The sequence below is a fragment of the Pseudomonas costantinii genome (assembly GCF_001870435.1).
Classification (GTDB): domain Bacteria; phylum Pseudomonadota; class Gammaproteobacteria; order Pseudomonadales; family Pseudomonadaceae; genus Aquipseudomonas; species Aquipseudomonas costantinii.
On the sequence record NZ_MDDR01000016.1, the window covers coordinates 57,672 to 113,957 of the forward strand.

57 protein-coding genes and 1 pseudogene (2 of these 58 running past the window's edge) are annotated in these 56,286 nt (G+C 59.0%); 29 read left to right on the forward strand and 29 right to left on the reverse strand.

The features are described from left to right. From BFL40_RS08645 to BFL40_RS08660, 4 genes are all read left to right on the forward strand, one after another. Nucleotides 1-198, forward strand: partial view of a TRZ/ATZ family hydrolase gene (locus BFL40_RS08645; protein WP_071483567.1) — the final stretch only. 1,134 nt of this gene lie to the left of the window's left edge; only the last 198 of its 1,332 coding nucleotides appear in the window; the start codon falls outside the window, past its left edge; the stop codon is at nt 196-198. Nucleotides 199-261: 63 nt separating this feature from the next. After that, complete coding sequence (ubiG, locus tag BFL40_RS08650; RefSeq protein WP_017734479.1) at nt 262-960, forward strand: bifunctional 2-polyprenyl-6-hydroxyphenol methylase/3-demethylubiquinol 3-O-methyltransferase UbiG; 699 nt, start codon at nt 262-264, stop codon at nt 958-960. Between the two features lie 4 nt (nt 961-964). Further along, complete coding sequence (gene mupP, locus BFL40_RS08655; protein WP_071483568.1) at nt 965-1,636, forward strand: N-acetylmuramic acid 6-phosphate phosphatase MupP; 672 nt, start codon at nt 965-967, stop codon at nt 1,634-1,636. Nucleotides 1,637-1,677: 41 nt separating this feature from the next. After that, nucleotides 1,678-2,418, forward strand: coding sequence for a YciK family oxidoreductase (locus BFL40_RS08660; protein WP_071483569.1), 741 nt, complete (start codon nt 1,678-1,680; stop codon nt 2,416-2,418). 197 nt (nt 2,419-2,615) lie between these two features. Here the strand turns inward: BFL40_RS08660 and BFL40_RS08665 are convergent, their stop codons facing one another. From BFL40_RS08665 to BFL40_RS08690, 6 genes are read right to left on the reverse strand one after another with little or no spacing between them, the layout of a single operon-like run. Next, the gene (locus tag BFL40_RS08665; protein WP_071483570.1) at nt 2,616-4,130 is read right to left on the reverse strand and encodes an ABC transporter substrate-binding protein; all 1,515 of its coding nucleotides are present in this window, start codon (nt 4,128-4,130) and stop codon (nt 2,616-2,618) included. Then, the gene (locus BFL40_RS08670) at nt 4,112-5,131 is read right to left on the reverse strand and encodes an ABC transporter ATP-binding protein (RefSeq protein WP_071483571.1); all 1,020 of its coding nucleotides are present in this window, start codon (nt 5,129-5,131) and stop codon (nt 4,112-4,114) included. Before BFL40_RS08670 ends, BFL40_RS08665 begins: the two co-directional genes overlap by 19 nt. Continuing rightward, complete coding sequence (locus tag BFL40_RS08675) at nt 5,128-6,084, reverse strand: ABC transporter ATP-binding protein (protein WP_071483572.1); 957 nt, start codon at nt 6,082-6,084, stop codon at nt 5,128-5,130. The genes BFL40_RS08670 and BFL40_RS08675 overlap by 4 nt, the downstream gene beginning before the upstream one ends. Beyond that, the gene (locus tag BFL40_RS08680; protein ID WP_071483573.1) at nt 6,081-6,938 is read right to left on the reverse strand and encodes an ABC transporter permease; all 858 of its coding nucleotides are present in this window, start codon (nt 6,936-6,938) and stop codon (nt 6,081-6,083) included. Before BFL40_RS08680 ends, BFL40_RS08675 begins: the two co-directional genes overlap by 4 nt. After that, complete coding sequence (locus BFL40_RS08685) at nt 6,935-7,882, reverse strand: ABC transporter permease (RefSeq protein WP_071483574.1); 948 nt, start codon at nt 7,880-7,882, stop codon at nt 6,935-6,937. Before BFL40_RS08685 ends, BFL40_RS08680 begins: the two co-directional genes overlap by 4 nt. A 3-nt stretch (nt 7,883-7,885) precedes the next feature. After that, a complete protein-coding gene (locus tag BFL40_RS08690) occupies nt 7,886-8,773 on the reverse strand; it encodes a proline iminopeptidase-family hydrolase (RefSeq protein WP_071483575.1) in 888 nt (295 codons plus the stop codon). A gap of 183 nt (nt 8,774-8,956) precedes the next feature. Here BFL40_RS08690 and BFL40_RS08695 point away from each other — a divergent pair, with 183 nt between their 5' ends. Continuing rightward, entirely contained in the window at nt 8,957-9,721 is a 765-nt protein-coding gene (locus BFL40_RS08695) for a LuxR family transcriptional regulator (RefSeq protein WP_071483576.1), read from the forward strand. A 92-nt stretch (nt 9,722-9,813) separates the two neighbouring features. Continuing rightward, the gene (locus BFL40_RS08700; protein ID WP_071483577.1) at nt 9,814-10,746 is read left to right on the forward strand and encodes a proline iminopeptidase-family hydrolase; all 933 of its coding nucleotides are present in this window, start codon (nt 9,814-9,816) and stop codon (nt 10,744-10,746) included. Nucleotides 10,747-10,855: 109 nt separating this feature from the next. Here BFL40_RS08700 and BFL40_RS08705 read toward each other — a convergent pair whose 3' ends face one another. Beyond that, nucleotides 10,856-12,358, reverse strand: coding sequence for a nucleobase:cation symporter-2 family protein (locus tag BFL40_RS08705; RefSeq protein WP_071483578.1), 1,503 nt, complete (start codon nt 12,356-12,358; stop codon nt 10,856-10,858). Nucleotides 12,359-12,530: 172 nt separating this feature from the next. Between BFL40_RS08705 and BFL40_RS08710 the strand changes: the two genes are divergently transcribed. Next, complete coding sequence (locus BFL40_RS08710; protein ID WP_071483579.1) at nt 12,531-13,481, forward strand: LysR family transcriptional regulator; 951 nt, start codon at nt 12,531-12,533, stop codon at nt 13,479-13,481. Nucleotides 13,482-13,623: 142 nt separating this feature from the next. Further along, a complete protein-coding gene (locus tag BFL40_RS08715) occupies nt 13,624-14,457 on the forward strand; it encodes a nucleoside-binding protein (RefSeq protein WP_071483580.1) in 834 nt (277 codons plus the stop codon). A gap of 84 nt (nt 14,458-14,541) precedes the next feature. Here the strand turns inward: BFL40_RS08715 and punC are convergent, their stop codons facing one another. Beyond that, on the reverse strand, nt 14,542-15,726 hold the full coding sequence (gene punC / locus BFL40_RS08720) for a purine nucleoside transporter PunC (protein ID WP_071483581.1): 1,185 nt from the start codon (nt 15,724-15,726) through the stop codon (nt 14,542-14,544). Between the two features lie 122 nt (nt 15,727-15,848). Here punC and punR point away from each other — a divergent pair, with 122 nt between their 5' ends. Beyond that, nucleotides 15,849-16,760: a DNA-binding transcriptional activator PunR gene (gene punR, locus BFL40_RS08725; protein WP_071483582.1), complete on the forward strand. Its 912-nt coding sequence runs from the start codon at nt 15,849-15,851 to the stop codon at nt 16,758-16,760. 76 nt (nt 16,761-16,836) lie between these two features. Here the strand turns inward: punR and BFL40_RS08730 are convergent, their stop codons facing one another. Next, nucleotides 16,837-18,006: an aspartate aminotransferase family protein gene (locus BFL40_RS08730; protein WP_071483583.1), complete on the reverse strand. Its 1,170-nt coding sequence runs from the start codon at nt 18,004-18,006 to the stop codon at nt 16,837-16,839. Between the two features lie 103 nt (nt 18,007-18,109). On the opposite strand from BFL40_RS08730, the gene BFL40_RS08735 reads away from it, so the two are divergent. Continuing rightward, nucleotides 18,110-19,015 (forward strand): LysR family transcriptional regulator, encoded by a 906-nt coding sequence (locus BFL40_RS08735; protein WP_071483584.1) that lies wholly within the window; start codon nt 18,110-18,112, stop codon nt 19,013-19,015. On the opposite strand, the gene BFL40_RS08740 is transcribed toward BFL40_RS08735, so the two are convergent. Beyond that, nucleotides 19,012-19,635: an HAD family hydrolase gene (locus BFL40_RS08740; RefSeq protein WP_071483585.1), complete on the reverse strand. Its 624-nt coding sequence runs from the start codon at nt 19,633-19,635 to the stop codon at nt 19,012-19,014. The two genes, BFL40_RS08735 and BFL40_RS08740, sit on opposite strands and share 4 nt — an antisense overlap. 158 nt (nt 19,636-19,793) lie before the next feature. Then, the gene (gene fabV, locus BFL40_RS08745; RefSeq protein ID WP_071483586.1) at nt 19,794-20,987 is read right to left on the reverse strand and encodes an enoyl-ACP reductase FabV; all 1,194 of its coding nucleotides are present in this window, start codon (nt 20,985-20,987) and stop codon (nt 19,794-19,796) included. A gap of 275 nt (nt 20,988-21,262) precedes the next feature. On the opposite strand from fabV, the gene BFL40_RS08750 reads away from it, so the two are divergent. Together BFL40_RS08750 and ppnN are read left to right on the forward strand one after the other, a co-directional pair. Further along, a complete protein-coding gene (locus BFL40_RS08750) occupies nt 21,263-22,087 on the forward strand; it encodes an aspartyl/asparaginyl beta-hydroxylase domain-containing protein (RefSeq protein WP_071483587.1) in 825 nt (274 codons plus the stop codon). A gap of 149 nt (nt 22,088-22,236) precedes the next feature. After that, nucleotides 22,237-23,610 carry a nucleotide 5'-monophosphate nucleosidase PpnN gene (gene ppnN / locus BFL40_RS08755; RefSeq protein ID WP_071483588.1) on the forward strand — a complete coding sequence of 458 codons (1,374 nt, stop codon included), beginning with the start codon at nt 22,237-22,239 and terminating at the stop codon, nt 23,608-23,610. Between the two features lie 29 nt (nt 23,611-23,639). Here the strand turns inward: ppnN and BFL40_RS34190 are convergent. Beyond that, a pseudogene (locus BFL40_RS34190) lies at nt 23,640-23,723 on the reverse strand (RidA family protein); the annotation flags it as partial. A 192-nt stretch (nt 23,724-23,915) separates the two neighbouring features. Between BFL40_RS34190 and BFL40_RS08760 the strand changes: the two are divergent. From BFL40_RS08760 to BFL40_RS08770, 3 genes are all read left to right on the forward strand, one after another. After that, nucleotides 23,916-24,173: an AbrB/MazE/SpoVT family DNA-binding domain-containing protein gene (locus BFL40_RS08760; protein ID WP_071483791.1), complete on the forward strand. Its 258-nt coding sequence runs from the start codon at nt 23,916-23,918 to the stop codon at nt 24,171-24,173. Then, complete coding sequence (locus tag BFL40_RS08765; RefSeq protein WP_071483589.1) at nt 24,170-24,565, forward strand: type II toxin-antitoxin system VapC family toxin; 396 nt, start codon at nt 24,170-24,172, stop codon at nt 24,563-24,565. Before BFL40_RS08760 ends, BFL40_RS08765 begins: the two co-directional genes overlap by 4 nt. 77 nt (nt 24,566-24,642) lie before the next feature. After that, entirely contained in the window at nt 24,643-25,011 is a 369-nt protein-coding gene (locus BFL40_RS08770) for a hypothetical protein (protein ID WP_408003985.1), read from the forward strand. A gap of 7 nt (nt 25,012-25,018) precedes the next feature. Here BFL40_RS08770 and BFL40_RS08775 read toward each other — a convergent pair whose 3' ends face one another. Beyond that, entirely contained in the window at nt 25,019-25,348 is a 330-nt protein-coding gene (locus BFL40_RS08775; protein WP_139213529.1) for a YXWGXW repeat-containing protein, read from the reverse strand. Nucleotides 25,349-25,472: 124 nt separating this feature from the next. Next, entirely contained in the window at nt 25,473-26,369 is an 897-nt protein-coding gene (locus BFL40_RS08780; protein WP_071483592.1) for a LysR family transcriptional regulator, read from the reverse strand. Between the two features lie 98 nt (nt 26,370-26,467). On the opposite strand from BFL40_RS08780, the gene BFL40_RS08785 reads away from it, so the two are divergent. Continuing rightward, entirely contained in the window at nt 26,468-27,148 is a 681-nt protein-coding gene (locus tag BFL40_RS08785; protein WP_071483593.1) for an NADPH-dependent F420 reductase, read from the forward strand. An 85-nt stretch (nt 27,149-27,233) separates the two neighbouring features. Here the strand turns inward: BFL40_RS08785 and mqo are convergent, their stop codons facing one another. Beyond that, nucleotides 27,234-28,877 carry a malate dehydrogenase (quinone) gene (gene mqo / locus BFL40_RS08790; RefSeq protein WP_071483594.1) on the reverse strand — a complete coding sequence of 548 codons (1,644 nt, stop codon included), beginning with the start codon at nt 28,875-28,877 and terminating at the stop codon, nt 27,234-27,236. 504 nt (nt 28,878-29,381) lie between these two features. Here mqo and BFL40_RS08795 point away from each other — a divergent pair. Continuing rightward, complete coding sequence (locus tag BFL40_RS08795; RefSeq protein WP_071483595.1) at nt 29,382-30,569, forward strand: MFS transporter; 1,188 nt, start codon at nt 29,382-29,384, stop codon at nt 30,567-30,569. Between the two features lie 91 nt (nt 30,570-30,660). Here the strand turns inward: BFL40_RS08795 and BFL40_RS34310 are convergent, their stop codons facing one another. From BFL40_RS34310 to BFL40_RS08815, 4 genes are all read right to left on the reverse strand, one after another. Beyond that, nucleotides 30,661-30,882, reverse strand: coding sequence for a hypothetical protein (locus BFL40_RS34310; RefSeq protein WP_071483596.1), 222 nt, complete (start codon nt 30,880-30,882; stop codon nt 30,661-30,663). Between the two features lie 146 nt (nt 30,883-31,028). Then, nucleotides 31,029-31,400 (reverse strand): DUF6124 family protein, encoded by a 372-nt coding sequence (locus BFL40_RS08805; protein WP_071483597.1) that lies wholly within the window; start codon nt 31,398-31,400, stop codon nt 31,029-31,031. Nucleotides 31,401-31,828: 428 nt separating this feature from the next. Beyond that, nucleotides 31,829-32,878 carry a DUF262 domain-containing protein gene (locus BFL40_RS08810; protein WP_071483598.1) on the reverse strand — a complete coding sequence of 350 codons (1,050 nt, stop codon included), beginning with the start codon at nt 32,876-32,878 and terminating at the stop codon, nt 31,829-31,831. A gap of 2 nt (nt 32,879-32,880) precedes the next feature. Next, nucleotides 32,881-33,645: an FRG domain-containing protein gene (locus BFL40_RS08815; RefSeq protein ID WP_071483599.1), complete on the reverse strand. Its 765-nt coding sequence runs from the start codon at nt 33,643-33,645 to the stop codon at nt 32,881-32,883. 295 nt (nt 33,646-33,940) lie between these two features. Here BFL40_RS08815 and dusA point away from each other — a divergent pair, with 295 nt between their 5' ends. After that, entirely contained in the window at nt 33,941-34,936 is a 996-nt protein-coding gene (gene dusA / locus BFL40_RS08820; protein WP_071483600.1) for a tRNA dihydrouridine(20/20a) synthase DusA, read from the forward strand. A 303-nt stretch (nt 34,937-35,239) separates the two neighbouring features. Then, entirely contained in the window at nt 35,240-36,166 is a 927-nt protein-coding gene (gene tal / locus BFL40_RS08825; protein ID WP_071483601.1) for a transaldolase, read from the forward strand. Between the two features lie 99 nt (nt 36,167-36,265). Here the strand turns inward: tal and rssC are convergent, their stop codons facing one another. Further along, on the reverse strand, nt 36,266-36,748 hold the full coding sequence (gene rssC / locus BFL40_RS08830; protein ID WP_003172602.1) for an anti-sigma factor antagonist RssC: 483 nt from the start codon (nt 36,746-36,748) through the stop codon (nt 36,266-36,268). Next, complete coding sequence (rssB, locus tag BFL40_RS08835) at nt 36,748-37,929, reverse strand: two-component system response regulator RssB (RefSeq protein WP_071483602.1); 1,182 nt, start codon at nt 37,927-37,929, stop codon at nt 36,748-36,750. The genes rssC and rssB overlap by 1 nt, the downstream gene beginning before the upstream one ends. A 276-nt stretch (nt 37,930-38,205) precedes the next feature. Between rssB and BFL40_RS08840 the strand changes: the two genes are divergently transcribed. Further along, nucleotides 38,206-38,502 (forward strand): PilZ domain-containing protein, encoded by a 297-nt coding sequence (locus BFL40_RS08840; RefSeq protein ID WP_071483603.1) that lies wholly within the window; start codon nt 38,206-38,208, stop codon nt 38,500-38,502. 62 nt (nt 38,503-38,564) lie between these two features. Here BFL40_RS08840 and BFL40_RS08845 read toward each other — a convergent pair whose 3' ends face one another. Continuing rightward, nucleotides 38,565-39,254 (reverse strand): MlaA family lipoprotein, encoded by a 690-nt coding sequence (locus BFL40_RS08845; RefSeq protein WP_071483604.1) that lies wholly within the window; start codon nt 39,252-39,254, stop codon nt 38,565-38,567. 197 nt (nt 39,255-39,451) lie between these two features. On the opposite strand from BFL40_RS08845, the gene pcrP reads away from it, so the two are divergent. Both pcrP and BFL40_RS08855 read left to right on the forward strand, forming a co-directional pair. After that, complete coding sequence (gene pcrP / locus BFL40_RS08850; protein WP_071483605.1) at nt 39,452-40,060, forward strand: HAD superfamily inactivated hydrolase PcrP; 609 nt, start codon at nt 39,452-39,454, stop codon at nt 40,058-40,060. 110 nt (nt 40,061-40,170) lie between these two features. Further along, nucleotides 40,171-40,437, forward strand: a complete 267-nt coding sequence (locus tag BFL40_RS08855; protein WP_071483606.1) for a DUF4404 family protein — start codon at nt 40,171-40,173, stop codon at nt 40,435-40,437. 40 nt (nt 40,438-40,477) lie between these two features. Here BFL40_RS08855 and queF read toward each other — a convergent pair whose 3' ends face one another. Beyond that, nucleotides 40,478-41,308 (reverse strand): NADPH-dependent 7-cyano-7-deazaguanine reductase QueF, encoded by an 831-nt coding sequence (queF, locus tag BFL40_RS08860; RefSeq protein ID WP_071483607.1) that lies wholly within the window; start codon nt 41,306-41,308, stop codon nt 40,478-40,480. Between the two features lie 186 nt (nt 41,309-41,494). Next, on the reverse strand, nt 41,495-42,016 hold the full coding sequence (copI, locus tag BFL40_RS08865) for a copper-resistant cuproprotein CopI (RefSeq protein WP_071483608.1): 522 nt from the start codon (nt 42,014-42,016) through the stop codon (nt 41,495-41,497). Nucleotides 42,017-42,170: 154 nt separating this feature from the next. On the opposite strand from copI, the gene BFL40_RS08870 reads away from it, so the two are divergent. Together BFL40_RS08870 and BFL40_RS08875 are read left to right on the forward strand one after the other, a co-directional pair. Continuing rightward, on the forward strand, nt 42,171-42,851 hold the full coding sequence (locus BFL40_RS08870; protein ID WP_071483609.1) for a heavy metal response regulator transcription factor: 681 nt from the start codon (nt 42,171-42,173) through the stop codon (nt 42,849-42,851). Then, a complete protein-coding gene (locus BFL40_RS08875) occupies nt 42,848-44,197 on the forward strand; it encodes a heavy metal sensor histidine kinase (protein ID WP_071483610.1) in 1,350 nt (449 codons plus the stop codon). Before BFL40_RS08870 ends, BFL40_RS08875 begins: the two co-directional genes overlap by 4 nt. Before the next feature lie 148 nt (nt 44,198-44,345). Here BFL40_RS08875 and BFL40_RS08880 read toward each other — a convergent pair whose 3' ends face one another. From BFL40_RS08880 to BFL40_RS08890, 3 genes are read right to left on the reverse strand one after another with little or no spacing between them, the layout of a single operon-like run. Further along, nucleotides 44,346-45,590 carry a lipoprotein-releasing ABC transporter permease subunit gene (locus BFL40_RS08880; RefSeq protein ID WP_071483611.1) on the reverse strand — a complete coding sequence of 415 codons (1,245 nt, stop codon included), beginning with the start codon at nt 45,588-45,590 and terminating at the stop codon, nt 44,346-44,348. 57 nt (nt 45,591-45,647) lie between these two features. Beyond that, the gene (lolD, locus tag BFL40_RS08885; protein ID WP_017477213.1) at nt 45,648-46,331 is read right to left on the reverse strand and encodes a lipoprotein-releasing ABC transporter ATP-binding protein LolD; all 684 of its coding nucleotides are present in this window, start codon (nt 46,329-46,331) and stop codon (nt 45,648-45,650) included. 7 nt (nt 46,332-46,338) lie between these two features. Further along, nucleotides 46,339-47,586: a lipoprotein-releasing ABC transporter permease subunit gene (locus tag BFL40_RS08890; protein ID WP_071483612.1), complete on the reverse strand. Its 1,248-nt coding sequence runs from the start codon at nt 47,584-47,586 to the stop codon at nt 46,339-46,341. A 94-nt stretch (nt 47,587-47,680) separates the two neighbouring features. Between BFL40_RS08890 and BFL40_RS08895 the strand changes: the two genes are divergently transcribed. After that, the gene (locus BFL40_RS08895; RefSeq protein ID WP_071483613.1) at nt 47,681-48,265 is read left to right on the forward strand and encodes a PilZ domain-containing protein; all 585 of its coding nucleotides are present in this window, start codon (nt 47,681-47,683) and stop codon (nt 48,263-48,265) included. A gap of 44 nt (nt 48,266-48,309) precedes the next feature. Then, the gene (locus BFL40_RS08900; RefSeq protein ID WP_071483614.1) at nt 48,310-49,032 is read left to right on the forward strand and encodes a glycerophosphodiester phosphodiesterase; all 723 of its coding nucleotides are present in this window, start codon (nt 48,310-48,312) and stop codon (nt 49,030-49,032) included. Between the two features lie 42 nt (nt 49,033-49,074). On the opposite strand, the gene sthA is transcribed toward BFL40_RS08900, so the two are convergent. Then, nucleotides 49,075-50,469 carry a Si-specific NAD(P)(+) transhydrogenase gene (gene sthA / locus BFL40_RS08905; RefSeq protein ID WP_071483615.1) on the reverse strand — a complete coding sequence of 465 codons (1,395 nt, stop codon included), beginning with the start codon at nt 50,467-50,469 and terminating at the stop codon, nt 49,075-49,077. A gap of 235 nt (nt 50,470-50,704) precedes the next feature. Here sthA and BFL40_RS08910 point away from each other — a divergent pair, with 235 nt between their 5' ends. Together BFL40_RS08910 and BFL40_RS08915 are read left to right on the forward strand one after the other, a co-directional pair. After that, on the forward strand, nt 50,705-51,247 hold the full coding sequence (locus tag BFL40_RS08910; RefSeq protein WP_071483616.1) for a chalcone isomerase family protein: 543 nt from the start codon (nt 50,705-50,707) through the stop codon (nt 51,245-51,247). Nucleotides 51,248-51,544: 297 nt separating this feature from the next. Beyond that, a complete protein-coding gene (locus tag BFL40_RS08915; RefSeq protein ID WP_071483617.1) occupies nt 51,545-52,843 on the forward strand; it encodes an MFS transporter in 1,299 nt (432 codons plus the stop codon). Between the two features lie 100 nt (nt 52,844-52,943). On the opposite strand, the gene BFL40_RS08920 is transcribed toward BFL40_RS08915, so the two are convergent. Further along, a complete protein-coding gene (locus BFL40_RS08920; protein WP_071483618.1) occupies nt 52,944-54,407 on the reverse strand; it encodes a glyceraldehyde-3-phosphate dehydrogenase in 1,464 nt (487 codons plus the stop codon). A gap of 340 nt (nt 54,408-54,747) precedes the next feature. Between BFL40_RS08920 and mfd the strand changes: the two genes are divergently transcribed. Continuing rightward, nucleotides 54,748-56,286, forward strand: the 5' portion of a protein-coding gene (gene mfd, locus BFL40_RS08925; RefSeq protein ID WP_071483619.1) for a transcription-repair coupling factor. It continues 1,911 nt past the right edge of the window; the window shows 1,539 of its 3,450 coding nt (coding positions 1-1,539); the start codon lies at nt 54,748-54,750; its stop codon lies beyond the right edge, outside the window.

The window sequence follows — 56,286 nt, forward strand, 5'->3', positions numbered from 1 at the left end:
CTGTCGGGACTGGCGCAACAACCGATTTACGATCCAGTCTCACAGCTTATATATGCCACTGGACGTGACTGCGTGAAACACCTTTGGGTCGCCGGCAAGCAGTTGCTCGACGACCGGCAATTAACCCGCATGGATGAACAACAGTTGATCGCCACGGCCATTGCCTGGGGAAAACGCATCAGCGGGCACAACGAATAACGCAGGTTTTGAACCTACGCTTCAAAACCTGCAAACCGATTTATCAGATTTAGAGGATTCACCATGAGCAACGTAGACCACGCCGAAATCGCCAAATTCGAAGCCCTGGCCCACCGCTGGTGGGACCGCGAGAGCGAGTTCAAACCCCTGCACGACATCAACCCGCTGCGGGTCAACTGGATTGACGAGCGCGTCAACTTGGCCGGCAAGAAGGTGTTGGACGTCGGTTGCGGCGGCGGCATTCTCAGCGAAGCCATGGCCCAACGCGGCGCTACCGTGATGGGTATCGACATGGGCGAAGCACCACTGGCCGTGGCCCAACTGCACCAGTTGGAATCCGGCGTAAACGTCGAATACCGCCAGATCACCGCCGAAGACCTGGCTGAAGAGATGCCGGAACAATTCGACGTAGTGACTTGCCTGGAAATGCTCGAACACGTGCCGGATCCGTCCTCGGTGATCCGCGCCTGCTTCCGTATGGTCAAGCCAGGCGGCCAGGTGTTCTTCTCCACCATCAATCGCAACCCCAAGGCCTACCTGTTCGCGATCATCGGCGCCGAATACATCATGAAGCTGCTGCCGCGCGGCACCCATGACTTCAAGAAATTTATTCGCCCCTCCGAGCTGGGCGCCTGGAGCCGCCAGGCCGGGCTGACCGTGAAAGACATCATCGGCCTGACCTACAACCCGCTGACCAAGCACTACAAATTGGCCAGCGACGTTGACGTCAACTACATGATCCAAACCCTGCGCGAGGAGTAAGCCTGTGAAGTTGCGAGCGGTTCTCTTCGACATGGACGGTACCCTGCTGGACACCGCGCCGGACTTTATCGCGATCTGCCAGGCCATGCGCGCCGATCGCGGGCTGACGCCGATCAACGACCAGCACATCCGCGACGAAATCTCCGGCGGTGCGCGGGCGATGGTCGCCGTGACCTTTTCGATGGACCCCGAGTCCCCAGGCTTTGAAGAACTGCGCCTGGAGTTTCTGGAGCGCTACCTCAAAGGCTGTGCGATCCACAGCAAACTGTTCGACGGCATGGCCGAATTGCTGGCGGACATTGAGAAGTCCAACCTAGTCTGGGGCGTGGTCACCAACAAGCCACTGCGCTTTGCCGAACCGATCATGCAGCAACTGGGCCTGGCCGAGCGTTCGGCACTGCTGATCTGCCCGGATCACGTGAAAAACAGCAAGCCGGACCCGGAGCCGCTGATCCTGGCGTGCAAGATGCTCGACCTGGACCCGGCCAGCGTGTTGTTTGTGGGTGATGACTTGCGCGATATCGAGTCCGGCCGCGATGCGGGCACCCGCACCGCTGCGGTGACGTTCGGCTACATCCACCCGGACGACAACCCGCGTAACTGGGGCGCCGATGTGGTGGTGGATCACCCACTGGAACTGCGTAAGGTGTTGGATAACGCACTCTGCAGTTGCTAATGCGCGAAATGGATTTTCTGTGAATTTTGTCGAGGTTGTTTATGTTTGATTACTCCGCACGTCCAGAACTGCTCAAAGGCCGGGTGATCCTGGTGACCGGCGCCGGTCGCGGGATTGGCGCGGCGGCAGCGAAAACCTACGCTGCCCATGGCGCCACCGTGCTGTTGCTGGGCAAGACCGAAGCCAACCTGGGCCAGGTGTATGACGAGATCGAAGCCGCCGGCCAACCGCAGCCGGTGGTGATTCCGTTCAACCTGGAGACCGCCCTGCCCCATCAATACGATGAGCTGGCGGCGATGATCGAAAAGGAGTTCGGCCACCTCGACGGCCTGCTACACAACGCCTCGATCATTGGCCCACGCACGCCGATCGAGCAGTTGTCCGGTGAGAATTTCATGCGGGTGATGCACGTGAACGTCAACGCGATGTTCATGCTGACCAGCACGCTACTGCCGCTGCTCAAGCTGTCCCAGGATGCATCAGTGGTGTTCACCTCCAGCAGCGTTGGGCGCAAGGGCCGGGCGTATTGGGGCGCTTACGGCGTGTCGAAATTTGCCACTGAAGGCCTGATGCAAACCCTGGCCGATGAGCTCGATACCGTTGCACCGGTGCGGGCTAACAGCATCAACCCAGGTGCCACGCGTACCAGCATGCGAGCCCAGGCGTATCCGGGGGAAAACCCGGCGGATAACCCGACGCCGGAAGAGATCATGCCGGTGTACCTGTACCTGATGGGGCCGGACAGCACGGGCATTAATGGGCAGGCGTTTGATGCTCAGTAAGCCACACCACTGAACCAAATGTGGGAGCCGTTTTTTGTGGCGAGCGGGCTTGCCCCGCGCCGGGCCGCAAAGCGGCCCCAGTACGGCCACGGCATATCTCCAGACAGAACGGAGAGGCAGGTTTAAGGGCTGCTTCGCAGCCCAACGCGGGGCAAGCCCGCTCGCCACAGGTCTCTCCCCACGTTGGGTTTAAAGGCTTAGTTTTTCACCACTTCCTCAAGCGTGAAGCGGCCCAGCGGGTTTTGCAGGAAATTGCTCACATTCTTACGTGAGATGTTGATGTACGGGCTGTAGTACAGGTCGATCCAGTTCACATCCTGTTTCGCCAACTTCTGCAGTTCGACATACATCTGCTCACGCTTGACCGGGTCCGCCTCGATCCGTGCCGCCGCCACCAGAGCCTTGACCTTGTCGTTCTTGTAGCGGGTCATGTAGTTCTGGTTGGTGTCGTGACCCAGGACGAAGGTGGTCTTCTGGTCCGGGTCGAGGATGTCGTTGGTCCAGTACATCACCGAGATATCGTACTCACCGTCCACCAGCATCTGCCAGCTTTGGGTCGGGTCGACTTTTTGCAGGTTGGCAGTCACGCCGACCTTGGCCAACTGGTCCTTGATAATCACCGCAATCTGCTCGTCGGCTTCGTTACCGGCGTTGACCACGTAGTTGAGCTTCAAGTCCTTGGCACCGGCATCTGCCAGCAGTTTCTTGGCTGCGGTCGGGTCGTACGGGCGTTGCAGGTTGTTGGCGTAGTGGAACAGCGAGCCTTTCGGGATGTAGGAATAGGCCACAGTGCCCTGACCGTAAGTGGCGGTCTTCACCAGCGATTGTTTATCGATGGCCATGTCCAGCGCCTCGCGCACTTCCTGCTTGGCCAGCAGACCGTGGGCGTGGTTGATCAGCAGGTGATCTTCACGGGTGGACGGGTCGGAGTGGATCACCACGTTCTTGTCTTTCTTCAGTTCTTCAACACGGGAGAACGGGACGAAAATCGCCGTGTCGAGTTCGTTGTTCTGCACCATGCGCATGCGGGTGTTGTCGTCGGTGACGGAGACCCATTCCACGCCATCCAGGCTCACGTTCTTGGCCTGCCAGAAGTTCGGGTTTTTCTTCAGGATGACCCGATCGCCTTTGCGCCACTCATTCACGGTAAACGCGCCTGACGTCACCGGGTTTTCCGAATAGGCGTCTTCGCCCATCGTGGTCATGGCTTTTTCCGACAGGATCGACACAGTCGGCGACGCCAATTGCGAGAGGAAGGCCACCGCCGGGGTTTTCAGGGTGACCACCAGGGTTTTCGGGTCCGCAGCCTTGGCCGTGTTGATCAGGCTGAACGGGTCGCTCCACAGCGAGGCCTTGTTGTCGCGGATACGCAACAGGCTGAACGCCGCATCGTCTGCGGTGATCGGCGAGCCGTCGGAGAATTTCGCATCACGCAGCTTGAAGGTGTAGGTCAGGCCGTCCTTGGAAATGTCCCAGCTTTCTGCCAGGCCCGGCTCCATCTTGGTCCCCAGGTTATCCACGCGTACCAGGGTGTCGTAGACGTTGGCGAATACCCAGGTGTCGCGGTTTTGCGCGCTTTTGATCGGGTCGAACGTAGTGCTGTCTTCACGGCAGCCGATGGTGAGTACACCGGCGGCCTGTGCGATACCGGCGGTCAGCGACCAGGCAGTGAGCGTGGCGGCGGCGAGCAACTTCAAGTGGCGGGATTGCATGTCATAACTCCTTGTTCATGAATGGCAGGAAGGGTCAACGGTTCTTCAAGCACGCAACTGTATCGATGCTCGTGCAGGAAATGGGTGGGCGGCAACACCACGGAACACATCGTCCGGGCATGCCGGCAACGCGGGTGAAAGGCGCAGCCCGTAGGCAAATTCAGCGGGCTCGGTGGCTCACCCGGCAAAGGTTCTGTAGGCAGAGGCCGGTGCGGATCGATCTCGGGAATCGCCTCGATCAACGCCGCCGTATACGGATGACGTGGCGAGGTAAAGACCGCCTCCACCGGCCCCTCTTCGACAATCTTGCCCAGGTACATCACCGCCACGCGGTCGCACAGGCGACGCACGATGGCCAGGTCATGGGCAATAAACAGGATCGCCAGGTTCATACGCTGCTGCAGTTCCAGAAGCAGGTTGATGATCTGGCCCTGGATCGACACATCCAGCGCCGCCACGCACTCATCGGCGATGATCAGGCGCGGCTCCACCGCCAGCGCCCGCGCAATACCGACACGCTGGCATTGGCCGCCGCTGAGGGAGCCGGGTTTGCGGCTGGCCAATTCTGGTCGCAGGCCGACCAGCTCGAGCAGTTCATCGACGCGCCCTGGAATCTGTTCCGGAGTGACTTTGCACTGTACCCGCAGCACTTCGGCGATGGTTTCTCCGACGGTGTGGCGTGGGTTCAGTGCGGCGTACGGGTCCTGAAAGATCATCGCGGTTTCGTGGCGCAGGCGGGCAATGTCGATCGCGCTGCCGTGGGCCATGTCGATGCCGTCGAACAACACCTGACCGGCGCTGATCGGATTGAGGTGCAAAATTGCCCGGCCCAGGGTGCTTTTGCCACTGCCGGACTCGCCCACCAACCCAAGGGTTTCGCCCGCCGCAAGGTTCAGCGAAACACCATTCACCGCCCTCACCCACTGCTTGTTCAGGCCAAACAAACCACTGCCGGAAGCGGCAAACCGCACTTCCAGATCCTTGATCTGCAACAGGCTCATGGGCGTGCTCCCAAGGGGTAATGACAGGCCACTCGCGCGCCTTCCGGCAGCAACTCGGTGCACAAGGCGCCAACCTGCGGGCAGCGCGGATTGAAGCGGCAACCAACGGGCAACGCATCCAGCAACGGCGGCTGACCGGGAATCGTGCGCAGCAAGGCATGCCCGCTGCTGTGGGCGGGTTGGCAGTCGATCAGACCAGCGGTATAAGGGTGTCGCGGATGAGCCAAGAGGTCGTATTTGCTACCGTGTTCGCACAGTCGCCCGGCATACATCACTGCGATGGAGTCGCAGGTTTGCGCCACCACGCCAAGGTCGTGGGTGATCATGATGATCGACAAGCCGCGACTGTCGCGCAGGTCCAGCAACAGACGCAGGATTTGCGCTTGCACGGTCACATCAAGGGCCGTGGTCGGCTCATCGGCAATCAACACTTTGGGATTGCAGCCCAATGCCACGGCGATCATCGCGCGCTGGCGCATGCCGCCGGAAAACTCGTGAGGGTAGTTGTCGACCCGCGCCTGAGGGTCGGGAATGCCGACCTGACGCAGCACGTCGATCGCTTGCAGGCGTGCATCTTTTTTCGATACACCCTGATGCAGGCGAATACCCTCGGCAATCTGCTCGCCGATACGCATCAACGGGTCGAGGTGGCTGCTGGGATTCTGGAAGATCATGCCCAACTGACCACCACGCACCGCGCGCATGCCCGCATCGTCCAGTGTCAGCAGGTCCTGACCCGCCAGCCGCACTGCGCCGCCTTGCACGCGCAGATTGGATGATGGCAACAGGCGCATCAGCCCACGACAAGCCATGGTCTTACCCGAGCCGCTCTCACCGACCAGACCGAGGATTTCGCCTTCAGCCAAGTCGAAGGACACGCGGTCGACCAAGGTGACATCACGCCCAGCGTTATTGGCAATCACGCTCAAGTCCTGCACTTGCAACAGGCTCATGAGCGATCCCCCAACACTTGCGCCACACCATCGGCCAGCAGGCTGAAACCCATGGCCAGGGTCACGATGGCAAGACCGGGAAAGGTGCAGATCCACCAGGCGGTGGTAATGAACGCCTGCCCTTCAGCCACCATCGTCCCCCATTCGGCAGTCGGCGGTTGCACGCCCAGGCCCAGGTAGCTCACGGCTGCACCATTGAGTAACACCAGCACTGCGTCAGACATGGAAAACACGATCGAGCCAAACATTGCGTTGGGCAGCAAATGCCGGAACAGGATGCGCCCATGGCCAAAACCCAGGCTCTTGGCGGCCAGGGCAAAGTCGCTTTCCTTGAGCACCAGAATCTGCGAGCGAATCAGCCGCGCATACGACACCCAGCCCACCAGCGCCATGGCGATATAGAAACTCTTCAAGCCCGGGCCGAGGATGGCCATGATCGCCAGCATCAGCACCAGGAACGGGAAGGCCAGAATCACGTCGATCACGCGCATGCAAAAGCTGTCGAAACGCCCACCGATATAGCCGGAGACCGCGCCGACAAAGGTGCCGATCATAAACGGGAAGATCACACCGACGATGGCCAACTGCAGGTCGATACGAGCGCCCCAGATCACCCTCGAAAGAATGTCCCGACCATAGTTATCCGTGCCAAATGGATGAGCCAGGCTTGGGGCCAACAAACTGAACTCGGTGTTCTGTGCAATCGGGTCATAGGGCGCGATCCACGGCGCAAACAGCGCCAGGGCAAACCACGTGAACAGGATCAACAGGCCCCACGCAGCGGTCAGCCGGCCGTTGCGAAAACCAAAACGCAGGCGCAAACGCCAGGGGGCAATCAGTGGGCGGCTGCTCATTGCATCTTCACCCGCGGGTCGAGGGCGACCGTGGCCACGTCAGCCAGGAAGTTGACCACCACCGTCGCGCACGCCAGCACCATCGCCACGCCCTGCACCACCATGTAGTCGCGTGTGAAGATCCCGCGCACCAGCAACTGGCCGATGCCGGGAATGGCGAACAAGCTTTCGATCACCACGGTGCCGCTGATCAGCCAACCAATGTTCACCGCCAGCAGGTTGACCGCCGGCACCAGGGAGTTGGGCAACACATGGCGGCGGAACACAGCGGCCTCCGACAACCCACGCGCCCGGGCGGCGGTGACGTGGTCAGCCTGCAACTCCATCAACATGCTCGCCCGCAGGTTGCGCACCAGCACTGCCGACAGCGCGAGCGCAATGGTCAAACACGGCAGGACCATGTGGTGAGCCTTGTCCACGAAGGTACGACCGTAGCCGGACACCGGGAACAACCCCCATTGCACACTCAGCAACAGGATCAGCATCAAGCCCAGCCAGAATGCCGGCATGCCCAGGCCGACCGTGGTGAACACACGGATCAGGTTATCCGCCCAGCCCCCCTTATTTCGCGCCGCCACCGTCGCCAGCGGCACCGCGATCAACAGCGCCAACACCACACTGCCCAGCACCAACACCAGCGTCGGCTCGATTCGGGTGACGATCAGCTTCAGGGCGTCGACCTTGTACAGCAGCGATTGCCCAAGGTCGCCCTTGAGCAAGTTTTTCAAAAAGTAGAAATATTGCAGCCACAAAGGCTGATCAAGGCCGTACTGGGCGCGGATCTTCAGCAAGGCATCCGGTGTACTGCGTGAGCCTAATAAGGCTCGCGCAGGATCGCCGGGAATCGAACGCACCAGCACAAAAGTGATCAGGCTGATGCCAAACAGCACCGGCAGCAATTGCAGCGGCCGGGACAGCACAAAACGATAACGCGCCAGGTTCATCCGTCAGCCCCGGTGACGAGCGAGGAAGTCCAGCAGCACCGGGAAGTACGCATGGGGTTCCTCATAAAACGGCATATGGCTGCTATTGGGAAACACGTGCAACTCGGCGTGCTTGGCCGCCAGCTTCATGCGCAGGGCGCAGGCCGGGGTGAGTTCGTCGTGCTGGCCGGTGGTGATCAGGATCGGCATCTTGAAATCGGCCATCTCGGGGATACGGTTCCAGTCCTTGAGGTTGCCGATATAGAGAAATTCGTTGGGGCCTTGCATGGTTTCGTAGGGGCCCATGTTCCAGTCGTCGAGGGAGCGTTTGACCGGCTCGGGCCATTCGTCCAGGCGGCAAACATGGCGGTAATTGAGCAAGGTAATCGCGGCCTGGTACTGCGGGTGATCCAGGGTGCCCATCGCTTCATGACGCTGCATCATGGCCACGGTTTCGCTGCCGAGGGCGCCGCGCAGGCGTTCGAGTTCTTGGGAAAGGTGCGGAATGTCGCCGACCGTGTTTTCGAGGATCAGGCTTTTCAACGCATCAGGGTAATGGATGGCGTATTCGATACCCAGCCAGCCGCCCCAGGAATGCCCCAGCAAATGCACGCGACCCAAGCCCAGGGTTTGGCGCACGGTTTCGACTTCTTCGACATAACGGCGGATTTCCCACAGGGAAACATCGGTCGGTCTGGCTGATGCGCCGGTGCCAAGCTGGTCGAATGCAACCACTCGCAGGTTATGCTCTTTGAGCCAGCCATGGGCGTCGCGCAAGTAGTCACATGGCAACCCCGGGCCGCCGTTGAGACACAAGAGCACCTCATCGCCGTCACCAAAGCTATAGACCACGAGGTTATGGCCGTCGACCGCCACGTTGTACTGCTGGTCGGGGGCAATTTCACGCCACATGCATACTTTCCTTGTGTTGTATCGGCCTGGCAGGTAGCGGCCGTTTATCAGGCCAACACTACCGAGGATGCCGTGCGTCCATAACCTAGTATTTCTTATAGGTTTGGCCTGGCAGTCCTTCGCCGGGGCGTGGCATTCTACTTGCAGCAAGTCGAGATTCAAATGAATTCGGGAGCAGAACGGATGCTGGCTAAGCTAACTGCCTTCAATAATCGTCTGATGCCGGGCAGGAGCCTGGATGAACAGATGGACAATACGTTTATTCTCGCCCAGCAGTTGGGCTTCGATGCACTGGTGTACGACTACACCCCGGTGCCCATCGACCTGAATGGCGCACTGATTACCCCATCGGTGTTGCAGTTGCGCAACACGCCGACTGATTGGCAGGCCTTGTGGTGCAGCGCAGGGTTTTACCAGATCGACCCGGTGCAACACCTGGCCCTGAGCACGGTATCGCCGTTCGTTTGGTCCTATGAGGCAAAGGCTGAGACCGCGCTGCAAAGGATCATCGACCCTTGCCACGCACCTGTTTCTTCTTATCTGCATGAGCGGCAACTGACCTGTGGCGTCAGTGTGCCGATTCACCTGCCTCGGGGCGGTTTCGCGTCGCTGACCGGCCTGCGTATCGGCAAGGCGCGCACGGTATTGCAGGATGCGCAGCAGACCCTGGCCGATTTCAGCCTGATTACCCATGCCTTGCAGGAAGCGGCCTACCCGCTGTTCAGCAAAGAGCTACGAACTTACCCGCATATTCATCTGACCAAGCGCGAGCGCGAATGCCTGAAATGGGCCGCCGACGGCCTGACCGCCGCCGAAATCGCCACGCAACTGAGCCGCTCACTGGCCGTAGTCACCCTGCACCTGGCCTCGGCGATGCACAAATTGGGTGCAAAAAACCGCGTCCAGGCGGTGGTTCGCGCCACTCATTACCGCTTGCTGGAAGATTGATCCGTCGGCAAAACCTAGCTGTTTTGCTAGTTACTTAAACTTCGCATGCCGATTATCGTATCCCTGATCCTTTTTTCAGAGCAGGGTACGAAATGGAATTCATCGAGAAAATCCGCGAAGGTTATGCGGCATTCGGCGCCTACCAGACCTGGTACCGCGTCACTGGCGACCTGACTACCGGCCGTACACCGTTGGTGATCATCCACGGCGGTCCCGGCTGCACCCATGACTACGTCGACGCCTTCAAGGACGTCGCCGCCAGCGGTCATGCGGTTATTCACTACGATCAACTGGGCAATGGCCGCTCCACGCATTTGCCCGACAAAGACCCGTCTTTCTGGACCATCAGTTTGTTCCTCGAAGAGCTGAACAACCTGTTGGACCATCTGCAAATCAGCGACAACTACGCGATCCTCGGGCAATCCTGGGGCGGCATGCTCGGCAGCGAACACGCGATCCTCCAGCCGAAGGGCTTGCGCGCGTTTATCCCAGCCAACTCGCCGACGTGCATGCGCACCTGGGTCAGCGAAGCCAACCGCCTGCGCAAACTGTTGCCCGAAGGCGTGCATGAAACCCTGCTCAAGCACGAACAGGCCGGCACTTACCAAGACCCGGAATACCTTGGCGCCTCGCGAATTTTCTATGACCAGCATGTGTGCCGGGTCAACCCGTGGCCGGAAGAAGTGGCGCGCACCTTCGCCCAGGTCGATTCAGACCCGACGGTGTACCACGCCATGAGCGGCCCGACTGAGTTCCACGTGATCGGCAGCCTGAAGGACTGGAATGTGATTGGCCGCCTGTCGGCGATCAATGTGCCGACCCTGGTAATCTCCGGCCGACACGACGAGGCCACACCGTTGGTGGTCAAGCCGTTCCTGGACGAGATCGCGGATGTGCGCTGGGCGCTGTTTGAAGACTCCAGCCACATGCCCCACGTGGAAGAACGTCAAGCGTGCATGGGGACAGTGGTGAAGTTTCTGGATGAGGCGTGTTCAGTGCCGCACAAGGTACTTAAAGCCAGCTGAATTGCTAACGCTGCGTAGCAGCTGTCGAGCCTTGGCGAGGCTGCGTCGGCGGTGTGTCTGATACACCGCTTACGCAGCCTTGCCAAGGCTCGACAGCTGCTACGCAAATTTAAGCTTCGCTTGTCTCGGCCTCGGCCACTTTCCTTGGCGTCTCGGCCACCAACGGAATCTCCTTATCTTCGGCATCGAACAGCTTGCCGCCACGGAAATAATCCCCATCACGCAACGCCGCCACGTCTTGGAAGCACAAGCTGCGCTCAGTCCCCGCCACAAACACCGACTGCTGGTCCGAGTTACCGGCGGTAAAGTGGTTGAACGCCAGGTTCAGCAGGATCGCCATGATCGCCGACGAACTGATACCCGAGTGGAAAATGGTCGCAAACCAGGTCGGAAAGTGATCGTAGAAGTTCGGGGCGGCGATAGGGATCATGCCGAAACCGATGGAAGTGGCAACGATGATCAGGTTCATGTTGTTGCGGTAGTCCACCTTGGACAGCGTGCGAATACCGCTCGCCGCCACGGTGCCGAACAGCACAATACCGGCACCGCCGAGCACCGATGTCGGTACTGCTGCAATCACCCGACCCATGAAGGGCAGCAGGCCGAGAACCACCAGGAACACTCCGCCCGTCGCCACTACAAAACGGCTCTTAACCCCGGTAACCGCCACCAGGCCGACGTTCTGAGCGAACGCGCTCTGGGTGAATGAACCGAAGATCGGCGCGAACATGCTCGACAGCATGTCGGCGCGCAAACCGTTACCCAGGCGTTTTGAGTCAACCTTGGTGTCGATGATCTCACCCACCGCCAGGATGTCCGCCGAAGTTTCCACCAGGGTCACCATCACCACGATACACATGGAAATGATCGCAGCCACGTGGAAGGTTGGCATGCCGAAATGGAATGGCGCAGGAAAACCGAACATCGGCCCTTGAGTCACACCGGAGAAATCCGCCATACCAAGGAACACCGCAATCACCGTGCCGATCACCATTGCCAGCAGAATCGACAAACGCGAGATCGTTGCACTGCCAATCTTGCTCAGCAGTAACACCAGAGCCAAGGTCAACGCAGCCAGGCCAATATTCGACATGCTGCCAAAATCCGCCGCACGGCTATTGCCGCCCATGGCCCAACGCGCCGCAACAGGCATCAGGGTCAGGCCGATGGTGGTGATCACGATGCCGGTCACCAGCGGCGGAAAAAACTTGGTGATCCGTGAGAACACCGGGGTAATCAACAGCCCGATAAACGACGCGGCCATCACCGCCCCGAGTATCGCCGGCACCCCGCCAGCGCCATCACTGCCGACAATCGCGACCATGGTTGCCACACCGGCAAACGACACGCCCTGCACCAGCGGCAACTGGCAGCCAAAAAATGGCAGGCCAAGGGTTTGCAACAGCGTGGCAAGGCCACCGGCAAACAGCGACGCGGCGATCAACAAACCGATATCCGCCGGCGACAACCCAGCCGCCTGACCGACGATCAAAGGCACGGCAACAATGCCGCCGTACATGGTGAGCACATGTTGCAGGCCGTAAGCCATGTTGGCGGCGACACCGAGATTTTCATCTTCTGGCCGCTGCGGTGACGCCTTCGGGATAGTCATGGTGAGGGGTTCTCTGTTTTTGTTGTGCCGCCACTGTATGCAAAGGAAAGATGGGATGTCCATAGAGTTGTATACAATCAATTTCACAATAATCATGGCAGCGGCGTTACAAAAATCCATTCAGCCGCCCTGCCCCGTGGCTTGAAGCCGCGTACAAAGGGACTTGAAAAAAATGCTCAACCGCAAGCTGCGTATTCACGCTCCCGCCATCTACTACTTCGACATGGTGCGGCGCTGCCACTCGATCCGCGAAGCCGCGCGACGCCTGAATGTGGCGTCGTCCGCCGTGAACCGGCAGATCCTCAAGCTGGAAGATGAGATGGGCACGGCGTTGTTCGATCGGCTACCCGGTGGCCTGCGTGTGACGGCGGCGGGCGAGATCCTTACGCGTCACATCACGCTGTTGTTGCAGGATGTGGAGCGGGTGCGCGGTGAACTGGATGGCTTGCACGGCGTGCAGACTGGCCATGTGGAAATCGCCACGGTAGAAGGCACCGCCGTCGAATTGCTGCCTGCGGCCCTCAAGCGCATGCGCCAGCGCTATCCGAAGGTGACGATTGGCGTCACGGTGCAGGGCTCGCAGTCGATCCCGGGGGCGGTGATCAACGGGCAAGCGGACGTGGGTTTGGCATTTGCCCTGCCGCGCAGCAACGAAATCACCCAGTTATGTGTCGGCCATTTCCGCCTGGGTGCACTGATGACGCCCGAGCATCCGTTGGCGGGAGAAACTCACGTCAGCTATGGGCAATGTTGCGAATACGGGGTGATCCAGGCCAAGAGCGAACTGTCGGTGCATCACCTGATCGCGCCGCTGCACAAGCGTGCGACAGCGGCAAACAAGCCGCTGCTGCACAGCAACTCCATGGAGCTGGCGCGACAGTTGGTGCGCCAGCAATTGGGTATCGCCTTCCAGACCCGCATCGGTATCGAGGCCGACCTGGCGCGCGGCGAACTGCTGCATATCCCCTTGAGTGACCAAGGCGCAATCTTCAGCGACCTCGGCGTGTATGCCCGCAAGGACCGCGATCTGCCCGTAGCCGTGCAAGCCCTGATCCACTTGCTGGGTGAAGAAATCGCCCTGCGTGAACGCGAAGAAACACCCTCGACGCCACGTATTTCCTGACTTTAAAGGCAACTCCAGTGCTGCCGTTTCGGCATCGGCCCAGGCGAGATTCTGTTCTTTGGCGCACATCGTCCTTGTGCTGATACTGCGCCCGGCGACCCCGCAAGGCCGCCATGAGCCAAATGCCAAAGGAACTAAAACAATGAAAAAGGCACTGCACGGCGTAACCGTATTACTGTCATTCCTCGGCGGCGGGGAGGCTGTCGCGGTGGAATGGATGAACAACAGCGTAGGATTTCGCTACGGCCAACACTTCACCAATCCGAATAACCCCGACGATTTCAGCAAGCGCATCTACAGCTTTACCCACGCCAGCGGTTATCAGTACGGCAGTAATTATCTGAACCTCGACGTATTCCTGTCCGACAGCCGCGACCCGCGCAAGGGCACTGATCACGGTGGCAGTGAGGTGTACGCCGTGTACCGACACCAGTTGTATGCCTCACGAGTATTCGATAAGCCGCTGGGCACCGGGCTGATCAAGGATTACGCCCTGACCCTGGGTTTTGATGCCAACCGCAACAACAACTTCGCTTCAGCCAAAAAGCGCGCGCTGGTGATCGGCCCGACCGTGAAGTTCAACACCGTCGGCGTACTGGACCTGAGCCTGATGTACTACAAGGAGAAGAACCACACTGGTATTCCCGGCGCGCAAGAGTCAAACCACACCTTCGACGACACCTACATGCTCAACCTGACCTGGATGCGCCCGTTCGAAATCGCCAACCACGCGGCTAAATTCCAGGGCTTTATCAATTACGTCGGGGAAAAAGGCGAGGACTACCATGGCCGCGACACCGCTCCCGAAGCCCTGATGCGCACCGCGCTGATGGTGGCGGTGCGACCGGGTAAAAGCGTGAAGCCGAACCTGTATCTCGGGGTGGGTTACGAGTACTGGCATAACAAATTCGGCGTAGACGGTGGCCGGGGCACCCGTACCTCCACGCCAACGGTGAATATGGAAATAACCTTCTAAGGCCTCCACACAACCACTGAAGAAACCGTATCCAAATGTGGGAGGGGGCTTGCTCCCTCCCACATTTTTTACCGTACTTTCAGCTCAAACACTCGCGAGTTCCGAATTACCCGCTTTCGGTCGCGCCAGCCAGTAACCCAGCACCGCCAGCGGCGCGGTCGCCAGCATCACAATCGCGGTGATCATCAACGGCTGGTCGATCATCGACGACACCAGCAGGCTGGCAAGAAAGCACAAGCCCAGTTGCAACGTATTTTGCAGAGCAGCCGCCTTGCCGGAATTTTCAGCAAAGGGCATCAGCGCATTCGCCACCACGATGGGATAGCTGGCACCGTTGACCAGCGCCATCAGGCAAAACGGGATCAGCAAGGTGGTGAGGGTCGGCACGGTCAAAGTGGCGACCAGGTACAACGCGACCATGCTGATGCAATAGGCCACCAACAGCCAAGGCAACAGGGTTTTGCCTTGGTAGCGCTGCAAGGCGCTGCGGCAACTGTAGCCACCAATCAGGAATGCGAGGGTCGGCAGCACATAGCTCAGGCCAATATCATTCGGGCTGTAGCCCATGCCCCCGAGGATGAACGGCGAAGCGGTCAGCCAGGCGAAGAAACTGGCGGAGCACGCGGCGAAGATCATCACGTTACCAGTGAACACCCGGGAGCTGAGCAACTGACCATAACCAAGGCTCGTCGGCGCGCCCTCTTCTATCTGACGTTTCGGCACGTTGCGCAGGAAGAATGTCGGCAGCAACAACAGCAGCGACACGCCCAGCAACACCCCAAAGATCGCCTGCCAACCAAAGTGATTCAACACCATCGCCCCCAACAATGGCGCCAAGGCCGGCGACAGCGACATCAGCGGCATGATGCTGGCGAACACGCGGTGGGCCTTGTCGGCCGGGTAACGGTCGATCACCAGTGCTTGCCAACTCACGGCGGCGGAACACACACCAATCGCCTGCATAAAGCGCAATGCCAGCAACTGCGGCGCAGTCTCGACCCAGAACATCCCCAGGCAACCGATGACAAACAGGCCAAGGCCAGTGAGCAGGATCGGCTTGCGCCCCAGGCGGTCGGACAACGGCCCCCACAGCAACTGCCCCAGCGCAAAACCGGCGAGGAAAATACTCAAGCTGGCGCCCACGGCACCCGCACCAATTTGCAGTTGCTCGCCCATGGCGCCAAACGCCGGCAAGTACATGTCCATGGCGAGATAACCGAGCATGCTCAGCCCCGCCAGATACCCAGTGAAACCAAAAGAATTTTTCATTGAAGCCTTGTTAATCCTGCCATCAAACTATTTGCTGACTGACGCCCATTATGAAGCTGACAATTTTTGTGTGAAGCGATAATAATTGGACGCTCTTATCAAATATTTTGAAGGCAATAACCATGTGGTCTGAATATTCCCTGGATGTAGTCGACGCGGTTGCACGTCATGGCAGCTTTAGCGCCGCCGCCCAGGAATTGCACCGTGTGCCGTCGGCCATCAGCTATACCGTGCGTCAGATCGAGGAGTGGCTGGCGGTGCCGCTGTTTGTGCGTCGGCATCGCGACGTGGAGCTGACCCCTGCCGGCCGTCTATTTATAGACGAAGCACGGGGCGTGATGAAAAAAATGCTCGGCACTCGACGCTTGTGCCAGCAAGTGGCGAACGGCTGGAGTGGCCAACTGAAGGTGGCGGTGGACTCCATCGTCAAACCCCAGCGCTGTCGGCAGTTGGTGCTGGACTTCTATCGGCAGTTCCCCGAGGTGGAGCTGCTGCTGGAATACGAGGTGTATAACGGCGTGTGGGATGCCCTGGCCGATGAACGCACCGACATCGTGATCGGCGCCACCAGCGCAGTGCCGGTGGCCAGCCGCTTCACTTTTCGGGACATGGGGTTGCTGAACTGGCTGTGTGTGGTCAGCGCAAAGCATCCTCTGGCAGAGGCAGACGGTTTGCTCAGTGACGATCAACTGCGCCCGTTCGCCTCCCTGTGCATGACCGACACCTCACGCCATTTACCCAAACGCGATACCTGGACCCTGGATAACCAGCGTCGCCTAGTGGTGCCCCATTGGGCCTCGGCGATTGATTGCCTGCGCGACGGCCTGTGCGTCGGCATGGCCCCGGCGCATCAGGTGTTGCCGTGGATCGAACGTGGTGAGTTGGTGGCGCTGCAATTGACCCGGCCGTTTCCGGCCAGCCCATCGTGCGTGGCCTGGGCTCAGAACAAGCTGTCTCCGGCCATGGCCTGGCTACTGGAATATTTGGGAGATACCGAGACCATGAACCAGGAATGGCTCAATGGCCCTGCGTAGGGCGCGCAACGTATCTTGAACCGAGTCACGCCTTACGCAGCCTCGCTTGCGCTCGACAGCTGCTACGGCGGGTGGCTTAGTTCAGCAAACGGGTGATGGCGCGCACGATCATCTCGACCTCCTTGGCATCCAGCGTCAGTGGCGGCAACAGGCGGATGATCTTGCCCCGGGTCACGTTGATCAGCAGGCCGTGTTCCTGGGCCGCACGCAGGGCCAAGTCGCGGTAAGGCGTGGCCAGTTCGATGCCGATCATCAAACCCTGCCCGCGAATCGCCAACACCTGCGGATGCTCATCCAACTCCATCCGCAAACGAGCCAGCAAACGCTCGCCCTGCTGAGCCGCATTCTGCAACAAACCTTGTTCTTCAATAATATCCAGCACGGTGCAACCCACGCGGCAGGCCAGCGGGTTGCCGCCAAACGTGCTGCCGTGACTGCCAGGCGTGAACAGCTGGGCCACTGCGGAGCGGGCCAGGCAGGCGCCGATCGGGACACCGTTGCCGAGGCCTTTGGCCAGGGTCATCACGTCCGGGACAATGCCTTCATGCTGGAAGGCAAACCAGGTGCCGGTGCGGCCGATACCCGTCTGGATTTCGTCGAGCATCATCAACCAGCCGTGGCGTGTGCAGTGATCACGCAGGGCTTTCAGATAGCCGGGTGGCGCGGGTAACACGCCACTTTCACCTTGGATAGGCTCCAGCAGGACAGCCGCGATGCGCGTGCCGAACTGTTGAGTGATAGCCTCCAGTGCCGCCAGATCGCCAAAACCCACCTTGATAAAATCCCCCGGCAAGCGCTGGAAACCCAGGCGCACCGAAGGCCCGTCGCTGGCGGCCATGGTCCCCAGAGTGCGCCCGTGAAACGCGTTTTCCATCACGACTACCAATGGCTCTTCGATGCCCTTTTTCCAACCATGCAGGCGTGCCAGTTTCAGCGCCGTCTCGTTGGCTTCAGCCCCGGAATTGTTGAAGAACGCGCAATCCAGGCCAGACAACTCAGCCAGGCGCTGGGCCAGCCGCTGTTGCCAGTCGATGCAGTAGAGGTTGGAGGTGTGCAGCAACAAGCCCGCCTGCTCACTGATAGCCGTCACCAGTTTTGGGTGGGAATGCCCGACATTGGTTACCGCCACACCGGCTACGGCGTCGAGGTATTCGCGGCCCTGCTGGTCCCACAGGCGCGTGCCCAAGCCACGGGTAAAGCTCAAAGCCAAGGGTTGATACGTGGTCATCAGGCAGGTGGCGGTCATGGTGGCAAGCTCCAGTGCATCGTTGTAATGGCTGCAGTATCGTTAGCCACCCAAGCTGGATAAACTGCGCATTCCTGCAATGACTTTAAATCAGGACTTGATAATGGATCTGTTCCAGGCAATGTCGGTGTACGTCAAAGTGGTGGAGACCGGCAGCATGACCGCCGCCGCCCAGGAATGCGGGATGTCGACCACCATGGTCGGCAACCATTTGCGCGCGCTGGAACAGCGGCTAGGGGTCAGCCTGCTCAAACGCACCACCCGTAAACAAAGCCTCACGGAATTTGGCGGGCAGTACTACCAGCGCTGCCTGGAAGTGCTGGGGCTGGTGGCCGACTCCGAGCTACTGGCGGAACAGATCCACAGCGAAACCCCCAAAGGCAACCTGCGTATCACCGCGCCACCGGTGTTCGGCACCGAACGCCTCGCACCGGCCTTGAGCGAATTTTCCCAGCGCTACCCGCTGATCAACCTGTACGTGGTACTGAGTAATGAGCGGGTGGACTTGGTCGACAGCGGCTTCGACGTGGCGATCCGTCTCGGCGAATTGGAAACCTCAGGCCTGATCGCCAGGCCAATGCAGGCCTACACCCTTACCCTCTGTGCTTCACCTGCGTACCTGGCGCGACGTGGCACGCCGCAAACGCCCGATGACCTGCAGCAGCATGACTGCCTGGCGTTCGCCTACCCGGCGACCGACAACTGGCGCGACGCCGACAAACTGTGGCGCATGACCGGCGATGAGGGCGAGGTGGAGGTTCCAGTGTCCGGCTCATTGACCATCAACAGCTCGCAAGGCTTGCGCCAGGCGGCCGTAAACGGCATGGGCATCATCATGCTGGCTGATGCCCTGGTGCAACCGGACCTGGAGAGCGGCAAGCTGGTGGCCTTGTTAACCACCTATAAACTGCCCAGCCGCCCCATGCACCTGCTTTACGGCCAGGATCGCTATCGGCTGCCCAAACTGCGCGCCTTCGTGGATTTCGCCATGGAAAAGTGGGCGCGCTAGAAGCCCACACCCAACTCACGCAAGCGCGTAGCAGTGCGCTCAGCCGACACATGGTGAATGCCCTGCCAACCCAGGGCGATGGCCGCCTCGATATTGCCGGCGACATCATCGATAAACACAACCTCACTGGGCTGGATATCCGGCAGGTGAGCACGCACCTGGTCGAGGCTGGCGTGGTAGATCGCCGCGTCGGGCTTGATCTGCTTCAACTCGCCTGACACCACAATGTCGCGAAAATACTGCAGAAACGGATAATTGGCCCGCGCATAGGGGAAGGTCTCGGCCGACCAGTTGGTGAGCCCGAACAACGGCATGTTGACCTCATGCAACGCCGTGAGGATCGCCACACCTTCGGGCAACGGGCCACGCAACATCTCGTGCCAGCGCTCGTAATAGGCCTGGATCAAGCGCTCATGCTGCGGGTATTGGGCGATAAGGCTGCGGGTGCCTTCAGCCAGAGTACGACCGGCATCCTGCTCGGTGTTCCAGGCCTGGGTGCAAATAGTGTCGAGAAACCATTGCCGCTCGTGATCGTCGGCAATCAGCTTGCGGTACAGGTGTTGCGGGCTCCAGTCGAACAGGACACCGCCGAAATCAAAAACTACTGCACGAATCGTCATCAGATCCTCCGTTAGCGTGAGTGATAGCGGACAGAGTCTGGCAGATTGAGGGCGGCAGCGGGAGCGCGATGGCGCGTAGGAGGGCTTCCAAAAGGAAGGTTTTACACAAAACGAATGTGGGAGCGAGCAAGCCCGCTCCCACATTTTTTGAACCGTGTTTAGGCGTGGATCAAGCCATTGATCTTCACGGTTGGGTTCACATCAGCTTCATAATCAACGCCGTCGACCTCGAAGCCGAACAAACGCAGGAACTCAGCCTTGTAACCAGCGAAATCGCTGATTTCATTGACGTTTTCGTCAGTGACCTGGTTCCACAATGCAGCCACGGCGTCCTGGACTTTCGGTTGCAGCTCGGCCAGGTCGGCACGCAGGCGGCCATCGGCGTCGAGCTTCGGTTCGCTGCCGTACAGGCTGTCTTTGAACAGACCGTAGACCTGCTCGATGCAACCTTCGTGGGTGCCCTGCTCTTTCATCACTTTAAACAACAGCGACAGGTACAGCGGCATGATCGGGATCGCCGAACTGGCCTGGGTAACTACCGCTTTGAGCACCGACACACGGGCGTCGCCCTTGAGTGCGGCAAGGTTGTCACGCAGGGTCAGGACTTTCTTATCCAGGTCTTTCTTGGCTTCGCCGATGGAGCCGTTCCAGTAGATGTCCTGGGTCAGCTTTTCACCGAGGTAAGTGAACGCGGTGGTCTTGGCGCCTTCAGCCAGTACATCGGCGTCACGCAGGGCGTCGATCCACAGCTGCCAGTCTTCGCCACCCATGACTTTCACGGTGCCGTCGATTTCTTCCTGGGTAGCAGGCTCAAGCGTGGTGTCGACCACAACACCTTTGTCGGTATTGATACCGCGCAAGGTCACGGCCTTGCCGATTGGCTTGAGGGTGGAGGTGTGCACCACGCCTTGCGGGTCGGTGCGGCGTGGCGCGGCCAGGCTATAGACCACCAGGTCAATCTTGCCCAGGTCTTTCTTGATGGTTTCGATGGTCAGGCGCTTGATCTCGTCGGAGAACGCGTCGCCGTTGATGCTCTTGGCGTACAGGCCTTTTTCGACGGCAAACTTCTCGAACGCGGCGCTGTTGTACCAGCCGGCGGAGCTCAGCTTGCCTTCTTCGCCTTCTTTCTCAAAAAACACGCCCAGGGTATCGGCGCCGCAGCCAAACGCAGCACTGATGCGCGCGGCCAGGCCGTAACCGGTGGAAGCACCGAGGACCAGCACCTTCTTCGGGCCGCCTTCGATGGCGCCGTGTTGAGTCACGTAGTCGATCTGCTCTTTGACGTTCGCTTCACAGCCAACAGGGTGAGCGGTCACACAGATAAAGCCACGAACCCGCGGTTTGATGATCATAAAATTTCTGCCTCTTCCAAGGGGTCGACGGCCAGTGGTGGCCATTCAACTTCAATCGTACCGGTCTATGACGCCTGAAAAACCGAAGCGTCACGATAGTCGCAAATCTTCTGTTTACAAAATCCAATCAACAAAACGCTGGATAGGCCGCGGGGCCGGGTTAAAAACTGTGCCAGGCCTTCACAAATTCGCAATATTTAAAACGCCCGTCAGCGCCATAACCCACTATCATGGCAACATTGTTTCGCCTTGTTTCGAATCCGGAGCCACGTTTCATGAGTAAAAGTGCTGTTAGTAAAAAGCTGGTCTCAGCCGCCTGGGTGCTGGGCGTTCTGCTGTTTATTTACTGCTTCCCGCGGACCACCCTGGTGTTCCTGCTGCTGGTGGTGGTCTGCGGCATTTACGATTTCCTGCGCAACGGTCTGTATGACCGCGACACGATCAAAAAATACTTCGTCGAAAGCGGCCGCAATACCTGGATTTTGGCGCCGTTCAACACCCTGTTCGATCTGCTGAGCAGCCGTAACCGCCATGTTTACACGATGAACGACCTACCGCCTGCCTGGCGTGAAGACCTGCAACAGGTGATCGACGACGCCATGGCCAACAAGGATGAAATCATCAGTTACCTGGACGAACGCATGGCCGAGAAGAAGCGCGGCATGTTGTTTTTCCAATGGTATGGCCGCCCGATCGAAACCACCCTGGATATTCCGCAACTGCGCAAGAAACTGCCGTTCGTGAAGACCATCGGCGTGTCCGTTTTCAACGAAAACCGCTCGACGTCCTTCCACTTCGGCCCCCTGCGCATGATGTTTCGCGTGCTCTACAACATGGCGCCGGCGCCTCACCACGAGGGCGTCTACATCCAGGTGGGCAAGCACAAACACTACTGGCATGACGACCCGCTGTTTATCTTCGATGACACGCTGATGCATGCGTCCTTCAACAAGAACGACGCAAAACGTTACTGCCTGTTCATTGATATTGTGCGGCCTACCCCGCTGCCAACGGTGCTCAACGCCGTGATCGCGGGCTTTGCCGGGCTGGCGTTTGCCCTGCGTCGGGTTTTCTACAAAAACTGGAAGCTGATTCAGTAAGTTCTGCGGCATGATGGTGCTGGACGGTGTTTGCGCAAGGCCCTGAGCCTGCCAAAATAACCGTCTCGTGCGACCGAGTTCGGCGCTCACCATTTTCAAGCCATCGCTGCCCCTTGCGGGTGCGGTGGCTGCGCTTTCAAGGAATCAGAATGCCCCAACGTCAAGTCATCAATGCCTCCGTCAGCCCCAAGGGCAGCCTCGAAACCCTGTCCCAACGTGAAGTCCAGCAACTGAGTGAAGCCGGTACAGGCAGCATCTACACGTTGTTCCGCCAGTGCGCCCTGGCCATCCTCAACACCGGCGCGCATATCGACAACGCCAAGACCATCCTCGACGCCTACCAAGACTTTGAAGTGCGTATCCATCAGCAGGACCGCGGCGTGCGCCTGGAACTGTTGAATGCGCCGGCCGACGCGTTCGTCGATGGCGAAATGATCGCCAGCACCCGCGAGATGCTGTTCAGCGCCCTGCGTGACATCGTCTACACCGAAAATGAGCTGGACAGCCAGCGCATCGACCTGAGCAACTCCCAAGGCATCACCGACTACGTGTTCCACCTGCTGCGCAACGCCCGCACGCTGCGCCCGGGTGTCGAGCCGAAAATCGTGGTGTGCTGGGGCGGGCACTCGATCAATACCGAAGAATACAAATACACCAAGAAAGTCGGCCACGAACTGGGCCTGCGTAGCCTGGACGTGTGCACCGGTTGCGGCCCCGGCGTAATGAAAGGTCCGATGAAAGGCGCGACCATTTCCCACGCCAAGCAACGCATCACCAACGGCCGCTACTTGGGCCTGACCGAACCGGGCATCATCGCCGCCGAAGCGCCGAACCCGATCGTCAACGAGCTGGTGATCCTGCCGGACATCGAAAAACGCCTGGAAGCCTTCGTGCGCGTTGGCCACGGCATCATCATCTTCCCAGGCGGCGCCGGCACGGCCGAAGAGTTCCTGTACCTGCTGGGCATTCTGATGCACCCGGACAACCGCAACCTGCCGTTCCCGGTCATTCTCACCGGGCCGAAACACGCCGCGCCGTACCTGCAACAACTGCACGCGTTTGTCGGCGCCACCCTCGGCGAAGCCGCGCAAGCGCATTACAAGATCATCATTGATGATCCGGCCGAAGTGGCTCGCCAGATGACCGCCGGTCTCAAGGCCGTGAAACAGTTCCGCCGCGAGCGCAACGACGCGTTCCACTTCAACTGGCTGTTGAAGATCGACGAAGGCTTCCAGCGCCCGTTCGACCCCACTCACGCCAACATGGCCAGCCTGCAACTGAGCCACGCTTTGGCGCCCCACGAACTCGCCGCCAACCTGCGCCGTGCGTTCTCGGGGATCGTGGCCGGTAACGTCAAGGACAAGGGGATTCGCCTGATCGAACAGCACGGCCCCTACGAAATTCATGGCGACCCGGCCATCATGAAACCGCTGGACGAGCTGCTACAGGCGTTTGTCGCCCAACATCGCATGAAGTTGCCGGGCGGCGCGGCGTATGTGCCGTGCTATCGCGTGGTTCAGTAAACGTAGCTCAGTGAACGGGGTGCAGTGAACTAGCGCTGCACCGCCACACATTTGATTTCCACCCGCAAACCGGGATGCGCCAGTTCTGACACGCCAAGGGTCGTCCAGGCGCAATGCCTGCATGTGCCCGATGGGGTCGCGGTCGGTCATATGCTGTATCTCTTTACGGTCGTATTCAGGCGTGCCGAAGGGATAAGTCGGACTATCGTTTTACCTGTTCCGACTCACCCCCACCAGAAGAGCGACCTATGGACCAACGGATCTTGTTCTCCACAATTCCTTACCCTAAGGTAAGGAGTATCACGATGGAGATTTTCAATATGGCGACCGCCACACTGACCTCAAAAGGGCAAATCACTATTCCGGTCCAAGTCAGGACAGCCCTGGGCCTGGAAACAGGTGACCGCGTAGAGTTTGTCGAAATGGAAGACGGCAAATTTTCAATCATTGCAGCGAGCAAAACCGTGCATGACCTCAAAGGACTGATCCAAAAACCCGCCAAGGCCGTCTCCCTTGAAGATATGAACCGCGCCATCGCGGCACAAGGAGCAAAAGCGGGATGATCGGCCTGGATACCAATGTGCTGGTGCGCTATGTCACCCAGGATGATCCCGTCCAATCACCCAAGGCTTGCGAGCTGATCGAATCACTGACTACCCTTTCGCCGGGCTTTGTCAGCCTGGTGTCCGTGGTTGAGTTGGTGTGGGTTTTACAAAGCTGCTATCAGTCTGCCAAGAGTGACGTGGTGACCGTCCTGGAAACGCTGCTGCGCACCCGTGAGCTGACCATCGAGCATGCCGAAATCATCTGGCAGGCCCTGCGACGATTCGCAGCGAACAAAGCCGACTTTGCCGACTGCCTGATCGAACGGGCTGCCCATGCGGCGGGGTGCGAATACACCGCCACCTTTGACCTCAACGCAGCTAAGGCCGCGGGCATGAAACGGCTGACCTGAGCCCCGGCATTGCGACGACGTTCAGGCTTTGGTAAAAACCGCGTTCAACCTTGATCGAGAGACAAACCCACGTGCGCATGCTTCTTCTCGCTACCTTGAGCATGGCCTCCACCCTGGCCACCGCCGACACCATCACCTGGCCCGACTTGCCGCAAACCTGCTTTGTCAGCGGCCGCTCCGCGACCAGCACGGACGTCGACACCGGCTGTGCGGCTTTCTTGATCAATGTGAAAGGCCAGGCCGCGGGTACGCCGATCAAGCTGGATATTCCCCAATACGCCCTGCACGTCGACGAAGCCACCGGCAAACAAACGCCGGTGATCATCATCCAGGCCGAAGAGAACGGCGACATCAAAGCCGTAGGCTACAAGGAACTGGGCACCGATCAGCTCGGTGCCGCACTGTTGCGGGAGGTTCAGCTTCTAGGCACCAAGAAGCCGATCTAGCCAGGGTTCAGCGAACCCAGCCACCGCCCTGCCAGTGGTAACCATCATTGCGCTGCACCCAATGCGGATGCACATAACGATAGCCCTCGCGCACCGTCTCCCAGTGGCCATGCACTGCAACGTATCGCCCGCCTTCCCAGCGCCAGTAACCACGCGACCATACATAGCCGTAACGCGCTTCGGGCTCGACTTCGATCACTTGTACCGGTGGCGGTTGTGGTGCTACCACCTCGACATACTCACGCTGCACGGGCCGCCGATCATGCACGACGCGCTCTTCCACGCACCCGGAAGCGACTACCACCATAGCTGCCAATGCCGCATAACGAAGCAACATACAAACTCCTCGGACGTAATCGCCCAACGAATACATCAGTAAAAAATCCCCCTTTGTTACAGCCTCGCTCCTGCTTGGCTCTGGGTACTTTTTAACAGGAAGTGTCTGTCGGGTTGCTGAACCTTCAAGCAGGACCGAAACGCCGCAGTACGGCTTCGACAAATCGTCGCAATTTAGCCGTACGCTGCCGATTCGCCGTGTAGACCAGATGCATCGGTCGGCTCGGCGCATCATAGTCCGGTAGCACCCGCACCAACTCGCCCTTTGCCAGCGACGCTCGCAGGAAGTCTTCCGGCCCGAGGACAATGCCAAAACTATCCAGCGCGGCCGACATCAAGGCCCTACTTTCGTTGACCTGCAAACGGCTGGTGACCTGCACTTTGTGCGCGAGCGTGCCTTGGTAGAGCATCCATTCTCGATCCGCAGGACGCGACGAGAAGACGTAACCCAGGCATTCGTGATGCTCAAGGTCTCCCGGCGTCAGCGGCGTGCCTCGCTGCGCCAGATAGGCTGGGGCAGCACAGACTACCAAGCGATAAGGCGCCAGAGGTCTGGCTGTCAGGCTGGTGGTTGCCAACGGGCCAATACGAAATGCCACCTCATAACCTTCCTCCACCAGATCGACGAAACGGTCCGTCAGGTGCAAGTCGATTTCCACATCCGGGTGTTCGCGCAGAAACGCAGTGATCAGAGGCATCAGGCTGTAGGAACCGAAAGTCACCGGGGCGGTGATTTTCAGCTTGCCTCGCGGCGTGTCATTCATGATCTGCGCCAGCGAATCAGCCGCCTCGGCCTCGATCAGGATATGTTTGCAACGCTCATAGTACGCGCTCCCCAGCTCCGTCAGGCTTTGCCTGCGTGTGGTGCGGTTGAGCAAGCGAGCACCCAGGCGCAGCTCAAGCGCTGCGACATGTTTGGCCACCATCTGCGGCGACATGTTCAAACGCTCGGCGGCTCGCGCGTAGGAGCCCAGTTCGGCAGCCGTTACAAAGGCATTCATGCTTAGCAAGCGATCCATCATTCCCCACTCCCAGTAACAACAGCCACAATGAAGCGATCATTTATCGTCAATTGGTTGCCAATCATCATAACCACTCCCCACTTCACTGGAGCAAAGACATGAAGATTGGCGTAGTTGGAGCAGGTTTTATCGGGCGCGCCGTGGCCCAATTAGCGCTGGCTGCCGGGCACGAGGTGATGTTGAGCAACTCCCGTGGCCCACAGTCCATGACCAGCGTGGTCAGCGTGGTCAGCGGCATACTCGGCGTCCAAGTGGGCAGCGTTGAAGACGCAACCCAATTCGGTGACCTGGTGCTCGTCGCGATTCCCCTGGAGCATTACCGCAGCGTGCCCGCACAATGGCTTGCGGGTAAGACGGTGATGGACGCCAACAACTACTACCCCAACCGCGATGGGCATATCCCCATTCTGGACCGCTTTGAAAGCACCACCAGTCGGTTGCTCGCCGACCATTTGCCGCAGGCCCACGTGGTGAAGGTGTTCAATGCGATCTTTGCACCCGACCTGACGCAGGACGCCCGCCCCCATGGCGCACCTGACCGCCGGGCATTGCCGGTGGCAGCAGATGACACCGGGGCAAAGGCGCGCGTTATCAAGTTGCTCGACGACCTCGGTTTCGACGCCGTGGATGCCGGTGGTCTGGACGAAAGCTGGCGATTTGAGCGGGCCAAACCTGCGTATTGCGTCCCGCTGGACCAAGCCGGCTTAAAGGCGGCGCTGGCGGCCGCCGAACGCACGGTTGAACTGCCGCCAGTCGAGCGGTCCCGCGCCCCCGCGTAAACACACGCCCACAAAAAAGCCCGCTGACCGTTACCGGTTCAGCGGGCTTTTTTACATCAGCGTGGCCCTGATATCAGGACGTTGCTTACAGCGCCAGGTCAGACACCGGCTTGCTCGGCTCAGCCGCAGGCTTGGCAGCCTCGGTCGCCTTTGGAGCCAGTTGCGGAATCGCAGGCGGCGGGGTCAGTTGCAGGACGCCGGCCGTGTAGGCCCATTCCTTGGCAACAGCCTCGGGGCTGTCATTCAGCTTGGTGCCGTAGCTTGGCACGATCTGGTGCAGTTTTGCCTGCCACTCAGGGGTCGCGACCTTGTCTTTGAAGATTTTTTGCAGCACGGTCAGCATGATCGGAGCCGCGGTGGACGCGCCTGGCGATGCACCCAACAGACCAGCAATGCTGTTGTCGGCGGAGCTGACCACTTCGGTACCGAGTTTCAGGACGCCGCCCAGTTCATCGTCACGCTTGATGATCTGCACGCGCTGACCGGCTTGCCACAGGCGCCAGTCTTCTTTCTTGGCGTTCGGGAAGTACTCTTTCAGGGCGTTGTAGCGGTCGTCATCCGACAGCATCAGTTGGCCGGCAAGGTACTCGACCAGAGGGTATTCACGCACACCAACTCGGGTCATTGGCCAGATATTGTGGGTGGTGGTGCTGGTCAGCAGGTCCAGGTACGAGCCTTCTTTCAGGAACTTGGTCGAGAAGGTTGCGAATGGGCCAAACAGAATCACGCGCTTGCCATCCAGCACACGGGTGTCCAGGTGCGGAACCGACATCGGCGGCGCGCCAACCGACGCTTTACCATAGGCCTTGGCCAGGTGCTGCTCGGCGATAGCGGCGTTATCGGTCACCAGGAACGAACCACCCACCGGGAAGGCAGCGTAGTCCTTAGCTTCTGGAATACCCGACTTTTGCAGCAGGTGCAGTGCACCGCCGCCCGCGCCGATGAACACGAACTTGGCGTCGGTTTCGGTCTTGGTGCCGTCTTTCAGGTTTTTGTAGCTGACACGCCACGAACCGTCGGCGTTACGGGTGATGTCCTGCACTTCGCTCGACAGTTTCAGATCGAAATTCGGCGTGGTTTGCAGGTGGGCAACGAACTGGCGGGTGATCTCGCCGAAGTTCACGTCCGTACCGATCGGAGTCCAGGTGGCCGCGACCTTCTGCTTAGGATCACGCCCTTCCATCATCAGCGGAACCCATTTGGCGATCTGTGCCGGGTCTTCGGAGTACTGCATGCCGGCGAACAGCGGGCTCGCTTGCAGGGCTTCGTAGCGCTTCTTCAGGAACTTGATGTTGTCATCGCCCCACACAAAGCTCATGTGTGGAGTGGAGTTGATGAACGAACGCGGGTTCTTCAGCACGCCCTGCTGGACCTGCCAGGACCAGAACTGACGGGAGATCTGGAACGCTTCGTTGATCTCGACCGCTTTCGGGATCTCAACGTTGCCGTTCTTGTCTTCCGGGGTGTAGTTCAGCTCAGCCAGGGCCGAGTGACCGGTACCGGCGTTGTTCCAGCCGTTGGAGCTTTCTTCGGCCACGCCATCAAGGCGCTCGACCATCTCCATCGTCCAGTCCGGCTGCAGCTCATTGAGCCATACACCCAGGGTCGCACTCATGATGCCGCCGCCGATCAGCAGCACATCGACTTTCTTTGCCTCTTCCGCGTGAACGGACGTGATCCCCATCGACAAAGCCAGCCCCAGCAGGGCAGTGTTCAGTTTTTTAAACATCTGTAGCACCTATGATAAAACGCCATCCGCCCTACCGCCCCTGATCATGGGCAACCCTCAATCACACTGCGCCAGGCAACGCACCGCGGGGTTTGCACATTCACTTGAGGACCGCAAGGTGGGCACACAAGGCCGACGTGTCGACCTCACTTTTATGTCCCTTCTGCGCTGACTTCTTATCATTATTGGCTTCAGCTACCTGGGCGACAGCCAACCGTCGGCGCGTATTCGGGTGTACGCACCGTGGAAAGAGTAGACCAAGACGGCGCGGAGAATATCACGCCAGACGAGCGTTATGCGCTGTTTGGCCAATTGACAGCCCTAAAACAGGAGTTTTCCGAGGTTCACAGGTGGGAAGTGTCAAGCCTGGCTGGCGCGACGTGGCGTCACAGGGCGTTTGATGAAACTGAACTATCACGTAAACGACTGTTCTAGACACATTCGCCGCCTCTTGCGTAGCATCGGCGACTCGCCTTCGTGCCACCCCTCTACACAGAGCGCCCCATGACTATCCAGCAAACCCCCGGGCACGTACTGCCCGCGCGCAGCGCCGCCAAAATGGAAGCTGCCATGGCCGTGGGCGCCTTCGCGATCGGTACCGGCGAATTCGCCATCATGGGCCTGATGCCCGACATAGCCCACAACCTGAACCTCAGCGAGCCGCAAGTCGGCCACGCCATCAGCGCCTACGCCTTGGGCGTGATGGTCGGCGCCCCGCTGCTGGCCATCCTCGGCGCCAAACTGCTGCGCAAACACATGCTGCTGTTGCTGATGGGCCTGTATGCCCTGGGCAACCTCGCCACCGCCTTCACCCCGACCTTCGGCTCGCTGGTGGCCTTCCGCTTTATCAGCGGCCTGCCCCACGGCGCCTACTTCGGCATCGCCGCCGTCGTCGCCTCCAGCATGGTGCCCAACGACAAACGCGCCGGCGCCGTCGCCCGCGTCATGATGGGCCTAACCCTCGCCATGCTGCTCGGCAACCCCATCGCCACCTTCCTCGGTCAACATCTAGGATGGCGCTCGGCGTTTGCACTGGTCAGCGCTATCGCCCTTTTCACTATCGCGCTGGTCTGGCGTTTCGTCCCCGACCGCCACGACGAACCCCGCAGCGACCCACGCAAAGAACTGCGCGCCTTCACCAAACCCCAGGTGTGGATGGCGCTGTCCATTGGCGCCATTGGTTTTGCCGGGATGTTCTGCGTGTTCAGCTACCTGGCGCCGACCATGCTCGAAGTGACCAAAGTCTCGCCGCAGTGGATTCCGTTTGGCCTGGCCGCGTTTGGCGTGGGCGGTATCATCGGCAACATTGCCGGCGGCAAGCTGTTCGACCGCATGCAGTTCCGGGCAGTAGGCTTGATTTTGGTGTGGTCGATGGCGGTGCTGCTGTTCTTCCCCTTCGCGGCCAGCTCGCTGTGGGGCGTGCTGGTGAGCATGGGCCTGGTCGGCACCATGGTGGCCTTGGCCGCACCGCTGCAAATCCGCCTGATGGACATCGCCCACGAAGCACCGAGCCTGGCGGCGGCATCCAACCACGCGGCGTTCAACCTCGCGAACGCGCTGGGACCGTGGTTTGGCGGGATGGCGATTACGGCTGGGTATGGGTGGACCAGCACCGGCTACATCGGCGCGGCCACAGCGCTGGTCGGCCTAGGCATCTACCTCATCGCCCGCCGCATGAAAGGCGGGCACTAACCTCAAGCCCACCCAAGATCTAATGTGGGAGCGGGCTTGCTCGCGAAATCGGTGGGTCAGTCAATAGGTTAATGGCTGCCCCACCACCGCATCAGTCATCATGCAACAACCCCGACCCATACTCCCCATAACTACTCCCCAACCCACTGCCCCCAAAATTCATCTTGGCGGCTTTGCCTGGGCTGTGGTCACCAAACGCTTGGCATCCCCCTGAAAAACAAGGGTCACTGCTCCCGCCCGACGACCCCGTCGAACAAGCGCCCAACAGCAACGTGCCAGCAATCATCACGACTTTAACGAGGTTCGAGATCATTTTTTCAGTTCCCTATGGGCTGGAGGCGCGGGGGTCCCCTCTTGAGAGTGATCGTAGACCTCAAAAGCGCAGCGAATGATGAAACTTTGCAGGGTGACAGGGTGGGTTCAGGTTGCCGCCTTGGGGTAAGGCGGCGGGGAGAGTTGTCAGGCGGTAGTCGTGCTGATTGCAGGGGCGACTTGCTCTTGGGCTCGGTCGACGAGTAGAGCGCTCAGGTCGATTAGCTGCTGAATACCCAAGACGATGGCGCGTTGGGAGTCGTCGAGATCGAAAGCCAGGGTTGCGGCCATTTGGTTGGCGGATTCCAGGTTTTCGGAGGCGTTGGCCAGGAGGGTTTCGGTGTCGATGTTGGGGCTGACGGAGAATAGGTTGGTGCTTGGATATTCGACAGTTGCGTCGTCGTCTTCGTCAGATGGCGGCAGGTAATGATGAATAGCGCGCTGAGCCGCAGCTTGAAGCTTGGCATCGACGTGTGCAGCGCTTGAAGAATGCGGCGGATTAGGTGTGACCTTGTACATGGCGAAGCTCCTTTAGAATGTCAGGAACTGCCAATCTCACTTCCACATGAGGGTGGCAGCTGTACGCAGGTGTGGAAGACCAGGGCTAAAGGACCCGGCGCACCGAAGTGCCCCGCGCACAGCCGCCATAAGCAATCATACAGACGTAAAAAAACGCCGGTAGGTGTTTATGGGCGATTGAGCGCCTTCAGCTTGGTCGGACTTCCACATCCGGCCGCTGGATTGGCAGCGGCTGGAGGAGGTTAGCTAGGGGAGGTCTGAGGGGCAAGCCGAGAAAAGCGTGGGAATTCTCCTAGAAATATCGTGGTTTGACTTCGAAGTCTGCCCTAGAGCGGCCCAAATAGTTCGTGGTATTCCTTGAGAGCGCGCGAGAAAAATCGCGCATTAAATTTATGCAGCATATGCGCACTCACAAGTAAAGCCACAAGCTATACAACTGAAAAGGTACGCTCATCAATATACCCATCGCCATTAATAAACTCCCTTAATACGTAATGACGAACATGATAACTAAACTCATCATTCGTACTGCGACTAACAGAGTTGAACGCAATTACCGCAGGATGGGCTTTATGATCACTTCTAAAAATTTCAAAATCACGCATTCTCCGCACAAAATCAGGATGACGACCAAACTCTCGGGTCAGCCAGTAATACACTGGAAGCATCCCTGATGATTTCAGCAAAGGATTACCATGCCCAAAAATCTTATACATCAAATCAAGGTTTTCCATCACCTTGCCTGCCGTTTCAGAGAACCCACTCTCAGTTAATATTGCCTCAGAAACAAACCGATCAAGATTAGTCTTTTTTGTTTCCACAAAAGAGCCACGATGTTCAATAATCAATAGTTTCGCGGCTACGTTTTCATGCTGTTTTCGCTGATTCGTAAACCCCACACCAGCTGCGAAGAAGACGTGCCCAGCAATCGCCCTGATATACTTTGGCACTTCACCGGCCATAGCGCTCCTGACTTCCGCCCCCGTTAAAGGCTTGCTTTTATTAAGCCGCACAAAAAGATCATTAATTCGATCAGCTTGATTTGTTATTACGGACATTACTGACAAATTGAAGCTTTCTATCCGTCTGATAATCCTTGGGTGTTCGCTCTCCATATCCCGAACGGTCATACCAGCAAGACGAACCGACTTATCGGCCAAGTACTTCATATCCGAATTCAAAGATATGCGGCCATCCAAGAAATCAAAAATCGCTTCAAACCGCTGCCTGCCATCGATTACAGCATAAGGTCTGCCAGCAGTGTTCAAATCACTGCTAGCATAGCTAAAATCCGCTATATAAAATTTCGGAACATCGTAACCATTAATAATTGAATCAATGAGATATGCCTTATCTTTAGGAGCCCACACTCCTGATTTACGCTGATAAGAAGGCGACAGATCAATTTGATCTCTTTCCGCATACCACCAACTAATACTAGTTGTGGAAAACGGACGAACCACAAAAATATTATCCATAATTAAAATCCGTACGAAGTCTTTATTTCAGCACCAAGCCCAGAAAGATCGGGATACACTACAGAGTGGGTATACCCAATTGCGAGCAGCGTCTCATACATCAAAGGTTTCAAAGCAGCTGGTATTTTAAAACACGTCAAGCAATCATCCGCATATCTTTTATCCTCCATGGGCTCGGACGATTTACAAAACATAACAAATGTCCCCCTCTGAGCCGTTATTCGCGGATTTGTATGATTTCCGAATATCGCGATAGGATCGTTTGGAGAGAAGTCATCACCAGGATCTTTTAAAAATTGGGTAGCTTGAGACATTGTGGGATCAGGTATGCGATCTAACTGCGCATTATTTAATGCGAGCTTATTCCACTTAATGGGATCCAACATCCAAATACAAGCATCATCTTCTTTAGCGCTGCTCGACAAGGCAAAGTATAATGCGATGAATGGGTTTTCAGTCCAATCCAACAATCGAGTCGGAACCCCATAGTGCTGCTGCAAGAACAACCAATCAAAGTCTGTCGTAGGAGTTACAGATAAAAATGGGGCGCTCGTTTGAAGAAAACGCATTTTAAGTTGCTGCTCCAACTTTAATGGGTCTTTCGTCGCGGCCAATACATCCTTGTGCCTAAGTAGTGTTGGCTCAAGCCTATACAATGGGTATTTGCCACTTCCACGAAACCAGCGCGGACTTTTTGAATCGTCTAACGATGCCTCGATATGCTGCATTATTTCATGCAGTTTACCGACTTCAACCGGATCCTTCATTTGCCGTCGTCCATACCATCGTTGAAATTTTATTAGCGAGTGCCATTTTGCCATCACGAGATTCAATCAACGAACGCATCAAGTCAACATAAAACATTTCATGGAAAAAGCATCATGTCGTATTGAGCGACGATCTGCTGATTCAAGCCAGAGATATCGGGGTCAGACCACGATATCCGATCAAATGAAAACATAAGTGTTACGACACGCCTCGATGCACAGGCCTTACCTGCCAGCCTGGCCCCGCCCGTTCCTGATAAACTACATATTCAGCCCCACCCATTTAGACTCCCCAATGCCCCTAAATACAACCTCACCCAAATCCCTCTCCCGCCGCTTCTCCGTCGCCCCGATGATGGATTGGACCGACCGCCACTGTCGGTTCTTCCTACGCCTGCTCTCCAAGCACGCCCTCCTCTACACCGAGATGGTCACCACCGGCGCGATCTTGCACGGCGATCACGACCGCTTCCTGCGCCACAACGAAGCCGAGCACCCTCTCGCGCTGCAACTGGGCGGCAGCGTCCCCGCCGACCTGGCCGCGTGCGCGCGCATGGCTGAGGCTGCTGGTTACGACGAAGTGAACTTGAACGTCGGCTGCCCCAGCGATCGGGTGCAGAACAATATGATCGGCGCGATTCTGATGGCGCACCCGGCGTTGGTGGCGGATTGCGTGAAGGCGATGCGGGATGCGGTGTCGATTCCGGTGACGGTGAAGCATCGTATCGGGATCAATGGGCGGGACAGTTATGCCCAGCTGTGTGATTTCGTCGGGACGGTGAAAGATGCGGGGTGTACCAGTTTTACGGTGCATGCGCGGATTGCGATTCTGGAGGGGTTGTCGCCGAAGGAGAATCGGGACATTCCGCCGTTGCGCTATGACGTGGCGGCGCAGTTGAAGCGGGATTTTCCTGAGTTGGAGTTTATTCTCAACGGTGGGATCAAGACGCTGGAGCAGTGCCAGGAACATTTGCAGACGTTTGATGGGGTGATGTTGGGGCGAGAGGCTTATCACAACCCGTATGTGCTGGCGGAGGTGGATCAGCAGTTGTTTGGCAGTGTGCAGCCGGTGATCAGCCGGGCTGAGGCGTTGGCGCAGCTGCGGCCTTACATTGCTGAGCATTTGGCCAGTGGTGGGGTGATGCATCACATTACGCGGCATGTGTTGGGGTTGGGGACGGGGTTTCCGGGGGCGCGTAAGTTTCGGCAGTTGTTGTCGGTGGATATTCATAAGGCGAGTGATCCGTTGGCGTTGTTGGATCAGGCTGGAGCGTTGCTGGAAGGGCGTTAACCGGGCGGCTTTTAAATCGGGTGGGTGTCAGCCAGCTATTTGGGGGCTGACTCACCGCTTTCGCGAGCAAGCCCGCTCCCACACTTGGATTGATGTATCTCGGGAAGATAGCCTCCTGCATTTTGATTCCGGCACTTGGGTTGAACCTGCCACCAATTTTGGCCTCCTATTTACGTGCAAGGCCCGTCATTCAAACGGCTGTTTTCAGGTTGTTGCCCTCGCAAACGATCGAACGCATTTGCGCCCTTGAGCGCCTGTCGGCGCTCGGGTAATGTCATCAGACCCATAGGACAGAGCACGCCCATGACTTCCAAGCTGGAACAACTCAAGCAAATCACCACTGTCGTAGCCGATACCGGCGATTTTGAAGCTATCGCTCGGGTCAAACCGCAAGACGCCACCACCAACCCTTCCCTGCTGCTCAAGGCCGCGTCGATTCCGGCGTATGCCAAGCTGCTGGATGAGTGCGTGAAGGACTGCAACGGTGACGTGGGCCTGGCCAGCGACCGTTTTGCGGTGGCGGTGGGTCAAGAGATCCTCAAAGTAGTACCGGGGCGTATTTCCACTGAGGTGGATGCCCGTCTGTCGTTCGACACCGATGCCGTGCTCAAGCGTGCGCACCGTCTGATCGATCTGTACGAAAAGGCCGGCATTGGCCGTGACCGCGTACTGATCAAGATCGCCTCCACCTGGGAAGGCATCCGCGCGGCGGAGAAGCTGGAAAAAGAAGGCATCCAGACCAACCTGACCCTGCTGTTCTCCTTCGCCCAGGCTGTGGCTTGTGCTGAAGCGGGCGTGTTCCTGATTTCGCCGTTCGTGGGCCGTATCTACGACTGGTACAAGAAGGCCAACGGCAACGACTACACCGGCGCCAACGATCCGGGTGTGCAGTCGGTGACGCGCATCTACAACTACTACAAGGCCAATGGCTACAAGACTGTCGTGATGGGTGCGAGCTTCCGCAATCTGAGCCAGATTGAAGAGCTGGCCGGGTGTGATCGCCTGACCATCAGCCCGGACCTGCTGGAGAAGCTGGCGGCGGATGAAGGCAAGCTGGAGCGCAAGCTGGCGCCAGGGCATGCCGGTGAAGCGCGGGTGCATTTGACTGAAGCGCAGTTCCGTTGGGAGTCCAACGAGGATGCGATGGCGACTGAGAAACTGGCGGAGGGGATTCGTCAGTTTGCTCGGGACCAGGAGAAGCTGGAGGCGTTGTTGTCAGCCAAGCTGTAAGGCAGGCGGCGGCAAAAAGGGCGGTACCCTCGCGGGTACCGCCCTTTTTTGTCATTCCGATCTAAAGCCCTGCGCAGCTCCTACAAAGGTAGCGTTCTGTCAGTGGCGCTCGAGGGCGTTGACGAGGTCGTGGAAGGCTTCACGGTTGGACTCGTTCAGGCCCATCAGGATCTTGTGCGCTTCCAGCACCTTGACCCGTACCACTTCCTCGGACTGGTCCTGGGACGGCAGGTCGGTCAGGCATTCCGGGCAGGGGATCGGGCGGTCAACGATGTTGAACACTTGATCGAAGCCCATGGACTGCAACAGACGGGTGATGTCTTCGTGGGTGGTGACGACAGTCGGCAACAGGCCGACCTTCTGCCGAGACAGAATGGACAACTTGGCCAGCAGGCCAAGGGTGGTGCTATCGATGCTGCGGGTTTCGGTCAGATCGATCACAATCGCCGAGAAGTTCAGCGCTGTGAAGATCCGCTCAATCGTCGCATCCAGCGCCGAACACAAGGTCAGGCGCACTTCACCGACAAACTTCAGGACGAAGGTCCCGTCTTGCTCGGCGAATTGGATTCTTCCGGTACTCATCAAAGATTCCTGCTCAACACCAATAGGGCGATATCATCCGGCATCTCCCCTAGCGTGGCCAATCCAAACACTTGCCGCAGGCCATCCAGGCTGCCGCCCGCCGACTTGACCCGTTCGGGCAAGGCGGCTTCTTTCTCCTTGAGTGTAGGCTCTTGAAGAAGGTCCAAGATGCCGTCGGACATCAGCGTCAGGCTGAAGGTCGGCGGCAGTTCCAGGATGTGGTCTTCGTAGGTCGCTTCATTGAACAAGCCTACGGGCAGGCCACGCCCTTCCAAGTAACGCACACTGTCTGGAGTGTATAAAACAGGCATCGGCAGGTGACCGCCAATGCTGTAGGTCAAAAGACCGGTTTCTTCATCGATCACGCCGCCGACCATCGTCACGTGCTTGCCCAGCTTGCAGCTGATCAGGCCTCGGTTGATGTGGCCCAGCACCTCGGAGGGGGTGAACTCCGGCAAGGTGCCATTGCGCTTGGACTCGAACAACAGCCGTGTGGTCATGAACTTCAACAACACGGTCACAAAAGCAGAAGAAGCACCGTGGCCGGAGACATCGGCCAGGTAGAACGCGACACGCCGCTCATCAACGCGGAAATAATCGACAAAATCACCCGACAGGTACAAAGACGGGATGATTTGGTGAGCAAACTTGAACTCGTCGATGGTCCAGGGGCTGACCGGCAGCATGTTCATCTGCACCTGGCGACCGGCGTTCTGGTCTTCCTGGAGCAGGTTGAGGCTGGCTTCGAGCTCGCGGTTGGCGGTTTCGAGCTTTTCGCGGTAACGCTGGTTTTCTACCAACAGGCGTGCACGATCCAGCGCGCGGCGCACCGAGTGCTCCAGCACGGCCAGGTCTTCCAGGGGCTTGATCAGGTAATCGGCAGCGCCAAGGCGCAGGGCTTCAACGGCATCGTTCATGACCCCGGCGCCGGACACGACAATCACCGGCGTTTGCGGGGCAACGTCAGTTACCTGGCGAATCAGCTCGAGGCCGCCCATCTGGGGCATGCGCAGGTCGCAGATCACGAGGTCGGGCTTGTCGCGCTCGAACACCTGGAGACCCTGTTGGCCATTGCTGGCCTGCAGGACGCTGAAGCCACTGTCTTCCAAATAGGCCGCGAGGCTCGCGCGCACTACTTCGTCGTCATCGATTATCAGCAGCGTGGCACTGGTTTTTTGCATGTGGGCAAACGGCGCCAGAATTAGGTTGGCGTAGGCGGCTCGACAATGGCCGGGCTCACTTACTGGATTCGCTTTCTAGCCTCTCTGTCCTACAAAGCATAGGCAATTAACCCACGCACAATGGTAAAGCAGAGGTGCCCTTCTAAGGCGCAGACGGTACTCCCATCCGTCAGGGGTTTCAAGCTCATGCCGATGGTCGCCGGGCGTCTTTACACCGCAAATCACCGGGAGTTATAAGAACAGCCACCACCACAACACAAAGTAAGGATGGAACCTGTGAGCGAACACGAGCGCGACTACGCCGAAAAACGCGATTTCATCCGCATGCGGGTGGATGCCGATGTGTCTTTGATCCACGCCGGGCAGGAGATTGCAGGGGTTTGCCTGGACCTTTCCAGCTCCGGCATGCAGGTGCAGGCACCTCGCCAGTTCAACGTCGGAGACCGACTGACCGTGCGCATCGATTCGGAGCACGCCGCGCTGAAAGGCCTGGAGGCGGACACCGAAGTGGTGTGGACCAAGACCACGGGTGATGACCAGCACCTGGGCCTCAAGATCTTGAAAATGCACTGAAAAACCGCGCATAAAAAAGGCGACCACCAGGGCCGCCTTTTTTCATTTCAAAACGTCACGGCTTAAAAGTCGTCGACGACCTTGCCATCCTTGACCTTGAACTCACGGTTCTGCAGGTAGGCATTACGGATGAAGGTGTACTTGTCACCGGTGATCAGCTTCTCACTGTCAAGGAGGCTGGCACGGGTATCGACGATGTTCAGGCCGAAGGTGCTGTTACGCCAACCGATATCGTTCATATAGCGATACGGCAGGGTGTAGGTATCGACGTATTTAGACGGCGCATCACGCAAGGTGCTTGGGCCCAGCAGTGGCAGCATCACGTAAGGACCGCTGCCGACACCCCAGTGACCCAGGGTCTGGCCGAAGTCTTCATCGTTGCGTTGCAGCCCCATTTTGGTGCCGACATCAATGAAACCCGCCACGCCGAGCGTGGTGTTCAACAGCACGCGCGCAGTGTCGACACCGGCCGCGTGTGGCTTGAGTTGCAACACGTCGTTGGCCAGGTTGCCGACATCGCCGATGTTACGGAAGAAGTTATGGATACCCGTTTGTACGAATTGCGGGGTAACAAACTGATAGCCCTGGGCCAATGGCTTGAGGGCATAGGTATCAACGGTGTCGTTGAAGGTGAAGATCGGGCGGTTGAAGCTTTCCCATGGATCATCTTCCGACGCAGCCTGAGCGGCGAACGGGGCCAACAGGACAGTGGCACACACAGATAGCTGAGCGAAGTAGTGACTCCAGCGCATAGCTTTAGCTCCTTGAATAGTCTGTCATGGGCGCTATGCCCTGAAATAAGAACACCAGTATATGACGGAAGTCTCGAATTAGGCAGTCGGTAGGAAATGTCACGTGGGAAATGCACAAAATTCCTACAAATACCTGTAAGTGTCATCCGCTTGTCATCCTGCCCCGATAGCGTCAAAGCTATTTCAGGGATGTCGAAATGCCTCACGCCGAAATTGCCGTCGCCAGCGCCCCCACCTTGACTGCCGTGCTGTTTGGCCTGAGTGGCTGCCTGGTGGATTTTGGTTCCCAGGCACGCACCGACTCGCTCTCCCTCGACTCCCAAGCCACGCCTGGCGCGTTGAAAATCCTGCGCAGCCTCAAGGAGCAAGGCATCCCCTGCGCCTGGCTGGATGAGCTACCCGCCTCGGTGACCGCCCCACTGGCCGCCGAACTGCCCAGTTGGCTCAAAGCCACCGCCCCCTCCTCTATCCGCTGGCCTGCCCCGCATGCCTGCTGGCAAGCCCTGATGGAATTGAATATCGAACGCCTGGAAGGCTGCGTGCTGGTCAGTGGCGAGCCGCGTTTGCTGCAATCGGGCCTGAATGCCGGGCTGTGGACCATAGGCCTGGCGTCCTGCGGTTCACTGTGCGGCATGGCGCCCGAGCAATGGCAGGCGCTGACCGAACAGCAACGCGAACACAAACGCGGTAAAGCCACGGTGGCGCTGTATGGGCTCGGTGTGCACTCGGTGATCGATCACTTGGGCGAACTCGGCACCTGCCTGGCAGACATCAGCTTGCGTCAACTCAAAGGCGAGAAGCCCTGATCGAGATCATGCACAGTTGGCGCCGGTAGATTAATCTACAGGTCAGCCCGTAGACCTTTCTCGGCGTGCCGCGGTCTATGCCAGTGCCTATCGATAAAAGGAAGAACGCCATGCCTGCCCGCGAAAAACTGCAAGAACAGGTCAACATTCTGCGCGAGCAATTGGAACAAGACCCCCCGCTGCCGCTCGAAAAGCGTGAAGCGCTGGAAGCCTTGCTCGCCAAATTTGAAGTGCAACTCGAGCTGGAGCCTGCGACCCAAAACCCGAGCCTTGCCGACGGCGTGAACCAGGCAGTGGAAGGCTTTGAGTTGGACCATCCGGGTATTGCCGCAACGTTGCGCAGTATCGTGACAACGCTGGGCAATATCGGGATCTGATCCAAGTTCCAGATCAGACGCAGAACCCAATGTGGGAGGGTTATTGACGGGCCAGACGCACGTTCTGGAACGCCACATCCTCGGTGCTGCGGTACGGGTTGATATCCAACCCACCGCGGCGCACATACCGCGCATACACGGTCAATTTCTCAGGCTTGAGCAAGCGCTGCAGGTCGAGAAAAATGCGCTCCACGCACTGCTCATGGAAGTCGGAGTGCTGGCGAAAGCTCACGATATATTCCAGTAGGCTGGCGTGGTCCAACGCGTGACCACGGTATTGCACTACCACACTGCCCCAATCCGGCTGGCTGGTGACCGGGCAGTTGGATTTGAGCAGGTGGCTGTGCACGCTCTCCTCAACAATGCGCGAGTCATCACAACGCAGCAGCTCCGGACGCGGGTGTTCGTAGTTGCTGACGCTGATATCCAGGTCATCGATGCACGCACCCGGCAACGCCATCACGCCCTCAGCCTCAATCTCGGCCAGGCTGCGAATGCGCACGGTCACCGGCTTGCCGGCAGCAGCGCTAAGGTCGGTGCGCAGGGTCGCTTCCAGGCTCTGCGTATCGGCAAACGCGGTCTGGTTCAGCGAATTGAGGTACAGCTTGAAGGACTTGGACTCGATGATGTTCGGCGAGTCCGCCGGGATGCTGAACTCACCGATGGCCACCACCGGCTTGCCCGACGGCAGCAACCAGGACAATTCGAAGCAGTTCCAGAAGTCCACGCCCTTGTAAGGCAGGGTCTCGGCGCTCAGGCCCAGCTCGGCCCATTTGGCCGCGCGAGGGATCGGGAACAGCAACGAAGGGGTGTAGGTGCTGATGTATTCACTGGACTTGCCCAGCGGCGAATGTTCGGCTGCGGGATGCATGGCGGAAACCTGGCTAAATAAACCGCGCCAGTCTACCAGCCTTTGCCCCCGCCCTTAAGACACACAGCACCGTATCTGCCACCCCGCAAATCCCGTAGCCGCTGTCGAGCCTTGGCGAGGCTGCGTTTGCGGTGTGTCAGGTATACCGCTGACGCAGCCTCGCCAAGGCTCGACAGCTGCTACGACTTAGTTGACGTTGAGCTTGCCGACCATGCCGGCCTGGTAGTGCCCAGGGAGATTGCAGGCAAACTCAAGGCCCGTGGCCTTGGTGAACGTCCAGGTCAGTTCGGCGGTTTTGCCGGGCTCTACCAGCACGCTGTTAGGGTCATCATGTTTCATGCCGCCCATATCACCGTGGCCCATGGCGCTGTGGTCCATTTTGCCCATACCGGTGGCAGTGAGCATGCCGCTGGCCTGCATCTGCAACATTTCCTTCTGGTGTGCGGCGTGCATCGCCGCGTCGCCCAGGTTGAATTCGTGCAGCAACTGGCCTTTGTTCACCAGCACAAAGCGCACCGTCTCACCGGCCTTCACGTCCAACGACTTGGGCGAAAAGGAAATATCCTGCAGCACCACTTCCACGGTGCGCGTGGCCTTGTCGGCAGTCGCCGGCTGACCAAATGCGTAGGTGTGGGCCGTGTCAGCCATGGCACCGAAACTCAACGCCAACAGGCAACCCGCCAACATCAGGGGTGTACGCAACGCCATTTCTATTCTCCAAAAGTGTGTGAAGCGTGGTGAGCACTCTAAGATTGCCTCGCTGCCAGCTAACTGACTGCTAGATTACAACTTTGTCAGGTTGTGCCCTTACCGGGGCACCCACGGTATAAAGCCCATCGTCACCCGCTGCCAAGAGTTACCCATGAAACTGCTGATCGTCGAAGACCAACCGAAAACCGGCCATTACCTGCGCCAAGGCCTGGCCGAGGCTGGCTTTACCACCGAACTGGTGGCCGACGGCATCAGTGGCCAGCACCTGGCGCTGACTGGCGACTACGACCTGCTGATCCTCGATGTGATGCTGCCGGGTCGCGACGGCTGGCAGATCCTGCAAGCGGTGCGCAGTGCCGGCCTGGATATTCCGGTGCTGTTCCTGACCGCCCGCGATGCGGTGGAAGACCGTGTGCATGGCCTGGAACTGGGCGCCGACGACTACTTGGTCAAGCCCTTCGCCTTCTCCGAACTGCTGGCCCGGGTGCGCAGCCTGTTGCGCCGTGGCAGCAGCACGCCACAGGAAACGGCGCTGCAACTGGCCGACCTGCGCCTGGACCTGATTCGCCGCCGCGTCGAACGACACGGCCAACGCATCGACCTCACCGCCAAGGAATTCTCCCTACTGGAACTGCTGCTGCGTCGACAGGGCGAGGTGCTACCCAAGACGCTGATTGCCTCCCAGGTGTGGGACATGAACTTCGACAGCGACACCAACATCATCGAAGTGGCGATCCGCCGTCTGCGCCTGAAAGTCGACGACAACTTCCCCAATAAACTGATCCACACCGTGCGCGGCATGGGCTATGTATTGGAGGAGCGGTTCAATTGATCAAGCGCCTGTCCCTGGCAAGCCGCCTGGCGCTGCTGTTTGCCGCGTGCACCGCCGTGGTCTCGCTGATCGCTGGCGTATTGTTCAACCACGCCAGTGAGGCGCACTTTATCGAGCTGGACCAACAACAACTCGACAGCAAGCTGGTGGCGCTGCGCAGCACTTTGCAGGGTGTTGACTCGCCGCAGGTATTCGCCCAACAAGAGCCGCAACTGCGTGCCGAACTCAATCACCAGCCCGATCTGGCCCTGCGCATCACCGCTGCCGGACAGCGCTGGTTTGACGGTGCGCCAAGCGTCACTCTGCCTGAGGCACCTGGCTTGCACCGTTTGCAAAACGCCGGGACCGACTACCGCGTGTACAACGCGCCGCTGATGCCAGGCCAACCCAACTCACCGCAATTGACGCTGATACTCGACATCACCCACCACCAACACTTCCTTCAACGCATGCAGCATTTGATCTGGCTCACCGTCGGCCTGTCGGCCCTGGCGACGGCGCTACTCGGCGCCTGGGCGGCGCGCAGTGGGTTGCGACCGTTGCGACGCATGGGCGAAGTGGCCGCCAGCGTGTCGGCCCACTCGCTTACCCAACGCTTGCCCCAGCAGCAAATGCCGGTGGAGTTGGCCGAATTGGCCCAAGCCTTCAACGCCATGCTTGGCCGCCTGGACGACGCCTTCCAGCGGCTCTCGGCGTTTTCCGCCGACATCGCCCACGAACTGCGCACGCCCCTGTCGAACCTGTTGACCCAGACCCAAGTCATCCTCACTCAGCCGCGCCCACTGGAGGATTACCGCGAGGCGCTGCACAGCAACCTCGAAGAACTGCAATGGATGGCGCAACTGGTGAATGACATGTTGTACCTGGCCAAGGCGGATCATGGCCTGCTGGTGCCCAAGCGCGAAGCGTTGGCGCTGGCCGATGAAGTGGAAGCGTTACTGGAGTTCTTTGCGCTGCTGGCGGAGGACGCGCAGGTCAGCCTGGTTCGCGAGGGCACAGCCCATACGGTGGGTGATCGCGGCATGTTGCGCCGAGCACTGTCGAATCTGCTGGATAACGCACTGCGGTTTACCCCGGCGGGTGGCGAAGTACGCGTGAAGATGCTTGAGAGTACAGGCGGCGTGAAACTGACGGTGGAGAACACGGGGGAAGGCATTCCGCCGGATCTGCTACCGAGGTTGTTTGATCGTTTCTACCGCGCAGACCCGGCGCGGCATGAAGGCAGCAGCGAGCATGCAGGGCTGGGGTTGGCGATTACCCAGTCGATTGTGCGGGCACATGGGGGGAGGATTTTTTGTGAGTCTGGGGCGGGGTGGACAAGGTTTGTCATTGAGTTGCCTGCCTAGGCCCCATCGCCGGCAAGCCGGCTCCTGCAGCTGATTGACGTTCCCACGCTGCATCCTGTGGCGCTCCGCGCCACGCCCTTCAACGGCGGACGCAGAGCGTCCGGGGCGGCATTCCCACGCGGAACGTGGGAACGATCATTTTTAGACTTTACGAATATCTCAGGGCATGCGCCGGCTCAATCTTCGCCGCCCGATACGCCGGGTACAGCGTCGCCAAAAAGCTCAACACAAACCCCGCCGTGCAAATCAGCACCACATCCCCGCCCTGCAGTTCCGAAGGCAAGTTGCTGACGAAATACACGTCTGAACTGAAGATATGCTGCCCGGTCACGCGCTCCAGCCAACCCACCAGCTCACTCACGTTCAGTGCCGCAATCACGCCGAGCACGCCGCCGATCAAAGTACCGACGATGCCGATCACCGTGCCCTGCACCATAAATATCGCCATGATCTGGCGCGGCGTGGCGCCGATGGTGCGCAGGATCGCGATGTCCGCACCTTTGTCGTTCACCACCATGATCAAAGTGGCGATGATATTGAACGCAGCCACGGCGACGATCATCAGCAACAGCAGGCCGATCATGGTTTTTTCCATCTTCATCGCGCTGAACAGACTGCCCTGGGTGTGGGTCCAGTCATCCGGCTTGTAGGCCGCGCCCAGGCTGGCGGCGATATCCGCCGAGACTTTGGGCGCTGCATACAGGTCTTTCACTGCCAGGCGCACGCTTTGCACCTGGTTCGGCTGCCAATGTTGTATCTCGGCGGCGTCGGCCATGTGGATCAAGGCCATGGAACCGTCCAGCTCGGCGCCGACCTTGAAGATACCAACCACATTCAACCGCTGCATACGCGGGGTGATACCACCCGGCGCAGTGCTGATTTCCGGGACAATCAGGGTCAGTTTATCGCCCACATTCAGGCGAAAGCGCCGTGCCGTGATGTCGCCGATGACCACGCCGAATTCGCCGGGCTTCAGGTCTTCCAGATTGCCGCGCACGATATGCTGGGCCACGATCGACACCTTGCCTTCCTGGGCCGGGTCGACGCCGCTGATCTCGATCGGCTGCATTGCACCTTTGTAGGAGAACATGCCGTCCATCTGCGTGAACGGCACCGCAGCGGTCACTTCCGGATTCTTCATTGCAGCTGCAGCGACCGGCTGCCAATCATCGATCGGATTCACGCCGACGATAGTCGCGTGAGGCACCATGCCGAGGATGCGCGAACTCATTTCGCGCTGAAAGCCGTTCATCACCGACAACACCACGATCATTGCCAACACGCCCAGGGCGAGGCCGATCATCGAGGTCATCGAGATAAACGAGACAAAACGGTTGCGGCGCTTGGCGCGGGTATAGCGCGTGCCGATGAAAATCGATAACGGTCTGAACATTCGCGGGCACCGTTGAAAAAATTAAAAAGCCCGGCGCAAGGCAGGGCTTGAAACGGGTCAGATGGCGACCAGATGACCTTCCTGCAGGTGCAACACGCGGTCCATCTGGCGGGCCATGCTCATGTCATGGGTCACCACCAGAAACGCGGTGCGCATCTGGGTGCTCAGTTCCAGCATCAAGTCCTTGATGCCCTGGGCAGTGTGGGAATCGAGGTTACCGGTCGGCTCATCGAGCATCACCAAGCCTGGGTTGTTGACCAGGGCGCGGGCGATCGCCACACGCTGGCGCTCGCCGCCAGACAGTTCAGCCGGTTTGTGCTCCAGGCGATGGCCAAGACCAACACGCTCCAGCAAGGCTTTAGCACGCTGACGCGCTTCCGGGATCGCGGTCTTGCCGATCAACAGCGGCATGCACACGTTTTCCAGGGCGGTGAATTCCGGCAGCAGGTGGTGGAACTGGTACACAAAACCCAACGAACGGTTGCGCAGTTGGCCACGGGCCTTTTCACCGAGGGCCGACAGTTCTTCACCCGCCAGCCACACGCTGCCCTGGGACGGCGTATCAAGGCCGCCTAACAGGTTGAGCAAGGTACTTTTGCCGGAACCGGAACTGCCGACGATCGCCACGCGCTCGCCCGGGTGCAGTTCCAACTGCAGGTTTGACAGCACCACAACCGATTCCGGACCTTCCTCGTAGGACTTGCCAAGGTTGCGGCAGCTCAGGATTGCTTTTTCACTCATGCCCGATTCACTCATAACGTAAGGCCTGTGCTGGCTGGGTACGTGCCGCGCGCCAGGCTGGATACAGGGTGGCAAGGAAACTCAGGACCAACGCGGCGCCGCCCACCATCAACACATCCTGGGCCTGAACCTGGGACGGTAAGTAGTCGATGAAGTAGACGTCGGCGTTAAGAAACTTGTGGCCGATCACCTTTTCAAGCGCGGCGATGGCGGCGCTGACGTTCAGCGCAGCCAGAATCCCAACCGCGGTGCCGATCAAGGTGCCGACCACGCCGATCACGGTGCCCTGCACCATGAAGATCGCCATGATCTGCCCCGGCGTGGCGCCAAGGGTACGCAAAATGGCAATGTCGCCCTTCTTGTCGTTCACCACCATCACCAGCGTGGAGATGATGTTGAACGCCGCCACGGCGACGATCAGCAGCAACAACAGGCCGATCATGGCTTTTTCCATACGGATGGCCTGGTACAGGTTGCCGTGGGTGCGGGTCCAATCGCGAGCGTAGTAGTTGTCACCCAAGTGCTGGGCGATTTCCCATGAGGCGCGCGGTGCGTCGAACAAATCGTTGAATTTGAGGCGCAGGCCCTGCACCTGATCCGGCTTCCAGCGATGCAGGCGTGCCAGGTCTGTGAGGTTGGTCAGACCCAGGTAGCCGTCAATCTCGCCGGCGCCCACGTGGAAGGTGCCGACCACGGTAAAGCGCTTCATGCGCGGGAACATGCCGGCCGGGGTCACGGTGACTTCCGGGGCGACGAAGGTCAGCTTGTCGCCGATGCCCACGCCGAGCTTGGCCGCGGCCTTGTCGCCGATCACGATGCCAAAACTGCCGGGCGCCAAATCGTCGAGTTTGCCCTGCAACATGAACTTGTCGATGATCGAGACGTTGCGCTCCTGGGCCGGGTCGATGGCATTGAGCAGGATTTTCTGCACCTTGCCGTCATTGGTCAGCAGCCCCTGCATCTGGGTAAATGGCGCGACGGCCACCACCTTGGGGTTCTGCTTGACCTTGTCGGCCAGGCTTTGCCAGTCGCTGATAGGCTCATCGGACTCGATGGTCGCGTGGGGCACCATGCCCAGCACGCGGGTGCGCATCTCATGATCGAAGCCGTTCATCACCGACAGCACCACGATCATCACGACCACGCCCAAGGCGAGCCCGATCATCGAGGTCAAGGAAATGAACGACACAAAATGATTGCGGCGCTTTGCACGGGTATAACGCGTGCCGATAAATACGAAGAGAGGTCTGAACATGTCGGGGCTTGTTCGGAGGAAAAGAAGACGTCCCGGTGGCGGGGTCTGGTAAGCAGCTTTACACTCTGACCATTACCGTTACCTGGGGTTCGCCATGTCGACATTAGATGAAGAAGAACGCCGCGAATACTACCGTATCGACGACATGATCGCACTCCAAATCAGCAGCCTTTCCGCGCCCCAAGCGGCGAGCAAGGAAGTGTTGCTGGATGATTCGCCGCTATTCAATCTGCTGAGTGAACTGCACCTCAGCGAATTCGAAGCCCAGCACCTGTTGCGTCAGATCAGCGAGAAAGATCGCAGCTTGGCGGCCTTCCTCAAAGTCCAGAACAAACGCCTGGACCTGCTTAGCCAGATCATGGCACGCGGCCTGTTGGACGAGGTCGGCGCCCCGCAGCCGGTGATCATTTCCGAAGGTGGCATCGACTTCCAGCACCCCACCGCCCTGGCGCCCGACGCACACCTGGCGATCAAGCTGGTGCTGATGCCCCAGGCGCTCGGTTTGCTGCTGCGCGCACGGGTCACCCATTGCGACCCCAAGGGCACAGGTTTTGACATAGGCACGGAATTCGAATCCATGACCGATGCCCAACGCCAACTGCTGGCGCGCTACATCCTGCAGAAACAAGCCCAGGAACGACGCCTGGCGCGCGAGCAAAGCGACGCCCAAGACACCTGAATTCGTATTCACCCCGCCAGGACACCTGGCGCAAAGGAGCAACTGTGACCCTGATTTACGGCCACCGCGGTGCCAAAGGCGAAGCACCGGAAAACACCCTGACCAGCTTTCAGGAATGTCTCAAGCACGGCGTACGCCGCTGCGAACTGGATTTGCACCTGTCCATGGACGGCGAGTTGATGGTCATCCACGACCCGACCCTCAAGCGCACCGCCGACCGGCGTGGCAAAGTCGTCGAGTATTCGGCGGCGGACCTGGTGAAGATGGACGCACGCAAAGGCGGCCCGGGCTGGGTCAAGCCGTGCCCGATTCCGCGCCTTGAGGAGTTGTTCGAACAGTGCGACTTCGATCACTGGCAGCTTGAAGTCAAAAGCGCCTCACGCACCCGCGCCGCGACTACCGTGCTGGCAATCCGGGAAATGGCCGTACGTTTCGGCATCATGGACAAGGTCACCGTGACCTCAAGCTCGCGGGAAGTACTGAAAGCGGCGGTGGAACTCACCCCAGACCTGTCGCGCGGGCTGGTGGCCGAATACGCCTGGCTCGACCCGTTGAAGGTCGCGCAGAACTATGGCTGTGAATATTTGGCGTTGAACTGGACGTTGTGCACCCCCGAGCGCCTGGAAAAAGCCCAGCGCCAGGATTTGCACGTGTCCGTGTGGACAGTCAACGAACCTGCGCTGATGCGCAGGCTCGCCGACTTCGGCGTAGATAGCCTGATTACAGACTTTCCCGGTTTGGCCACTGCCACCCTCGAGAATTACTGAAATCGGTCTCCCCGGCCGGCTCAGGCCACCGGCCGGAGCCGCTCAAAAAAGCCGGTTGAGGCCGTCGTAGGCCGCTACCCGATAGGCTTCAGCCATGGTCGGGTAGTTGAACGTGGTGTTAACAAAATACTTGAGGGTATTTTGCTCACCTGGCTGGTTCATGATGGCCTGGCCAATGTGCACGATCTCCGACGCCTGGTAGCCGAAGCAATGCACGCCGAGGACTTCCAGGGTTTCACGGTGGAACAGAATCTTCAGCATGCCTTGCGGCTCACCGGCGATCTGCGCACGCGCCATGCTCTTGAAAAACGCCTTGCCCACTTCGTAAGGCACCTTGGCCTTGGTCAGTTCGTGTTCGTTTTTGCCGATCGAGCTGATCTCCGGGATGGTGTAGATCCCGGTCGGCACGTCATTCACATAGCGCCAGCTGCCATTGTCGACGATGCTGCCGGCGGCCGAACGGCCCTGGTCGTGCGCGGCGCTCGCCAGGCTCGGCCAGCCGATCACGTCGCCGGCACCGTAGATGTTCGGCACGCAGGTGCGGTAGTTCTCGTCCACTTCGATCTGGCCACGGCTATTGACCTTGACCCCGATATTTTCCATGCCCAGCTTGTCGGTGTTGCCGGTACGACCGTTGCACCACAGCAAGGCGTCGGCCTTGATCTTCTTGCCGGACTTGAGGTGCAAGATCACCCCGTTGTCCAGGCCTTCGACCCGCTCATACTCTTCGTTATGGCGCACGGTGATGTTGTTGTTGCTGAAGTGGTAGCTCAACGCCTGGGAGATTTCCGAGTCGAGGAAACTCAGCAACTGGTCGCGGTTGTCCACCAGCTCCACCAGCACACCCAGGCCGCTGAAGATCGAGGCGTATTCACAGCCGATCACGCCGGCGCCGTAGATGATCAGTTTGCGTGGGGTGTGGCCCAGGCTGAGGATGGTGTCGCTATCGTAGATACGCGGGTGGTGGAAATCGATATCGGCCGGGCGATATGGGCGCGAACCGGTGGCGATGATGATGTGCTTGGCCACCAGCTTCTCGACCACACCGTTGGGGCACACCACCTCGATGGTTTGCTCGTCGGCGAAGCTGCCTGTACCGAAGAACAGGTCGACACGGTTACGGGCGTAGTAACCGGTGCGCGAAGCCACTTGCTTGGAGATGACTTTCTCGGCGCTTTTCAACACGTCCGGGAACGAGAACCAGCGCGGCTCACCAATCGCCCGGAACATCGGGTTGGTGTTGAACTGCATGATCTGACGCACCGAGTGACGCAAGGCCTTTGACGGGATGGTACCCAAGTGGGTGCAGTTACCGCCGACCTGGCGACGGCTATCGACCATTGCCACCTTGCGCCCCGCCTTCGCGGCGTTCATCGCCGCACCTTCTCCAGCCGGGCCGGAACCCAGTACCACCACGTCGTAGTTGTAGACAGCCATGCGTACTCCTCAAAACAGGCCAGGCGTACGGTTGGACGCCGGGCTAAATCATGCCGCGGCCAGCGGTCATGAAGGGCAATTTGGCTCAAGTGTGTGAACCGGGGCACAGTCTATATAAGGCTCAACGCCGCGCACATTAACCCTTGGTCGCGTCGTAGGCCAGTCCTGCCTTTACTTCAGGAACAGGAAACTGGCATTACACTGCTAAACACGCACCTTTGCAGGACGAGCCATTATGCGGCATGTCGTTTTCTGTTTATTGCTGATTTTTTCGCTAACGGTGCAAGCCAGTGAGACAGACCGGCTTCGGCAGGCGGCTTTCCCTGCACAATTTCATGAATTGGTCCTGAAAAACCAGACGGTGCTGGTTTATCTCTGGGCGGATGTGTACGCGGCCGCCCTGTATTCCCCGGTCGACACGAGCGCGAAAGCTGCCTGGGATCAGCAAAAAGACCTGCGCCTGGCGCTGTATTACTTTCGCGACATCGACCGCACCGATGTGATCAAGGCCGCCAACACGACCATCGAGCGTCAGCAAACCAGCGCCACCCTCGCCCGCTTGAAGCCAGAACTGGACCAACTGCATGCCGGTTTTCGCAACATCCGCAGCGGCGATCGGTATGCCCTGGACTTTCGCCCCGGGCGCGGGCTGAACCTGGAGATCAATAATCAAGTGGTGTTCAGCAGTCGCAACGATGAGCTGGCCAAGGCTTATCTCGGCATCTGGCTGGCACCCAAGGGCCTGTCGGACAGCCTACGCAACACCCTCCTCAACTGATCAAACCAATGCCGGAACTATGATCGTTCCCACGCTCTGCGTGGGAACGCCGCCTGGGACGCTCCGCGTCCCGCCAAACGACGCCACTCTCCATTTCTGCGCAAGGTGACGCGGAGCGTCACGGTATGCATTCCCACGCAGAGCATGGGAACGATCATGTACATAACCCCGTATTTAGTCAGCTCGCTATCGGATCCTGTTGCGGGTGATGGCCAATACACATATGGTTACAAAACTGCAGCAAGGACGAATAATGACCAGGGATTACTAATAAGACAGCCAAAATGAGTGAATGACATGTCCACTTCAACGGGCAAAGGCAAGGCGATCTTTCGCGTTGTCAGCGGTAACTTCCTCGAAATGTTCGACTTCATGGTCTATGGCTTCTATGCCACGGCTATTGCCAAGACCTTCTTCCCCGCCGACAGCGCCTTTGCCTCCCTGATGCTGTCCCTGGCGACGTTCGGCGCAGGCTTTCTCATGCGACCGCTGGGCGCGATCTTCCTCGGCGCCTACATCGACCGCCACGGCCGTAAAAAAGGCCTGGTGATCACGTTAGCGCTGATGGCCGCCGGTACCATCCTGATTGCCTGCGTGCCTGGATACGCCACCCTGGGCGTGGCAGCCCCCTTGATCGTGTTGTTTGGCCGCCTGTTGCAAGGCTTCTCCGCCGGCGTCGAGCTGGGCGGTGTGTCGGTGTACCTGGCGGAAATCGCCACACCGGGTCGCAAAGGCTTTTTCGTCAGTTGGCAATCTGCCAGCCAACAAGCCGCCGTGGTGTTCGCCGGTTTGCTCGGCGTTGGCCTGAACCACTGGCTCAGCCCCGAAGAGATGGGTGACTGGGGCTGGCGCGTGCCGTTCCTGATCGGCTGCCTGATCGTGCCGGTGATCTTCGTGATTCGCCGCTCCCTGGAGGAAACCCCTGAGTTCCAGGCACGTAAACACCGTCCTACCCTGCAGGAAATCGTCCGTTCGATCGGTCAGAACTTCGGCATCGTCATCGCCGGCATGGCGCTGGTGGTGATGACCACCGTGTCGTTCTACTTGATCACCGCCTACACCCCGACCTTCGGCAAGGCTGAACTGCATTTGTCGGACTTCGATGCGTTGCTGGTGACGGTGTGCGTGGGCATCTCCAACTTCATCTGGTTGCCGGTGATGGGTGCTGTGTCCGATAAAATCGGGCGCAAACCCCTACTGCTCGGCGCGACCATTCTGGCGATCCTCACGGCGTATCCGGCGCTTTCATGGCTGGTGGTCAACCCGAGCTTCAGCCATCTGCTGATCGTGCTGTTGTGGCTGTCGTTCCTGTACGGTTCGTACAACGGTGCGATGGTGGTGGCGCTCACCGAAATCATGCCGGTTGAAGTGCGCACGACCGGCTTCTCCCTGGCCTACAGCCTGGCGACGGCGACGTTTGGTGGGTTTACACCGGCGGCCTGCACCTACTTGATCCATGTGCTGGATAACAAGGCGGCGCCTGGGATCTGGCTCAGTGGCGCAGCGGTTCTGGGGTTGATCGCAACGCTGGTGCTGTTCAAAGGCAATCGCCATGAACTGAGGACGGCGCAGGCTTCGGTGGTACGCGGCGCCTGACAGACCGCTTGCTCGCGAAGAGGCCCTAGCATTCACCACAAAAACCCCAGACATAAAAAAGCCCCGAACCAATCGGGGCTTTTTCATTTGCTGCGGGTGCTTAGCGCGGGAACGCAGGCGGGTTAACCCCAGCCATGTCTTCCATCACGCGAACTACCTGGCAGCTGTAGCCGAACTCGTTGTCGTACCAAACGTACAGAACAACGCGGTTGTCCTGGGTGATGGTCGCCTCAGCGTCCACCACACCGGCGTGGCGCGAGCCAACGAAGTCGGTGGAGACCACTTCCTGGGAATTGACGTAGTCGATTTGCTTATGCAGATCGGAGTGCAGCGCCATGTAGCGCAGGTACTCGTTCATCTCTTCGCGGGTAGCGGCTTTCTCAAGGTTCAGGTTGAGAATGGCCATCGACACGTTAGGCGTCGGAACGCGGATCGCGTTACCGGTCAGCTTGCCGGCCAGCTCAGGCAGAGCCTTGGCAGCAGCGGTCGCAGCACCGGTCTCGGTGATCACCATGTTCAACGCGGCGCTACGGCCACGGCGATCGCCTTTGTGGAAGTTATCGATCAGGTTCTGGTCGTTGGTGTACGAGTGAACGGTTTCGACGTGGCCGTTAACGATGCCGAACTTGTCATTCACAGCTTTCAGCACCGGCACGATGGCGTTGGTGGTGCAGGAAGCGGCGGACACGATCTTGTCGTCAGCGGTGATTTCACCGTGATTGATACCGTGCACGATGTTCTTCAGCTTGCCTTTGCCAGGCGCAGTCAGAACAACGCGATCGATACCCGGGCAGGCCAAGTGTTGGCCCAGGCCTTCGGCGTCACGCCACACACCGGTGTTATCCACCAGCAGGGCGTCTTTGATGCCGTACTGGGTGTAGTCCACCTCAGCCGGGTTCTTCGCGTAGATCACCTGGATCAGGTTACCGTTGGCGGTGATGGTGTTGTTTTCTTCGTCGATGACGATGGTGCCGTTGAACGGACCGTGTACCGAGTCGCGACGCAAGAGGCTTGCGCGCTTGGTCAGGTCGTTGTCGGCGCCTTTGCGCACAACGATGGCACGCAGGCGCAGGCCGTCGCCGCCGCCGGTTTTTTCGATCAGGATGCGCGCCAGCAGACGGCCGATACGACCGAAGCCGTACAGGACAACGTCGGTGCCTTTACGGGCTGCGGCGTTTTGCTGGCCAACCACGTCGGCCATTTCTTCACGCACGAACTGCTCGGCCGTGCGGCCATTGCCTTCGTTGCGGAATTTGTAAGCTAACTTGCCCAGGTCTACCGAAGCCGCGCCGAGCTTGAGCTCGCTCATGGCTTTAAGCAGTGGGAATGTTTCGTGGACGGAGAGTTCGCTGTCGTCGGCGGAACGGTGACGCGCAAAGCGGTGGGCTTTGAGAATCGCGATGACTGACTGGTTGATCAGGCTGCGGCCATAGATCGAGCTCACCACATTGTTATTGCGGTACAGCTGACCGATAAGCGGAATCATCGCTTCAGCGAGCGCTTCACGGTCGATCCATTCACCAAGACACTGGTCGGGCTTCTGAGTCACGGGAACCTTCCACATGTAGGGGCAGAAAAAAGGGGCTACATTATGCCGCTCGACTGCACGCGGAGCAATGCGCGCCAGCCAACAAAAAGCGCTTGCGAAAAATTGACACCGCGCTGGAGCCCAGTAAATACGCGGGTTTCAGAAGACCACCTTTTGTACGAGTAGGGCAACTTGTCCGTAACCCTCCGAAAACCTCGCGCTTTTTGGCACTACATATTGAGTCAAAACCCACCATTGTTTGTCTTAGCCACTACATTTCCTACAAACCGTAATAGGCTCAGTCAGCAACTGACAGGCGGCACCTCGGGCCGTTACAATTACCGACTTTGTCGCAACGCTTGGAGCTCAACCTTCCGTGCCCGTTCTGCGTCTACCGCTTCTCCCTGCCGCGGCAGGTAAACAGCACTGGGGCAACCTGCCCGGTGCCGCCCTGAGCCTGGCCATTGCCGAGGCTGCCAGCGCAGCCAAGCGCTTTACCCTGCTGCTCACCGCCGACAGCCAAAGCGCCGAACGGTTGGAGCAGGAGCTGAGCTTCTTCGCCCCCGATTTGCCGGTGCTGCATTTTCCCGACTGGGAAACCCTGCCCTACGACCTGTTCTCGCCGCACCAGGACATCATTTCCCAGCGCATCGCCAGCCTGTACCGCTTGCCGGAACTGGCCCACGGCGTGCTGGTGGTGCCGATCACCACGGCCCTGCATCGCCTGGCGCCGACCAAGTTCCTGCTGGGCAGCAGCCTGGTGCTGGATGTCGGCCAGAAACTTGATGTAGAGCAGATGCGCACGCGCCTGGAAGCCAGCGGCTACCGTTGCGTCGACACGGTGTACGAGCACGGTGAATTCGCCGTACGCGGCGCACTGATCGACCTGTTCCCGATGGGCAGCAAACTGCCGTATCGCATCGACCTGTTCGATGACGAAATCGAGACCCTGCGTACCTTCGATCCGGAAAACCAGCGCTCCATCGACAAGGTCGACTCGGTCAAGCTGCTGCCGGCGCGGGAATTCCCGCTGCAAAAAGACGCGGTCACGCGCTTCAAGGCGCGTTTTCGTGAACGCTTCGATGTGGACTTCCGTCGCTGCCCGATCTTCCAGGACTTGAGCAGTGGGATTACACCAGCCGGTATCGAGTACTACCTGCCACTGTTTTTCGACGAAACTTCCACCCTGTTCGATTACCTGCCGCAGGACACCCAAGTGTTCTCGCTGCCGGGCATCGAGCAGGCGGCGGAAAACTTCTGGAACGACGTGCGCAATCGCTATGAAGAACGCCGCGTCGATCCGTCCCGCCCGTTGTTACCGCCCGCTGAGCTGTTCCTGCCAGTGGAAGACTGCTTCGCCCGCCTGAAAAACTGGCCGCGCGTGGTCGCCAGCCAACAGGACGTGGAAGCCGGCAGTGGCCGTGAGCGCTTCCCCGCGGGGACGCTGCCGGATCTGGCGATCCAGGCCAAAGCCACGCAGCCACTGGAAGCGCTGTCCAACTTCCTCGGCGATTTCCCCGGCCGCGTGCTGTTTACTGCCGAATCCGCCGGCCGTCGCGAGGTACTGCTGGAACTGCTGGAGCGCCTGAAACTGCGGCCAAAGACCGTCGATAGCTGGCCGGATTTCGTCAAAGGCAAAGACCGCCTGGCGATCACCATCGCGCCGCTGGATGAAGGCTTGCTGCTGGATGACCCGGCACTGGCACTGATCGCCGAGAGCCCGCTGTTCGGCCAACGCGTGATGCAGCGCCGCCGCCGTGAAAAACGCGCCGACGCCAACAACGACGCAGTGATCAAGAACCTCACCGAACTGCGCGAAGGCGCGCCGGTGGTGCATATCGACCATGGTGTGGGCCGCTACCTGGGCCTGCAGACCCTGGAGATCGACAACCAGGCCGCCGAATTCCTCACCATG

Coding starts and splice junctions, on each gene's coding strand:
- ubiG (WP_017734479.1), top strand. CDS start 262: ATGAGCAACGTAGACCACGCCGAAATCGCCAAATTCGAAGCCCTGGCC.
- BFL40_RS08660 (WP_071483569.1), top strand. CDS start 1,678: ATGTTTGATTACTCCGCACGTCCAGAACTGCTCAAAGGCCGGGTGATC.
- BFL40_RS08665 (WP_071483570.1), bottom strand. CDS start 4,130: ATGCAATCCCGCCACTTGAAGTTGCTCGCCGCCGCCACGCTCACTGCC.
- BFL40_RS08670 (WP_071483571.1), bottom strand. CDS start 5,131: ATGAGCCTGTTGCAGATCAAGGATCTGGAAGTGCGGTTTGCCGCTTCC.
- BFL40_RS08675 (WP_071483572.1), bottom strand. CDS start 6,084: ATGAGCCTGTTGCAAGTGCAGGACTTGAGCGTGATTGCCAATAACGCT.
- BFL40_RS08680 (WP_071483573.1), bottom strand. CDS start 6,938: ATGAGCAGCCGCCCACTGATTGCCCCCTGGCGTTTGCGCCTGCGTTTT.
- BFL40_RS08685 (WP_071483574.1), bottom strand. CDS start 7,882: ATGAACCTGGCGCGTTATCGTTTTGTGCTGTCCCGGCCGCTGCAATTG.
- BFL40_RS08690 (WP_071483575.1), bottom strand. CDS start 8,773: ATGTGGCGTGAAATTGCCCCCGACCAGCAGTACAACGTGGCGGTCGAC.
- BFL40_RS08695 (WP_071483576.1), top strand. CDS start 8,957: ATGCTGGCTAAGCTAACTGCCTTCAATAATCGTCTGATGCCGGGCAGG.
- BFL40_RS08700 (WP_071483577.1), top strand. CDS start 9,814: ATGGAATTCATCGAGAAAATCCGCGAAGGTTATGCGGCATTCGGCGCC.
- BFL40_RS08705 (WP_071483578.1), bottom strand. CDS start 12,358: ATGACTATCCCGAAGGCGTCACCGCAGCGGCCAGAAGATGAAAATCTC.
- BFL40_RS08710 (WP_071483579.1), top strand. CDS start 12,531: ATGCTCAACCGCAAGCTGCGTATTCACGCTCCCGCCATCTACTACTTC.
- BFL40_RS08715 (WP_071483580.1), top strand. CDS start 13,624: ATGAAAAAGGCACTGCACGGCGTAACCGTATTACTGTCATTCCTCGGC.
- punC (WP_071483581.1), bottom strand. CDS start 15,726: ATGAAAAATTCTTTTGGTTTCACTGGGTATCTGGCGGGGCTGAGCATG.
- punR (WP_071483582.1), top strand. CDS start 15,849: ATGTGGTCTGAATATTCCCTGGATGTAGTCGACGCGGTTGCACGTCAT.
- BFL40_RS08730 (WP_071483583.1), bottom strand. CDS start 18,006: ATGACCGCCACCTGCCTGATGACCACGTATCAACCCTTGGCTTTGAGC.
- BFL40_RS08735 (WP_071483584.1), top strand. CDS start 18,110: ATGGATCTGTTCCAGGCAATGTCGGTGTACGTCAAAGTGGTGGAGACC.
- BFL40_RS08740 (WP_071483585.1), bottom strand. CDS start 19,635: ATGACGATTCGTGCAGTAGTTTTTGATTTCGGCGGTGTCCTGTTCGAC.
- fabV (WP_071483586.1), bottom strand. CDS start 20,987: ATGATCATCAAACCGCGGGTTCGTGGCTTTATCTGTGTGACCGCTCAC.
- BFL40_RS08750 (WP_071483587.1), top strand. CDS start 21,263: ATGAGTAAAAGTGCTGTTAGTAAAAAGCTGGTCTCAGCCGCCTGGGTG.
- ppnN (WP_071483588.1), top strand. CDS start 22,237: ATGCCCCAACGTCAAGTCATCAATGCCTCCGTCAGCCCCAAGGGCAGC.
- BFL40_RS08760 (WP_071483791.1), top strand. CDS start 23,916: ATGGAGATTTTCAATATGGCGACCGCCACACTGACCTCAAAAGGGCAA.
- BFL40_RS08765 (WP_071483589.1), top strand. CDS start 24,170: ATGATCGGCCTGGATACCAATGTGCTGGTGCGCTATGTCACCCAGGAT.
- BFL40_RS08770 (WP_408003985.1), top strand. CDS start 24,643: ATGCTTCTTCTCGCTACCTTGAGCATGGCCTCCACCCTGGCCACCGCC.
- BFL40_RS08775 (WP_139213529.1), bottom strand. CDS start 25,348: ATGTTGCTTCGTTATGCGGCATTGGCAGCTATGGTGGTAGTCGCTTCC.
- BFL40_RS08780 (WP_071483592.1), bottom strand. CDS start 26,369: ATGATGGATCGCTTGCTAAGCATGAATGCCTTTGTAACGGCTGCCGAA.
- BFL40_RS08785 (WP_071483593.1), top strand. CDS start 26,468: ATGAAGATTGGCGTAGTTGGAGCAGGTTTTATCGGGCGCGCCGTGGCC.
- mqo (WP_071483594.1), bottom strand. CDS start 28,877: ATGTTTAAAAAACTGAACACTGCCCTGCTGGGGCTGGCTTTGTCGATG.
- BFL40_RS08795 (WP_071483595.1), top strand. CDS start 29,382: ATGACTATCCAGCAAACCCCCGGGCACGTACTGCCCGCGCGCAGCGCC.
- BFL40_RS34310 (WP_071483596.1), bottom strand. CDS start 30,882: ATGATCTCGAACCTCGTTAAAGTCGTGATGATTGCTGGCACGTTGCTG.
- BFL40_RS08805 (WP_071483597.1), bottom strand. CDS start 31,400: ATGTACAAGGTCACACCTAATCCGCCGCATTCTTCAAGCGCTGCACAC.
- BFL40_RS08810 (WP_071483598.1), bottom strand. CDS start 32,878: ATGGATAATATTTTTGTGGTTCGTCCGTTTTCCACAACTAGTATTAGT.
- BFL40_RS08815 (WP_071483599.1), bottom strand. CDS start 33,645: ATGAAGGATCCGGTTGAAGTCGGTAAACTGCATGAAATAATGCAGCAT.
- dusA (WP_071483600.1), top strand. CDS start 33,941: ATGCCCCTAAATACAACCTCACCCAAATCCCTCTCCCGCCGCTTCTCC.
- tal (WP_071483601.1), top strand. CDS start 35,240: ATGACTTCCAAGCTGGAACAACTCAAGCAAATCACCACTGTCGTAGCC.
- rssC (WP_003172602.1), bottom strand. CDS start 36,748: ATGAGTACCGGAAGAATCCAATTCGCCGAGCAAGACGGGACCTTCGTC.
- rssB (WP_071483602.1), bottom strand. CDS start 37,929: ATGCAAAAAACCAGTGCCACGCTGCTGATAATCGATGACGACGAAGTA.
- BFL40_RS08845 (WP_071483604.1), bottom strand. CDS start 39,254: ATGCGCTGGAGTCACTACTTCGCTCAGCTATCTGTGTGTGCCACTGTC.
- pcrP (WP_071483605.1), top strand. CDS start 39,452: ATGCCTCACGCCGAAATTGCCGTCGCCAGCGCCCCCACCTTGACTGCC.
- BFL40_RS08855 (WP_071483606.1), top strand. CDS start 40,171: ATGCCTGCCCGCGAAAAACTGCAAGAACAGGTCAACATTCTGCGCGAG.
- queF (WP_071483607.1), bottom strand. CDS start 41,308: ATGCATCCCGCAGCCGAACATTCGCCGCTGGGCAAGTCCAGTGAATAC.
- copI (WP_071483608.1), bottom strand. CDS start 42,016: ATGGCGTTGCGTACACCCCTGATGTTGGCGGGTTGCCTGTTGGCGTTG.
- BFL40_RS08870 (WP_071483609.1), top strand. CDS start 42,171: ATGAAACTGCTGATCGTCGAAGACCAACCGAAAACCGGCCATTACCTG.
- BFL40_RS08880 (WP_071483611.1), bottom strand. CDS start 45,590: ATGTTCAGACCGTTATCGATTTTCATCGGCACGCGCTATACCCGCGCC.
- lolD (WP_017477213.1), bottom strand. CDS start 46,331: ATGAGTGAAAAAGCAATCCTGAGCTGCCGCAACCTTGGCAAGTCCTAC.
- BFL40_RS08890 (WP_071483612.1), bottom strand. CDS start 47,586: ATGTTCAGACCTCTCTTCGTATTTATCGGCACGCGTTATACCCGTGCA.
- BFL40_RS08895 (WP_071483613.1), top strand. CDS start 47,681: ATGTCGACATTAGATGAAGAAGAACGCCGCGAATACTACCGTATCGAC.
- sthA (WP_071483615.1), bottom strand. CDS start 50,469: ATGGCTGTCTACAACTACGACGTGGTGGTACTGGGTTCCGGCCCGGCT.
- BFL40_RS08910 (WP_071483616.1), top strand. CDS start 50,705: ATGCGGCATGTCGTTTTCTGTTTATTGCTGATTTTTTCGCTAACGGTG.
- BFL40_RS08915 (WP_071483617.1), top strand. CDS start 51,545: ATGTCCACTTCAACGGGCAAAGGCAAGGCGATCTTTCGCGTTGTCAGC.
- BFL40_RS08920 (WP_071483618.1), bottom strand. CDS start 54,407: ATGTGGAAGGTTCCCGTGACTCAGAAGCCCGACCAGTGTCTTGGTGAA.